Raw genomic sequence first — 56,061 nt, forward strand, 5'->3', positions numbered from 1 at the left:
CGCCGGCCCCCCCCCCCGGCGCCGCCCCCCCCCCCCCCCCCCGGCCGCGGGGGGGGCCCCCCCCCCGCCGCCGGGGGGGGGGGGGGGGCGCCCCCCCCGCCCCCCCCCCGGGCCCCCCCCCCGCGGCTACGAGGCCACCCCCACCGCGTGGCGGGCGGTGGTGGGGTCGGTCAGGGTGGTCAGGAGGGCGTCGGCGACGTCCGCGCGGGGGATCACCCGGCCGCCCAGGACGTTGGCGTCGATCGCGCGGCGGTAGGTGCCGGTGCGGGGCTTGTTCTGCAGCATCGGCGGGCGGATCACCGTCCACTGCGTGGCGCTCGCGCCCATCGCCGCCTCCATGTCCGCGAGGTCCGCGTAGAGGTCCCGCAGCAGCCTGCGCAGCAGCGGGTAGACCACGGCGCGGGTGAACACCCCCTCGCCGTCCGGCAGCCGGCCGACCGGCGCGGCGCTCACGGCCGACAGCCGACGCACCCCCGCACGCTCCATGACCGAGGTGATCGCGGCCAGGGCCGGACCCGCGATGGGGGTCGCCTTGGCCTGCTTGTTGTTGGCCGCACCCAGCGCGGAGACCACCGCGTCCTGCCCGCTCACCACGGACAGCAGCGCCTCCCGGTCGGTCACGTCGGCCACCGTGGCCACACGGAGCCGCTCGTGGGCGGGAACGGGAAGCCGTGCCGGGTCCCGTACGACCGCGGTCACCTCGTGTCCCGCGTCGAGTGCCTGCCGTACGACCTCGCGGCCCACGCCGCCCGTGGCACCGAACACCGTGATCTTCATGGAAACCCCCAGGGTTGAGGAGTGGAACGGAGGGGGGTGGGTGAGTATTCACTCACCCCTCGTTTCGGCTATGGTGAGTGAATGCTCACCTCGAAGTCAAGCCGTCCCACCCCGGAGCGGATCCTCGACGCCGCCGAGACCCTGATGCGCACCATCGGGCTGGCCGGTGCGACCACCAAGGCCATCGCCCGCGAGGCCGGCTGCTCGGAGGCCGCGCTCTACAAGTACTTCGCGAACAAGGAAGAGCTGTTCGTGCGGGTGCTGATGGAGCGCACCCCCAACGCGGGCCCGCTCATGGCCGTACTGGACGACCGGCCGGGAGAGTGCTTGGGGGAGGAGGGGCTCGTCGGGATCGCCCGGCACGCCGCGCTCTTCTACGCCGACGCGATGCCCATGGCCGCCTCGCTCTTCGCCGACCCCGTCCTGCTCACCCGTCACCGCGAGGGCGTGCGGAAGATCGGCTCCGGGCCGCACGTGGTGCTGGACGCGCTGGCCGGGCGGCTGCGCCGGGAGGCCGAGGCGGGCCGGCTGCGCCCGGGCGCCGATCCGCAGGCCGCCGCGGCCCTGCTGCTCGGCGCCTGCTTCCAGCGGGCCTTCTTCCTGCACTTCTCCGGTGCGGAAGTGGTCCAGCCGGTGGAGGAGTTCGCCCCCGCCGTCGGCCGGACCGTGTGGGCCGCTATCGGGTGAGCTCCGCCGCGTACGGGGGCTCCGCGCCCGCCCGCGTGCAGGTCAGGGCCGCCGCGTGCGCCGCGTAGGCCAGGACGTCGGGCCAATCCGCCGGCCGGTGGGGCGCCCCCGAGAGCCGGTGCAGCAGGGCGGCGTTGACGGTGTCGCCCGCCCCGATCGTGTCCGCCACGGCGACCCGGCGGGCCGGGACGGAGTGCTCCGCGCCCTCCCGCGTCCAGACGGTCAGCCCCGCCGCGCCCCGGGTCAGCACCACCGCCGACGGCCCCGCCGCCAGCCAGTCCGAGGCCCGGCCGCCGAGCCAGGCCGCGTCCTCCTCCGACAGCTTGAGGACGGAGGCGTACGGCAGCAGCCGCTCCAGGAACCGGGTGCGGTACGCCGCCGGGTCCGCGATCAGCGCCGGCCGGATGTTGGGGTCCAGCAGGGTCAGCAGCCCGCGCCGCGACTCCCGGCGCAGCAGGGCCTCGTACGCGCTCGCGCCCGGCTCCAGGACCAGCGAGCAGGTGCCGAGCGCGAGGGCGCGTACGGAATCGGGGAGGGCGGGCGGCAGGGCGAACAGGCGGTCAGCGGTGCCCTCGACGTAGAAGCCGTACGAGGCCGAGCCGTCCGGGGCCAGCGAGGGCACGGCGAGGGTGGTCGGCTCCGGCCCGCGCTGCACCAGGGACAGGTCCACCCCGGCCGCCCGCAGCCCCGCGAGGAGGCTCTCGCCGAAGCCGTCCGCCGACACCCGGGAGCAGAAGGCCACTTCGGCGCCGAGCCGCCCGAGGGCGAGCGCGGTGTTGTACGGTCCGCCGCCCGGCCGGGGCAGCAGCGCGCCCGGCGGCCGCTCCACGGGCACCAGGTCGATGAGGGCTTCTCCGCCGACGACGATCACGCGGGGGAAGCTACCCCATCGGCCGACGGTATCGTCGGGTGGGCCGAGTCCCGCCCGTCACACCCAGGAGAGTTCCATGTCCGCGTCGCCGTCCTCCGCCCGCCGTACCGTCCTCAAGGGCGCCGCAGCGCTCGCGGGTGCTGCGGGCGCCGGTTTGACGCTGGCGGCCTGTTCCACCGAGGGCAACAGCGGCGCCGGCTCCCCGGCGGTGCCCAAGGAGCCGGTGGAGCTGGGAGCCGCGACCGAGGTCCCGGTGGGCGGCGCGAAGCTGTACCGGGAGAAGAAGCTGATCGTCAGCTGCCCGGCGGAGGGCCAGTACAAGGCCTTCAGCGCCCAGTGCACGCACGCCGGCTGCGTCCTGGACAAGATCGTCGAGGGTGAGGGCAACTGCCCCTGCCACGGCAGCCGCTTCGACGTGGCGACCGGCAAGGTCCTGCGCGGCCCGGCGAGCGACCCGCTGCCCGCCGTCCCGGTCAAGGCGGAGAACGGCAAGCTCATCGCCGGCTGAGCCGCCCCCGCGGGGCCCGGCTACTCCCAGTCCCAGGCGATCCCGAGGATCCCGCGCCGCACCGTCTGCTCCACCAGGTGCACCGCCCGGTGCCGGCCGCTCGGGGTCAGGTCCGCGAGGCCGGTGCGCGGGGCCTCCGGTCCGGTGCGGGCGAAGCGGCGGCAGCGCACCGGCAGGGCCGCCTCGTCGAAGCGGACCTGGAGCATGTACTGGCCGCCCGCGTAGCTGAAGCCGCGGACGTACTCTCCGCTGCGCCCGCCGGTGCCGTCCGTTATGCAGTAGCCGAATACGTACGTGTCCCCGCGCCGCAGCCGGGCGTCGAAGAGCAGCTCCGCGACCACCACGCCGGCCTCCGGGTGGCGCCGGACCCGGCCGGTGCGGCAGTTCTCGTACGCCGTCACCTCCATCCGGGACGTGTCGCAGCCCGGATCGCCATGGTGGATGGCGAGGTAGCGGTCGACGCCGTCGCGGTGGGCCCGGACGATCTGCTGCGAGGCGCGGGTGCGCATCTCGCCCCCGGGCCCGATGCGGACCCGCTCGTGGTGGCCCAGCGAGTGCAGACCGCCGTCGGGCGGGAGCTCCATCCCCTCCAGTAACTGCTCGACCGCCGCGCCCATGCTGAAGAGGGCCCGGTACGGGCGGGCGGCCGGGCGGGCGGGGCCCGGGCCGGGGTCCGGGGTGCGCAGGAGGCGGACGAGGGCGCCGTCCGGCAGCTCCAGGATCTGCTCCAGCGCGGTGACGGCCCGGAGGGACTCCGCGTGGCGCGGCCGCCGGGCGCCCTGCTGCCAGTAACTGAGGCTGGTGACGCCGACCTTGATGCCGCGCGCCGCGAGCCGGTGCTGCACCCGGTGCAGGGGCAGTCCGCGCGCGGCCAGGGCGGCGCGCAGGGCCAGGTGGAAGGGGCCGCCGCGCAGCAGCCGGCCGAGTTCCGGCGTGCTTGCCGTGCCCGCCGCTCTCGCGGCGCCTGCCGTGTCCCCGGTCGGCCGCATGGCCACTCCCTTGTGAACGTTCACACGCGACGGCGCGGGGGAGCGCGCCGGTGGTACCGGGGGACCAGGTGACACGGCAGCAACCGTTCACACCGCAGCCCCACCGTTCACACTGCAATGTCACCGCGTATTGAAGCGCGTTGACCTGATCGCGACAACTCCCCGATGCTCCTCCACAGCGTCCGGACGCGCTCCTCCACCCCCACATCCCCACCATGGGAGGAACGCGATGCGCAACCGAAAGCGGCGGCCCCACCTGGCCGCCCTCCTCACCGCCCTGCTCCTCGCCCTGCCGCTCGGCGCCGGCACCGCCACGGCCGCCACCGACACCGACAGCGCCGCCCTCGCGTACAAGCGGCTCAACATCACCATGCAGGCACAGCAGAAGACCAACTGGTGCTGGGCCGCCGGCGGCAACACCATCGCCACCTGGTTCGGCCGGAACTACACCCAGAACCAGTTCTGCAACGCCGCCTTCAACCGCCAGCAGGGCTACGACTGCCCCAACAACCAGGCCACCCTCGGCAACGTCCAGACCGGCCTGCGCTGGGCGGGCATCAACTCCGGCTCGTACGTGAACGGCTGGCTCCAGTACTCCACCGTGCAGACCGAGATCAACGCCAACCGTCCGATCGAGACCCGCATCCAGTGGTCCAACGGCGGCGGGCACATGCACGTCATCTACGGCTACGACACCGCCAACAGCTGGGTCTACTGGGGCGACCCGTGGCCCTCCAGCGACCGCTACAACTGGGCCTCGCACGCCTGGTACGTGGACAACAGCACCTTCTCCTGGACCCACTCCCTCTACCGGATCGGGGCGTGACCGCCATGACCCTGCGTGCCACCGCCGCCGCCGCGGTCCTCGCGGCCACCGCCCTCCTCGGGCTCGCCCCGCAGGCCTCGGCGACCCCCGTACCGCAGCCGCAGGCCGCCACCGCCGAGAACAAGGCCGCCGCGGAGCGGGCGGCCGCCGCGCCGGACACCCTGGCCACGCTGTCCCGCTTCTTCGCCCGCGAGGGCAAGGTCTCGCAGGCCGCCGCGCAGCCCCGTATCGAGGGCGGGGCGATACCCGTGAACCACCTCTCCCCCGACTTCGTCGCGGGGAAGGCGGGCGCCTCCGTGGCCCGCCTGGAGTTCCTCGCCAGCAAGGCGGTCTCCTCCGACGGGCAGCAGGCCGCGCTGTGGACGGCGCGAACGGAGGCCGGGTGGCAGGTGGTGAACATCGCCACCGGCGACGACGAGTTCCGCTACGCGCAGTTGGGCGCGGCGAAACTGCCGGGCGGCACGGTGTTCCGTGAGCCGCAGATCGACGCGTGGTACGTGGCCGGGGGGAGCAGGGTGCTCCCGCTGGACGAGGACGCGGTGCGGGCCGTGGGCGCCGGGGGGACGAGCCTGTCCGGTTACCGGGCCCGGGTCGTGAAGGCCTACGGGGACAAGCTCCCCGGCTCCGCGTACGCCGAAGGCGGCATGGCGGGTGGCTTCGCCGAGTCGCCCGGTGCCGAGGGAACCGGGGCGCCGGTGATGCTGGTCGGCGGCGGGGTCGTTGCGCCGGCGCTCGGGGGCGCGGGCTTCCTGGCGCTGCGCCGCCGGCGCCGGCACGCCTCCGCGGGGGCGTAGCCCTCGCCCGCAGGGCTTGGCCTCCGCCAGGAACCAGGCCCTGCGGTCCGCTCCTGGGGCTCCGCCCCAGACCCCGCTCCTCAAACGCCGGAGGGGCTGGATTTCCGCTCGTGCCGTCCGCCAGGTGCGGCTGAATTGCCCGCAGGGCGATTCCAGCCCCGCCTGGGGGCACCTCCCAGCGGTAGCTGGGGGAGTTTGAGGCGCGGGCGTTCGGGGGCGGCGCCCCCGCAGCGGCGCCGCGCCCGCGGACCCGGCGGAGCCCCCGGCAAGGGAGCGGTACGGTCGGTTGTCAGTCCGCGCAAGTAGGGTGATGGCATGGCCGACCCTTCCAGTTACCGCCCCAAGCCGGGGCAGATCCCCGACTCGCCGGGGGTCTACAAATTCCGCGACGAGCACCGCCGGGTGATCTACGTCGGGAAGGCCAAGAGCCTGCGCCAGCGCCTGGCCAGCTACTTCCAGGACGTCGCCGGGCTGCATCCGCGGACCGCCACCATGGTGACCACCGCCGCCTCCGTCGAGTGGACCGTCGTGTCCACCGAGGTCGAGGCGCTGCAGCTGGAGTACTCCTGGATCAAGGAATTCGACCCCCGGTTCAACGTCAAGTACCGGGACGACAAGAGCTACCCCTCCCTCGCCGTCACCATGAACGAGGAGTACCCGCGCGTGCAGGTCATGCGCGGGCCCAAGAAGAAGGGCGTGCGCTACTTCGGGCCCTACGGGCACGCCTGGGCCATCCGCGAGACCGTCGACCTCATGCTCCGGGTGTTCCCGGTGCGGACCTGCTCCGCCGGCGTGTTCAAGCGCTCCGCGCAGATCGGCCGCCCCTGCCTGCTCGGCTACATCGGCAAGTGCTCCGCACCCTGCGTCGGCCGGGTCACCCCCGAGGAGCACCGCGAACTGGCCGAGGACTTCTGCGACTTCATGGCCGGCCGGACGGGGACGTACCTCTCCCGGCTCGAGAAGCAGATGCACGACGCCGCCGAGGAGATGGAGTACGAGAAGGCCGCCCGGCTGCGCGACGACATAGGGGCGCTGCGCCGCGCCATGGAGAAGAACGCCGTCGTGCTCGCCGACGCCACCGACGCCGACCTGATCGCCGTCGCCGAGGACGAGCTCGAAGCGGCCGTGCAGATCTTCCACGTCCGCGGCGGCCGGGTCCGCGGCCAGCGCGGCTGGGTCACCGACAAGGTCGAGGCCGTCGACACCGCCGGGCTCGTCGAGCACGCCCTCCAGCAGCTCTACGGGGAGGAGAGCGGGGAGAGCGTGCCCAAGGAGGTGCTGGTGCCGGCGCTGCCCGAGGACACGCCCGCGCTCGGCGAGTGGCTCGCGGCGCGGCGCGGATCCCAGGTCAGCCTGCGCATCCCGCAGCGCGGGGACAAGAAGGCGCTGATGGAGACCGTCCACCGCAACGCCCAGCAGTCCCTCGCCCTGCACAAGACCAAGCGCGCCAGCGACCTCACCACCCGCTCCCGGGCCCTGGAGGAGATCGCCGAGGCGCTGGAGCTGGACAGCGCCCCGCTGCGCATCGAGTGCTTCGACATCTCGCACCTCCAGGGCGACGACGTCGTCGCCTCCATGGTCGTTTTCGAGGACGGGCTGGCGCGCAAGAGCGAGTACCGCCGCTTCCAGATCAAGTCCTTCGAGGGGCAGGACGACGTCCGGTCCATGCACGAGGTGGTGTCGCGGCGCTTCCGCCGCTACCTCCAGGAGAAGGTGAAGACGGGGGAGTGGTCGCCCGAAGACGCCGAGGCCGCCGAGGCCGCCCAGGCCGCCGGGGCCGCCGACGACGGGGACACGCCCGAGGACGACGGGCGGGCCAAGCGCTTCGCCTACCCGCCGCAGCTCGTCGTCGTCGACGGCGGGCAGCCGCAGGTCGCGGCCGCCAAGCGGGCCCTGGAGGAGCTCGGGGTCGACGACGTGGCCGTGTGCGGGCTGGCCAAGCGGCTGGAGGAGGTCTGGCTGCCCGGCGAGGACGACCCCGTCGTGCTGCCCCGCACCAGCGAGGGGCTGTACCTCCTCCAGCGGGTACGTGACGAAGCCCACCGGTTCGCCATCCAGTACCAGCGCAACAAGCGCGGAAAGCGCCTGAAGTCCGGCCCGCTCGACGAGGTCCCCGGCCTCGGCGAGAGCCGCAAGCAGGCCCTGGTCAAGCACTTCGGTTCGGTGAAGAAGCTGAGACAGGCGACAATCGACCAGATCTGCGAGGTCCCGGGCATAGGCCGCAAGACGGCCGAGACCGTGGCCGCGGCCCTCGCCCGGGCGGTCCCCGCCGGCCCTGCCGTCAACACGGCCACAGGAGAGATCATTGAGGATGAGACCCCCGCCCCGCGGGTGGGGGCACCCGGCGGCAGCCGGGAGACATCGTCCGAACGGGGGACCGAGCAATGACCGAGCACGAGACCGCGCACGACCGAGACGGAGCACAGGTGAGTACGGGCACGACAGTGGAGCCCGGCGAGGCCGCCGAGGCGGCCATCCCCGAGCTGGTGATCATCTCCGGGATGTCCGGGGCCGGCCGCAGTACGGCGGCCAAGTGTCTGGAGGACCTCGGCTGGTTCGTCGTCGACAACCTCCCGCCGGCGCTGATCCCCACCATGGTGGAGCTCGGCGCCCGCTCCCAGGGCAACGTGGCCCGCATCGCCGTCGTCGTCGACGTCCGCGGCCGCCAGTTCTTCGACGCCCTGCGCGAGTCCCTCGCCGACCTCGACAGCCAGGGCGTCACCCGCCGCATCGTCTTCCTGGAATCCTCCGACGACGCGCTGGTCCGCCGCTTCGAGTCGGTCCGCCGCCCGCACCCCCTCCAGGGCGAAGGGCGCATCACCGACGGCATCGCCGCCGAGCGCGACCTGCTGCGCGAGCTGCGCGGCGACGCCGACCTGGTCATCGACACCTCCAGCCTGAACGTGCACGAACTGCGCGCCAAGATGGACGCCCAGTTCGCCGGCGACGAGGAGCCCGAGCTCCGCGCCACCGTCATGTCCTTCGGGTACAAGTACGGCCTCCCCGTCGACGCCGACCTCGTCGTCGACTGCCGCTTCATCCCCAACCCGCACTGGGTCCCGGAGCTGCGGCCCTTCACCGGGCTCAACCCGGAGGTCTCGGGCTACGTCTTCAGCCAGCCCGGCTCCAAGGAGTTCCTCGACCGCTACACCGAGCTGCTCCAGCTCATCGCCACTGGCTACCGCCGCGAGGGCAAGCGCTACGTGACCATCGCGGTCGGGTGCACGGGCGGCAAGCACCGCAGCGTGGCCATGTCCGAGAAGCTCGCCGCCCGCCTCGCCTCCGAGGGAGTCGAGACCGTCGTAGTCCACCGGGACATGGGGCGCGAGTGACGGCACGGACCCCGCGGCTGAGCCGCCTGCGCCGCCTCACCCCGGGACGGGGCGAGGACGGCGCGGGACGCTCCGGCCGCCGGCGCGGCGCCACCCCCAAGGTGGTCGCCCTCGGAGGCGGACAGGGCCTGTCCGCCTCCCTCGCGGCGCTGCGCCGCATCACCGGTGACCTCACCGCCGTGGTCACCGTCGCCGACGACGGCGGCTCCAGCGGCCGGCTCCGTGAGGAGCTCGGCGTGCTGCCGCCCGGCGACCTGCGCAAGGCGCTGGCCGCGCTGTGCGGGGACGACGACTGGGGCCAGACCTGGGCGCGGGTCATCCAGCACCGCTTCCAGTCCCGCGGAGACCTGCACGAGCACGCCGTCGGCAATCTGCTGATCGTCGCCCTGTGGGAACAGCTCGGCGACCCCGTCCAGGCCCTCGACCTCGTCGGCAGGCTGCTCGGTGCCCAGGGCCGGGTCCTGCCCATGTCGGCCGTGCCGCTGGAGCTCCAGGCGCTGGTCAAGGGGCACGACCCGGCCCGCCCCGAGGACGTGGACACCGTCCGCGGGCAGGCCACGGTGGCCCTGACCCCGGGCGAGGTGCTCTCCGTACAGGTCGTACCGGGCGACCCGCCGGCCGTGCCGGAGGCCGTCGCGGCGGTGCTCGACGCCGACTGGGTGGTGCTCGGCCCGGGGTCCTGGTTCTCCTCCGTGATTCCGCACCTGCTGGTTCCGGAACTGCTCGACGCGCTGGTCGAGACGAAGGCCCGCAAGGTCCTCTCGTTGAACCTCGCGCCGCAGCCCGGCGAAACAGAGGGCTTCTCTCCGCAGCGTCATTTGGAGGTTTTGGCCCGACACGCCCCTAAACTCGCCCTGGACGTGGTGTTGGCCGACCAGGCCGCCGTGCCCGACCGCGAGTCCCTCGCCGATGCCGCAAAACGGTTCGGTGCCGCGGTCGAGCTGGCGCCGGTCGCCAGGGAAGACGGCTCTCCGAAGCATGATCCGGAGCTGCTCGCCGCCGCGTACGACCGTATTTTTCGGATGCATGGAAGGATCGGCCCATGGCGATGACGCCAGCGGTGAAGGATGAGATCTCCCGCCTGCCCGTCACCCGGACCTGCTGCAGGAAAGCGGAGGTCTCGGCGATCCTTCGGTTCGCGGGCGGGCTGCACCTGGTCAGCGGACGGATCGTCATCGAGGCGGAGCTGGACACGGGGATCGCCGCCCGCCGGCTGCGCAAGGACATCCTGGAGATCTTCGGGCACTCCTCGGACTTGGTGGTCATGGCTCCCGGCGGTCTGCGCCGCGGCAGCCGCTACGTGGTCCGCGTGGTGGCCGGGGGTGACCAGCTGGCCCGCCAGACGGGCCTCGTGGACGGCCGCGGACGCCCGATCCGGGGACTCCCGCCGCAGGTGGTCTCCGGGGCCACCTGTGACGCCGAGGCGGCCTGGCGCGGCGCCTTCCTGGCCCACGGCTCGCTGACCGAGCCGGGACGGTCCTCCTCCCTGGAGGTCACCTGCCCCGGCCCGGAGGCCGCTCTGGCCCTGGTGGGCGCCGCCCGCAGGCTCTCCATCGCCGCCAAGGCGCGCGAGGTGCGCGGGGTGGACCGGGTCGTGGTCCGCGACGGCGACGCGATCGGCGCCCTGCTGACCCGGCTCGGCGCCCACGAGTCCGTGCTGGCCTGGGAGGAGCGGCGGATGCGGCGCGAGGTGCGCGCCACCGCCAACCGCCTCGCCAACTTCGACGACGCCAACCTGCGCCGCTCGGCGCGCGCCGCGGTGGCCGCCGGAGCCCGCGTGCAGCGCGCGCTGGAGATCCTCGGCGAGGAGGTCCCCGAGCACCTCGCCGCCGCCGGCCGGCTGCGCATGGAGCACAAGCAGGCCTCCCTGGAGGAGCTGGGCGCGCTCGCCGACCCGCCGCTCACCAAGGACGCGGTCGCCGGCCGGATCCGCCGGCTGCTGGCGATGGCCGACAAGCGGGCGCAGGACCTCGGCATCCCGGGCACCGAGTCGAACCTCGACCTCAGCGAGGAAATGGCCGACAACATGGCCGGCTGACCGGATCCCGTACGTACGCCGCGTACGCCACGAGGGGCTCGCACGATCACTCGTGCGGGCCCCTCGCGGTAGGCCCCATTGACATGGGCATGGGCGGATCGTGAGCCTGGCCCCCGAACGCTTTCGTGGCAGACGACGCCCAGGGGGGCACATGAGGCACCGCGCGAGACTGATCCTCGCCGCAAGCGCACTCGTCTTCGGAACCACACTCGCCGCACTACCCGCCGCGGCCCAGGCCCAGCCCGGCTCCGGACCCGCTTCCGGCGGCGCGTCCGCCGCCGACGAGGTGCGGGTCTACGACGCCGAGATCACCCGGGAGCAGGTCCCGCTCGTCCTCGCCGCCGGCCAGGACGCCCACGAGCTCACCGAACGCGCCCCGCAGACGGGCACCGCCACGGTCGAGCTCTTCCTCACCGGCGGTCAGGCTGGGGAACTCGCCGCCCAGGGCGTCAAGCTCGCCGAACGCAGGATCCCTGCGACGGCCCGCGCCAAGGCCGCCGGTGACGGGGTGTTCCGCCCGTACAGCGGCAAGGGCGGCCTCCAGGAGGAGATCCTCGCCACCGCCCAGGCCAACCCGGCCCTCACCAAGGTCGTCTCCATCGGCAAGACCGTCCAGGGCAAGGACATCCTCGCCCTGAAGGTCAGCAAGAACGCCAAGAAGACCAAGGACGGCGCCAAGCCCTCCGTGCTCTACATGTCCAACCAGCACGCCCGTGAGTGGATCACCCCCGAGATGACCCGGCGGCTGATGCACCACACCATCGACAACTACGGCAAGGACCCCAGGATCACCGGCCTGGTGGACTCCACGGAACTGTGGTTCCTGCTCTCCGCCAACCCGGACGGCTACGACTACACGCACGCCCCCGACGGCGAGCGGCTGTGGCGCAAGAACCTGCGCGACAACAACGGCGACGGCAAGATCACCCCCGGGGACGGGGTCGACCTCAACCGGAACTTCGCCTTCAAGTGGGGCTACGACAACGAGGGTTCCTCGCCGAACCAGGCCAGCGAGACCTACCGCGGCCCCAAGGCCTCCTCCGAGCCCGAGACCGTCGCCCTCGACGCCTTCGAGAAGCGCATCGGCTTCGAATACGCCGTCAACTACCACTCCGCCGCCGAGCTCATCCTCTACGGCGTGGGCTGGCAGGTGGCCACCCCCACCCCCGACGACGTCGCCTACAAGACGCTCGCCGGCACCCCGGAGAACCCCGCCGTCCCCGGCTACTACCCTCAGGTCTCCTCCGAGCTCTACACCACCAACGGTGAGGCCGACGGCCACGCCTCCAACGTCAACGGCATCATGATGTTCACGCCGGAGATGACCACCTGCCAGACGGCCTCCGCGATCGACCCGAACGACCGGTGGAAGCCCGAGGACTGCGCGTCCGGCTTCAACTTCCCGGACGACGAGAAGCTCATCCAGGCCGAGTTCGCCAAGAACATCCCCTTCGCCCTGACCGTCGGCGAGAGCGCCGCGCACCCGGACCGCCCGGCATCCGCCGTGGGTCTGAGCGCCGCTGACTTCACGCTCGACCCCTTCACCACCTCCTACGTCGCCCGGGGCGAGGACCAGACGGTCTCCGTCACGGCCCGCAAGTCCCTGAAGGACAAGGAACTCAACTTCCGGATCAACGGCGGCCGTACGCACGACGAGGAGCTCGAAGCCTGGAAGGGCGGCGAGATCTACGGCGGCGACGACAACAACTGGTTCGACGAGTACCGCGCCGAGGTGGACGGCGCGAAGCCCGGCGACAAGGTCGAGGTCTGGTTCACCGGCCGCGACCGCGCCTCCGGCAAGCAGGTCTCCAGCGAGCACTTCACCTACACCGTGGCCGAGCGGCCCCGCGCGGACGTCCTGGTGATCGCCGAGGAGGGCGCCAAGGCCCAGCACGCCCAGGCCTACGTCGACGCCCTGCGCGCCAACGGCAAGTCCGCCGCCGTCTGGGACGTCGCCACCCAGGGCGCCCCGCACCACCTCGGCGTGCTCTCCCACTTCCGTACGGCCGTCCACTACACCGGGGCCAAGACCCCGGGCGGCGACACCCAGCTGGCCGTCCGGGACTTCCTGAACGAGGGCGGCAAGCTGATCGAGGCCGGTGAACTGGCGGGCGGCAACGCCCAGGTGGGCCGCGCCGTGACCGACGACTTCAGCCAGTACTACCTCGGCGCCTACGGCCGTACGAGCGTCAGCGGGGCCACCGGCTTCAACGGCGCGGGAACCCTGAACGGGGCCAAGGGCGGACTCGGTGACGCCGCGGGCAACCCGCTCAACGCCCCCGGCTCCTACACGGTGACCTCCGAGACCCTGGCCCCCGCGCAGTTCCCGCAGTTCCGCAGCGCACAGGCGGGCCAGTTCGCCGGGGTCGTGAACCCGTACGCGCCCTACGCCGGCACGGGGATGGCCTCGGCCCTCCACACCGACAACGACTGGAAGCGGCTCACCCGCACCCTCGACCTCACCCAGGTCAAGGCCGAGGAGAAGCCGCAGCTCAAGCTCGCCCTCAACTGGCACGTCGAGCCGGGCTACGACCACGCCGCCCTGGAGGCCCGTACGGCCGGCGGGGACGACTGGACCACCCTGCCGGACGCGGGCGGCCTGAGCAGCGCGACCGTACCGGAGGAGTGCGGGGCCGGCTTCTTCGTCAACGGCCACCCCTTCCTGCGCCGCTACCTCACCGTGGAGGGCGGGGGCTGCACCCCGAAGGGCACCAGCGGGACGTGGAACAGCTTCACCGGCTCCTCCGGCGGCTGGAAGCAGGTCTCCTTCGACCTGAGCGCCTACGCGGGCAAGCAGGTCGAGGTCTCGCTCGCCTACATCACCGACCCGGGCTCCGGCGGCCGCGGGGTCTTCGCGGACGAGGCGCGCCTGTCCGTGGGCGGAGTGGACCAGACCACTGAGGGCTTCGAGAGCTCGCTGGGCGCCTGGACCGCGCAGGCCGCACCTGCCGGAAGCCCTGATGTTCCGGGCGATTGGTCCCGGTCGGGCGAGCTGTTCAAGTCCTACGCGGCCGTCACTACGCGTGACACCGTTCTCCTCGGCTTCGGCCTGGAGCACCTGCCGGCCGCGGCGGACCGCGCCCTACTCGTCGGTAAGGCGCTCCGCGCGCTGAACCGCTGATCAGCACCCCCGTGCCGTGCTCACCCTGAGTGACGGGGTCCTAAGTCCCCGGGGTCCCGTTCCGGAGCGTCCGGAACGGGTCACCGGGGCGTGTCAGGTCCTCGTCGATGTCACTCAAAAGCTCACGGAGAGGTAGGGTCGTAAGCGGTCGGGGACATCCCATACAGCTCGCCGGCGCTCTTACCGGCGCACCAACGAGGAGATCGGTTCGTGACGATCCGCGTAGGCATCAATGGTTTTGGCCGAATTGGCCGTAACTACTTCCGGGCGCTCCTTGAGCAGGGAGCGGACATCGAAGTCGTCGGTGTCAACGACCTGACTGACAACGCCACCCTGGTGCACCTGCTCAAGTACGACACCATTCTGGGTCGCCTCAAGGCCGAGGTCTCCCACACCGACGACACCATCACCGTCGGCGGCAACACCTTCAAGACCTTCGCCGAGCGCGACCCCGCGAACCTGCCCTGGGGCGAGCTGGGCGCCGACATCGTCATCGAGTCGACCGGCATCTTCACGAAGAAGGAAGACGCCGCCAAGCACCTCGCCGCCGGCGCGAAGAAGGTCCTCATCTCGGCCCCGGCCAAGAACGAGGACATCACCATCGTGATGGGCGTCAACCACGACAAGTACGACGCGGCCAACCACCACGTCATCTCCAACGCCTCCTGCACCACCAACTGCGTGGCGCCGATGGCCAAGGTCCTCCTGGAGAACTTCGGCATCGTCAAGGGCATGATGACCACGGTCCACGCCTACACGAACGACCAGCGCATCCTCGACTTCCCGCACTCGGACCTGCGCCGCGCCCGCGCCGCCGCCGAGAACATCATCCCGACGACCACCGGTGCCGCGAAGGCCACCGCCCTGGTCATCCCGGAGCTGGCGGGCAAGCTCGACGGCATCGCGATGCGCGTCCCGGTCCCCACCGGTTCCGTCACCGACCTGGTCATCGAGCTGGAGCAGGAGGTGACCAAGGACGAGGTCAACGCCGCCTTCCAGAAGGCCGCCGAGGGCCAGCTGAAGGGCATCCTCGACTACACCGAGGACGCGATCGTCTCCTCCGACATCGTGAACTGGCCGGCCTCCTGCACCTTCGACTCCTCCCTGACCATGGTCCAGGGCAAGAGCGTCAAGGTCGTCGGCTGGTACGACAACGAGTGGGGCTACTCCAACCGTCTCGTCGACCTCACCAAGTTCGTCGGCGACCGCCTCTAAGAACGTAGGGCAAGGCACCACGATGTGAGCACAGGGTCCGTGACAGCGCGATGGTGCGCCGCACGGGCCCTGTCGCTTGTCTCGTACCCTCATCTCGCCCGGTGGGCCCTACGTCCCGCAGGGGAACAAGGAGTAGAAACACATGAAGACGATCGACGAACTTCTCGCCGAGGGCGTGGCCGGCAAGCGGGTCTTCGTCCGCGCCGACCTCAACGTTCCGCTGGCGAACGGCGAGATCACCGACGACGGCCGCATCCGCGCGGTCCAGCCCACGATCGCGAAGCTCGCCGAAGCCGGCGCCCGCGTCATCGTGGCCTCCCACCTGGGTCGCCCCAAGGGCGCCCCGGACCCGGCCTTCTCGCTCGCCCCGGCCGCCAAGCGCCTCGGTGAACTGCTGGGCGCGGACGTCGCGTTCGCCACCGACACCATCGGCGACTCCGCCAAGGCGACCGTCGCCGCCCTCGCCGACGGACAGGTCGCCGTCATCGAGAACCTGCGCTTCAACGCCGGTGAGACCGCGAAGGACGACGCCGAGCGCGGCGCCTTCGCGGACCGGCTCGCCGAGCTCGCCGACGTCTACGTCGGAGACGGCTTCGGCGCCGTCCACCGCAAGCACGCCTCGGTCTTCGACCTCCCCGCGCGCCTCCCGCACGCGGCCGGCTACCTCATCGCCACCGAGGTCGGCGTCCTGAAGAAGCTGACCGACGAGGTCAAGCGCCCGTACGTCGTGGTCCTCGGCGGCGCCAAGGTCTCCGACAAGCTCGCCGTCATCGACGAGCTCCTCGGCAAGGCCGACCGCATCCTCATCGGCGGCGGCATGGCCTACACCTTCCTCAAGGCCCTCGGCCACGAGGTCGGCATCTCCCTCCTCCAGGAGGACCAGATCCCGAAGGTGAACGAGTACATGCGGCGCGCGAAGGACACCGGCGTCGAGCTGGTGCTCCCGGTCGACGTGCTGGTCTCCAAGGACTTCCCCGACCTCAAGGGCAAGACCCCGGCCGACTTCGAGATCGTCGGCGTCGACGGGATCCCGAAGGAGAAGGAAGGCCTGGACATCGGCCCCAAGACGCGCGAGCTGTACGCGTCGAAGATCGCCGATGCCGAGACCGTCTTCTGGAACGGTCCCGTGGGTGTCTTCGAGCACCCCGACTACGCCGGTGGCACCACGGCCATCGCGCAGGCCCTCGTCGACAGCAGCGCCTTCACCGTCGTCGGTGGCGGCGACTCGGCCGCCGCCGTGCGCACGCTCGGCTTCGACGAGAATGCTTTCGGCCACATTTCCACCGGTGGCGGCGCCTCCCTCGAATACCTCGAGGGCAAGACGCTCCCCGGTCTCGCCGCCCTGGAGGGCTGACCCGTAATGACCGCTGTCGAAAACGGCCGCACCCCGCTGATGGCGGGCAACTGGAAGATGAACCTCAACCACCTCGAGGCCATCGCCCACGTCCAGAAGCTCGCCTTCGCGCTCAACGAGAAGGACTACGACGCCGTCGAGGTCGCGGTCCTGCCGCCCTTCGTCGACCTGCGCTCGGTCCAGACCCTGGTCGACGGCGACAAGCTGAAGATCAAGTACGGCGCCCAGGACATCTCGGCGCACGACTCCGGTGCCTACACCGGTGAGATCTCCGGCCCGATGCTGTCGAAGCTGAAGTGCACGTTCGTGGCCGTCGGCCACAGCGAGCGCCGCCAGTACCACGGCGAGAACGACGAGCTCTGCAACGCCAAGGTCAAGGCCGCCTTCAAGCACGGGATCACCCCGATCCTGTGCGTCGGCGAGGGCCTGGACATCCGCAAGGCCGGCCAGCAGGTCCAGTTCACGCTGAACCAGCTCGATGGCGGCCTCAAGGACATCCCGGCCGAGCAGGTCGAGTCCATCGTGATCGCGTACGAGCCCGTCTGGGCCATCGGGACCGGCGAGGTCGCCACCCCCGAGGACGCCCAGGAGGTCTGCGGGGCGATCCGCGGCCGCCTCGCGGAGCTGTACTCGCAGGAGCTGGCCGACAAGGTCCGCATCCAGTACGGCGGCTCGGTGAAGTCCGGCAACATCGCCGCGATCATGGCCCAGCCCGACGTCGACGGCGCCCTGATCGGCGGCGCGGCCCTGGACGCGGACGAGTTCGTCAAGATCGTCCGCTTCCGCGACCAGTAGCCACCGCAGTGAGTATGCGGTAGCACGGATCCGTCGTACCCTTGCGGGGGCCGGAGGCTGGACACCAGCCGCCGGCCCCCGCGCACATCCCAGCGCAGCCGAAAAGCCTGGAAAGCCAGAAAGTAGGAATCAGCCGTGATTATGGGGTTCTCGATCGCCCTGATCGTCTTCAGCGCCCTGCTGATGCTGCTCGTGCTGATGCACAAGGGCAAGGGCGGCGGCCTTTCCGACATGTTCGGCGGCGGCATGCAGTCGTCGGTCGGCGGTTCCTCCGTCGCGGAGCGGAACCTCGACCGCATCACCGTCGTGGTCGGTCTGCTCTGGTTCGCGTGCATCATCGCGCTCGGCCTGCTGATGAAGTCGAGCAGCTGACCGTTCTCGCCATTTGGGCAGTCCGGTGGGCAACGCCCGGCCTATCATGAGGTCCGTCGTCCAAGACTGGAATTAGTAACTCCGGTCACTGGACGTGCGTTGGGCCTTACGTAGACTTGGGCGCCCGCGGCGGAAATCCACTCACGCTCCGCGGCACCATCACGCAGGGAGTTACGACCGTGGCAAGTGGCAACGCGATCCGTGGTAGCCGGGTCGGAGCGGGGCCGATGGGTGAGGCCGAGCGCGGCGAGTCCGCGCCCCGCCTGCGCATCTCCTTCTGGTGCTCGAACGGGCACGAGACGCAGCCGAGCTTCGCCAGTGACGCGCAGGTGCCGGACACCTGGGACTGCCCGCGCTGCGGGTTCCCGGCCGGCCAGGACCGGGACAACCCGCCCGCGCCGCCGCGTACGGAGCCTTATAAGACGCACCTGGCGTACGTACGGGAGCGGCGGACGGACGCCGACGGCGAGGCCATCCTCGCCGAGGCCCTCGCCAAACTCCGCGGCGAGATCTGAGTGGTGACCGGAGGCCCGGTCGTGCAGGAGTCTTCTCCTGTTCGACCGGGCCTCTTTGTGTGGGTTGTGCCGCTTCCGATCCCTTAAGTTGGAGATCGGCGGGGCACGACAGGACGGAAGAAACGGGTTGATGTCCGAGATGAACGCAGACAGCAGTACGAAGCTCAACCGGACCGCGGAGTGGCTGGCGCTCGGCAAGCACCGGGAGGAATTCGGGCAGACGCATCTGCGGGAGCTGTTCGAGGAGAATCCGGGCCGCGGGAGCGACTACACCCTGCGGGTCGGGGACCTGCACATCGACTACTCGAAGCACCTCGTCACCGACGAGACGCTGGCGCTGCTGCGCGAACTGGCGGCGGCGACGGGCGTGGCCGAGCTGCGCGAGGCGATGTTCCGCGGCGAGAAGATCAACACCACGGAGCACCGGGCGGTCCTGCACACCGCCCTGCGCGCACCGAAGGACGCCGTCGTCGAGGTGGACGGCGAGAACGTCGTCCCCGGCGTGCACGCCGTCCTCGACAAGATGGCGGCCTTCTCCGACCAGGTCAGGTCGGGGGTGTGGACCGGCTTCACCGGACAGCGCATCAGGAACGTCGTCAACATCGGCATCGGCGGCTCCGACCTCGGTCCGGCGATGGCGTACGAGGCCCTGCGGGCCTTCACCGACCGCATGCTGACCGTGCGCTTCGTGTCGAACGTGGACGGCGCCGACCTGCACGAGGCGGTACGGGACCTGGACCCGGCCGAGACGCTGTTCATCATCGCCTCCAAGACCTTCACCACCATCGAGACCATCACCAACGCCGAATCGGCGCGGGAGTGGCTGCTGGACGGGCTGGGCGGCGACCGGGCGGCGGTGGCACGGCACTTCGTGGCGCTGTCCACCAACGCCGAGAAGGTCACCGGATTCGGCATCGACGCGGCCAACATGTTCGAGTTCTGGGACTGGGTCGGCGGACGCTACTCCTTCGACTCGGCCATCGGGCTCTCCCTGATGATCGCGATCGGCCCGGAGGCCTTCCGGGAGCTGCTCGGGGGCTTCCACACCATGGACCGGCACTTCCGCACGGCGCCGCCGGAGGAGAACGCCCCGCTGCTGCTGGGCCTGTTGGGCATCTGGTACGGGGCCTTCTTCGACGCCCAGTCGCACGCCGTGCTCCCGTACAGCTACTACCTCTCCCGCTTCACGGCGTACTTGCAGCAGCTGGAGATGGAGTCCAACGGCAAGTCCGTGGACCGCGACGGCAATCCGGTGGAGTGGCAGACCGGCCCGGTGGTGTGGGGCACGCCCGGCACCAACGGGCAGCACGCCTACTACCAGCTGATCCACCAGGGGACGAAGGTGATCCCCGCCGACTTCATCGGCTTCGCGCACCCCGTGGCGGAGCTGGAGACGGCCCTGGCGGCCCAGCACGACCTGCTGATGGCGAACTTCTTCGCGCAGACGCAGGCGCTGGCTTTCGGCAAGACGGCCCAGGAGGTACGGGCGGAGGGTGCCCCGGAGTCCCTGGTCCCGCACAAGACCTTCCAGGGGAACCACCCGACGACCACCATCCTGGCCACCGAGCTCACCCCGGCGGTGCTGGGGCAGCTGATCGCGCTGTACGAGCACAAGGTGTTCGTCCAGGGCGCGGTGTGGAACATCGACTCCTTCGACCAGTGGGGCGTGGAGCTCGGCAAGGTCCTCGCCAAGCGGGTGGAGCCCGCGCTGACGGAGGGCGCGGACGTACCGGGCCTGGACGCCTCCACGAAGGCCCTGGTGGCCACGTACCGGCAGCTGCGCGGCCGCAGCTGAGGTCTGCCGACGGCAGAGCGCCCCGCACCTTCGAGGTGCGGGGCGCTCTGCTCGCTGCGTCAGGCCGAGGCGGGCGGGTACATCCCGGCGGGGAGCTTGGCCGCCGCCGCGCGGTCCAGGAGCCACAGGGTGCGGGAGCGGCCGTACGCCTCCGCGGCCGGGGCCTGGACCCCGCCGGCGCCGCCGAGGGCGATGGCCACCGCGCCGGCCTTGTCCTCGCCCGCCGCCAGCAGCCAGACCTCACGGGCCGCCCGGATGGCCGGGAGGGTCAGCGAGATCCGGGTGGGCGGGGGCTTCGGGGCGCCGTGCACGCCGACCACCGTGCGGTCGGTCTCGCGCGTCGCCGGGTGCTCCGGGAAGAGGGATGCCACGTGGGTGTCGGGGCCCACGCCCAGCATGAGCACGTCGAAGCGGGGGACCGGGCCGTGGTCCTCCGGGCCGGCCGCGCGCGCGAGCTCGGCCGCGTACGAGGCCGCCGCCGCGTCCACGTCGGGCCCGTGCGGGCCGTCCGAGGCGGGCATGACGTGGACCCGGGCCGGGTCCACGGGCACGGCGTCCAGGAGGGCCGCACGGGCCTGGGTGTGGTTGCGGTCGGGGTCGTCGGCGGGGACGTACCGCTCGTCGCCCCACCAGAGGTCCAGCCGGGCCCAGTCGACGGCGTCCCGGGCCGGGGCGGCGGCGAGCGCCGCGAGGAGGCCGTTGCCGTTGCGGCCGCCGGTGAGGACCACGGACGCGGTGCCGCGGGCCGTCTGTGCGTCCACGATCTTCGTGATGAGCCGGGCCGCCGCGGCCTGGGCCATCAGCTCCTTGTCCCGGTGGACGACGACTTGGGGAGTCGTCATACCCATGTGCTGCCGCCTTTGTCGTAGTGCCGAACGCCGGAGGGGCTGCTGTCAGCCCCTCCGGCGTTCGAGGGCACGGTCATTGCTGCTTGGCCGCGGCCTTCTTGGCCGGCTTGGGGGCCGGCTGGGCCGGCTTCGGGGCCGCGGGGGCGGGCTCCTCGGCCTTGGCCGGGGCCGGGGCCGGCGCGGCTGCCGCGGACTCCAGGCGGGTCACGCCGAACTTCAGCGAGGACTCGTACGTGTTGTCCGGGTCCAGGCGGCGGAGTTCCTCCGCCAGGAGCTCGGCCGTGTCGCGCCGCTTCAGCGCCACCGCACGGTCCGGCTGCCCCGGCATGGACAGCGTGGCCAGGGACCCGTCCGCCCGGTCCAGGACGATCGCGCCGTCCTTGGTCTCCAGGCGTACGGCCGTCAGGCCCGGGCCCGCCGACAGCGTGCGCTGGACCGGCACTCCGAGACGGTCCGCCAGCCACATGGCCAGCAGTTCGCAGCTCGGGTTGTCGTCCTCGCCCTCCACGGTCGCCGAGGTGACCTTCAGGGCCTGCTGGTCCAGCGCGGCGGCCAGCATCGAGCGCCACGGGGTGATCCGGGTCCAGGACAGGTCCGTGTCGCCGGGGGCGTAGGACGAGGCCCGGGCCGCGAGCGCCCCGATCGGCTCCTCGCAGGAGTACGTGTCGGTGATCCGGCGCTGCCCGAGCGCACCCAGCGGGTCGCCCGCCAGGTCCGACGGAGCACCCTCGGGCCACCAGACGACCACCGGAGCGTCCGGCAGCAGGAGCGGGAGAACCACCGACTGGGCGTGGTCGACCAGTTCGCCGTGAAGGCGGAGCACAACCGTTTCGCCGGTGCCGGAGTCCGCCCCGACGCGGACTTCCGCGTCGAGACGGGCGTCGCGGCGGCTGCGCGGCGAGCGGCTGACCCGCTTGATGACGACGACGATCCGCGAGGGGTGTTCGTGGGACGCGTCGTTCGCCGACTTGAGCGCGTCGTACGCGTTCTCCTCGTCGGTCACGATCACCAGCGTGAGGACCATGCCGATGGCCGGCGTGCCGATGTCCCGGCGTGCCTGCACCATCGCGGCATTGATCTTGCTGGAGTTGGTCTCCGTGAGGTCGATCTTCATGGCCGGCGCCAGCTCCGTCCGTCTCGTGCGAGCATCTCGTCCGCCTCGACCGGCCCCCAGGTGCCCGCCGGGTACTGCGCGGGCTTGCCGTGCTTGTCCCAGTACTCCTCGATCGGGTCGAGGATGTTCCAGGAGAGCTCGACTTCCTGGTGGCGCGGGAAGAGGTTCGCGTCGCCGAGGAGCACGTCGAGGATGAGCCGCTCGTAGGCCTCCGGGCTCGACTCCGTGAAGGACTCGCCGTAGGCGAAGTCCATCGTGACGTCCCGGACCTCCATGGAGGTGCCCGGAACCTTGGAGCCAAAGCGCACCGTCACGCCCTCGTCCGGCTGGACCCGGATGACCAGGGCGTTCTGCCCCAGCTCCTCGGTCGCGCCCGACTCGAACGGCAGGTACGGGGCACGCTTGAAGACCACGGCGATCTCCGTCACCCGGCGGCCCAGGCGCTTGCCCGTCCGCAGGTAGAAGGGGACGCCCGCCCAGCGGCGGTTGTTGATCTCCAGGCGGATGGCCGCGTACGTGTCGGTCTTCGACTTGGGGTCGATGCCGTCCTCTTCGAGGTACCCGACGACCTTCTCGCCGCCCTGCCACGCCGCCGCGTACTGGCCGCGCACGGTGTGCTTGCCCAGGTCCTCGGGCAGCTGCACGGCCGTCAGGACCTTGAGCTTCTCGGCCACCAGCGCCTTGGGGTGGAAGGAGCCGGGCTCCTCCATCGCCGTCAGCGCGAGCAGCTGGAGCAGGTGGTTCTGGATGACGTCGCGGGCCGCGCCGATGCCGTCGTAGTACCCGGCCCGGCCGCCGATGCCGATGTCCTCGGCCATGGTGATCTGCACGTGGTCGACGTACGACCGGTTCCAGATCGGCTCGAACATGGTGTTGGCGAAGCGGAGCGCCAGGATGTTCTGGACGGTCTCCTTGCCGAGGTAGTGGTCGATCCGGAAGACCTCGTCACGCGGGAAGACCTCGTGGACGACCTTGTTGAGCTCCTCGGCGCTCTTCAGGTCGTGGCCGAAGGGCTTCTCGATGACGGCACGCCGCCAGGAGCCCTCCTTCTGCGCCAGTCCGTGGTCCTTGAGCTGCTGGACCACCTTGGGGAAGAACTTCGGGGGGACGGACAGGTAGAAGGCGAAGTTGCCGCCGGTGCCCTGCGCCTTGTCCAGCTCCTCGATCGTCGACTTCAGCGTCTCGAACGCCTGGTCGTCGTCGAAGTCGCCCTGGACGAAGCGGCAGCCCTGCACCAGCTGCTGCCAGACCTCCTCGCGGAAGGGCGTGCGGGAGTGCTCCTTGACCGCGTCGTGGACCTCCTGCGCGAAGTCCTCGTCCTGCCACTCGCGGCGGGCGAACCCGATGAGGGAGAAGCCCGGCGGGAGCAGACCGCGGTTGGCCAGGTCGTAGACGGCAGGCATCAGCTTCTTGCGCGACAGGTCACCCGTAACGCCGAAAATGACCAGGCCGGACGGCCCCGCGATGCGCGGGAGCCGCCGGTCCTGTGCGTCACGAAGCGGGTTCGCTCCGTTTACAGACAAGGTGTTCAGGCCTCCGTGGGGGCGAGGCGCTGGAGCTCCGCCTCGGTCGACTTCAGCAGGTCGTTCCAGGACGCCTCGAACTTCTCGACGCCCTCGTCCTCGAGCAGCTGCACCACATCGTCGTACGAGATGCCCAGCTTCGCGACCGCGTCGAGCTCGGCGCGGGCCTGCTCGTAGGTGCCGCGCACGGTGTCACCCGTGATCTGCCCGTGGTCGGCGGTGGCCTCCAGGGTGGCCTCCGGCATGGTGTTCACCGTGTTCGGGGCGACCAGGTCGTCCACGTACAGGGTGTCCTTGTACGCCGGGTCCTTGACGCCCGTCGAGGCCCACAGCGCGCGCTGCTTGTTGGCGCCGACCCGCTCCAGGGCGGCCCAGCGGTCCGAGGAGAAGACCTCCTCGTACGCCTCGTAGGCCAGACGGGCGTTGGCGAGGGCCGCCTTGCCCTTGAGGGCCTTCGCCTCGTCGGTGCCGACGGCGTCGAGGCGCTTGTCGATCTCGGTGTCCACCCGGGACACGAAGAAGGAGGCGACCGAGTGGATCAGGGAGAGGTCCAGGCCCGCGGCCTTGGCCTTCTCCAGACCCGCCAGGTACGCGTCCATGACCTCGCGGTAGCGCTCCAGCGAGAAGATCAGCGTGACGTTGACGCTGATGCCCTTGCCGATGACCTCGGTGATCGCCGGCAGGCCGGCCTTGGTCGCCGGGATCTTGATGAGCGTGTTCGGACGGTCCACCAGCCAGGCGAGCTGCTTGGCCTCGGCGATGGTCGCCGCGGTGTCGTGGGCCAGGCGCGGGTCGACCTCGATCGACACGCGGCCGTCCTGGCCGTCGGTGCGGTCGTAGACCGGGCGCAGGATGTCGGCGGCGTCGCGGACGTCCGCCGTGGTGATCATGCGCAGGGCCTCGTCCACGGTGACCTTGCGGGTCGCGAGGTCGGTGAGCTGCTGCTCGTAGCCCTCGCCGCCGCTGATCGCCTTCTGGAAGATCGCCGGGTTGGTGGTGACACCGACCACGTGCGACTGGTCGATGAGCTCCGCCAGGTTGCCCGACGTGATGCGCTTGCGGGACAGGTCGTCCAGCCAGATCGCCACGCCCTCGTCGGAGAGGCGCTTGAGTGCGTCTGTCATGGGAATTGCATCTCCTACTGGTTCTTGTACCGGCGTCAGCGGGCGGCGGCGGACAGAGAGTCCTTGGCGGCGGCGGTCACGGCCTCGGCGGTGAAGCCGAACTCGCGGAACAGCACCTTCGCGTCGGCGGAGGCACCGAAGTGCTCCAGCGACACGATCCGGCCCGCGTCGCCGACGTAACGGTGCCAGGTCAGGCCGATGCCCGCCTCGACCGCGACTCGCGCCTTGACGGAGGGCGGCAGGACGCTGTCCTTGTACGCCTGGTCCTGCTCCTCGAACCACTCGACGGACGGCATGGAGACCACGCGGGTCGGGACGCCCTCGGCCTGCAGCGCCTCGCGGGCGGCGACGGCGAGCTGGACCTCGGAGCCGGTGCCGATGAGGACGACCTGGGCGTCGCCACCTTCGGCCTCGAAGAGCACGTAACCGCCCTTGGCGGCGTCCTCGTTGCGCTCGTAGGTCGGAACGCCCTGGCGGGTGAGCGCCAGACCGTGCGGGGCGCCCTTGCCGAACACCTTGGTGTGGCGCTTGAGGATCTCGCGCCAGGCGACGGCCGTCTCGTTCGCGTCGGCCGGACGGACGATGTTCAGGCCCGGGATGGCGCGCAGCGAGGCCAGGTGCTCGACCGGCTGGTGCGTCGGGCCGTCCTCGCCGAGGCCGATGGAGTCGTGCGTCCACACGTACGTGACCGGCAGGTGCATCAGCGCGGAGAGGCGGACGGCGTTGCGCATGTAGTCGGAGAACACCAGGAAGGTGCCGCCGTAGATGCGGGTGTGGCCGTGCAGCGCGATGCCGTTCATGGCGGCGGCCATGGCGTGCTCGCGGATGCCGAAGTGGACGGTGCGGCCGTACGGGTCGGCCTCCGGCAGCGGGTTGCCCTTCGGCAGGAACGAGGAGTTCTTGTCGATGGTGGTGTTGTTGGAGCCGGCCAGGTCGGCCGAGCCGCCCCACAGCTCCGGGATGACGGCGCCGAGCGCCTGGAGCACCTTGCCGGAGGCGGCGCGGGTGGCGACGCCCTTGCCGGCCTCGAAGACGGGGAGCTCGTCCTCCCAGCCCGCGGGCAGCTCGTTGGCGTTGACGCGGTCGAACTCGGCGGCGCGCTCCGGGTTGGCGGTGCGCCAGGCGGAGAACTCCTTCTCCCAGGCGGCGCGGGCCTCGCGGCCGCGGTCCCCGAGGGCGCGGGTGTGCGCGATGACCTCGTCGGAGACCTCGAAGGTCTGCTCCGGGTCGAAGCCGAGGACGCGCTTGGTGGCCGCGACCTCGTCGTCGCCGAGTGCCGAGCCGTGCGAGGCCTCGGTGCCCTGGGCGTGCGGGGCCGGCCAGGCGATGATCGAGCGGGCCGCGATGAAGGAGGGGCGCTCCGTCTCGGCCTTGGCGGCCTGGAGGGCGGCGAAGAGGGCCTTCGGGTCGAGGTCGCCGTTCTCCTGCTGCTCGACGCGCTGGACGTGCCAGCCGTACGCCTCGTAGCGCTTCATGGTGTCCTCGGAGACGGCGGTCTCCGTGTCACCCTCGATGGAGATGTGGTTGTCGTCCCAGAGGAGGACGAGGTTGCCCAGCTTCTGGTGGCCGGCCAGCGCGGACGCCTCGTGGGAGATGCCCTCCTGGAGGCAGCCGTCGCCCGCGACCGCGTAGACCATGTGGTCGAACGGGGAGGCGCCCGGGGCGGCCTCCGGGTCGAACAGGCCGCGCTCGTAGCGGGCGGCCATGGCCATGCCCACCGCGTTGGCGATGCCCTGGCCGAGCGGGCCGGTGGTGGTCTCGACGGCCGCCGTGTGGCCGTACTCCGGGTGGCCGGGCGTCTTGGAGCCCCAGGTGCGGAACGCCTTGAGGTCGTCCAGCTCCAGCCCGAAGCCGCCGAGGTAGAGCTGGGTGTAAAGGGTGAGGGACGAGTGGCCCGCGGAGAGGACGAAGCGGTCGCGGCCCACCCACTCGTGGTCCGCCGGGTCGTGCCGCATCACCTTCTGGAAGAGGGTGTACGCGGCGGGGGCCAGGCTCATCGCCGTACCGGGGTGGCCGTTTCCGACCTTCTGGACCGCGTCAGCGGCCAGGATGCGGGCGGTGTCGACGGCCCGCTGGTCCAGTTCGGTCCACTCGAGCTCTGTGGTGGTCGGCTTGGTGCTCACCGTGGGTCAGGGCTCCTCTCCACATGTCTGTTACCCGGTGACGAACGGTGCACCGGCGCGATTCCGAGCCTACCCCCGCCACGGCGTGCAGCTATTCGAGTGCCCACAGTCCGTCACCGCGTCGGCAGCCGGTGTTCACCTGCCCGTCCCGGTCCGATCGGCCCAACACGAAGCGACCCCCGCGCGGGGCGACGTAAGCGCAACGTCTAGAGTGGCGCGGTACGTGCAAGCCTTTACCGGGCCTTCATTCCTTGCGGGGCCTGAGTCGGAGCTTGCTGGATTCTCTGTCAGGGGTGTGCGTGACGGCCGTCGAATCCCGTCCAGCGGGGGTGCTCGGGACGAGCCCCGGTCACCGGCCGTTCGGGGCCCGGGCCATGGCTTTCGTGGCTTTGACCAAGCCTCGGATCATCGAACTTCTGCTGATCACCACAGTGCCGGTGATGTTCCTCGCCGAGCAGGGCGTGCCCTCGCTGTGGCTGGTGCTCGCCACGTGCTTCGGCGGTTACCTGTCAGCGGGCGGCGCCAACGCGCTGAACATGTACATCGACCGCGACATCGACGCGCTGATGGACCGGACCTCGCAGCGCCCGCTGGTGACCGGCATGGTCAGCCCGCGCGAGTGCCTGGTCTTCGGGATCACCCTCGGGGTGGTCTCCACCCTCTTCTTCGGCCTGCTGATCAACTGGCTGTCGGCCGCCCTCGCGCTCGGCGCGCTCCTCTTCTACGTCGTCGTCTACACGATGCTGCTGAAGCGGCGCACCGCCCAGAACATCGTCTGGGGCGGGATCGCGGGCTGCATGCCGGTGCTCATCGGCTGGTCCGCCGTCAGGAACGAGGTCTCCTGGGCCGCGGTCATCCTCTTCCTCGTCATCTTCTTCTGGACGCCGCCGCACTACTGGCCGCTGTCGATGAAGGTGAAGGAGGACTACGCGCGTGTCGGCGTTCCGATGCTGCCCGTCGTGGCCGGGAACAAGGTCGTGGCCCGTCAGATCGTCCTCTACAGCTGGGTGATGGTGGCGGTCTCGCTGCTGCTGACCCCGCTGGGGTACACCGGCTGGTTCTACACCTCGGTCGCGCTGCTCGCGGGCGGCTGGTGGCTGTGGGAGGCGCACGCGCTGCACGCGCGGGCCAAGGCGGGAGTGACGGGCGCGAAGCTCAAGGAGATGCGCCTGTTCCACTGGTCGATCACCTATGTGTCGCTGCTCTTCGTGGCGGTGGCTGTGGATCCCTTCCTCCGTTGATTACTCACCGGTAGCATGCCGTCCATGGCAGACACCGCAGACAAGAAGCAGGACCGGAAGGCCGGCAAGCTGGCCAAGCAGATCGGCGCGTTCGCCAGGCAGCACGGCGGCGCCGAGGGTCAGCTCGCCCACATCGGCCAGGCCGGCACCCGCATCGTGCTCGTCGGCACGGACGGCGGCTGGGGCGACCTGGTGGCCCCGACCTTCGCCACGGCACAGCTGGCCGCCGAGAAGGCGGGCCTGACCCTCCACGAGGAGTTCGACGGGGAGTTCGCCGCGCGCGTGCGGACCGGCCCGTACGAGTGGACGCGGATGGCGGGCATCCAGCTGGGCGGCCCCGAGAACCCGGCGGCCTGATCGACCCCCAGGTGGTTGCTCGGTCAACAGCGCGAGCAACACCTCACACACCGCTCACCCGTTAGGACGTGTGGAAGCCCCTTCCTCACGTCCGCAAACGGGATGCCCGGATGATCGAAACGCCGCCCCTGGTGGACCAGTACTGCCACGGATTCCTCCGTACGGAGCTGGGCCTGGGCACCTTCGAGGCCCAGCTGATCCGCTCGGCCGGCCCGCCCGCACCGGGCACCACCTTCTTCGACACCCAGACCGGCTTCGCGGTGCGCCGGTGGTGCCCGCCGCTCCTCGGGCTGGAGCCGCACGCCGCCCCCGCCCGCTATCTGGCCCGGCGGCGCGAGCTGGGCACGGCCGAATCCGCGCGGCGGCTGCTGCGCGGGTCCGGGGTCGGCGCCTACCTGGTGGACACGGGCGTGCCCGGGGACCTCGCCGGGCCCAAGGAGCTGGCGCTCGCCGGGGACGCCGAGGCCTTCGAGACGGTCCGGCTGGAATTACTGGCCGAGCAGGCCGCGGACACCTCCGGGACGGTGCCCGCCTTCCTCGCCAACCTCGCCGAGGCCGTGCACCACGCCGCCACCGGGGCCACCGCCTTCACCTGCGGTGCGGCCGCGGGATCCGCCGCCGCCCTCGCCCCCGAGCCGCCCGATCCGGGCGAGGTGGGCGGTGCGGCCGGGCGGTGGCTGGCCCGGCGGACCCGGGGCGGGGCCGTGGCGGACCCCGTACTCCTGCGGCACCTGGTGTGGAGCGCGGTGGCGTCCGGGCTGCCGCTCCAGCTGCACACCGGAGCGGAGGATCCGGCCCCGCTGGCGGAGTTCGTACGGGCCACCGCGGGCCTGGGCGCGCGGCTGGTCCTGCTCGGCGCGTACCCGTACCACCGGCACACGGCACGGCTGGCCGCGGCCTTCCCGCACGTCTACGCCGACGCAGGCGCGGCCCTCGCACCGACCGGGGCGCGGGCCGCGGCCGTCCTGGCGGAGTCGCTGGAGCTGGCGCCGTTCGGCAAGCTGCTGTTCTCCAGCGGCGGCCGGCGCCTGCCCGAGCTGCACGCGGTGGGCGCCCTGGTCTTCCGGGAGGCGCTGGGCCGGGTGCTGGGCGGCTGGGTCGCCGACGGGTCCTGGACCTGGCGGGACGCGGACCGGGTGGCCGCCATGGTCGCGGCGGGCAATGCCCGCCGCGTCTACCGGCTCGACGAGCGGGCGCGCCCCTAGACGGCGGAGAGCTGGGCGTCGCCCTGGGCGGGGATCTCCGCCTGCTCGGCCGGCCGCTCGCGCAGGCTCAGCGCGACGCGGAGCACCGCGATCCACACGAGGCAGGAGCCGAGCATGTGGGCGGCGACGAGGACCTCGGGCAGCTGCGTGAAGAACTGCACGTAGCCGATGGCGCCCTGCGCCAGCAGCACGATCAGCAGATCGCGGGCGCGGGCCCGGGTGTCGACGGGCGCGTCCACCACCCGCAGCACCAGCCACATCGCGAGGGCCAGTGCGCAGACCAGCCAGGCGGCGACGGCGTGCACGTGGGCGGTGGCCGCCCAGTCGAACGGCATCCGCTTGATCTCGCTCTTGTCGCCGGCGTGCGGCCCGGAGCCGGTCACGACCGTGCCCGCCGCGATCAGCACGAGGGCGGTGGCGATCAGCGCCCACGACAGCTTGCGCACCGGGCCGGGCACGCGCGGCCGGGGCTCGCTGTCGCCCTCGCGGGTGCGCTGCCAGGAGACGGTGGTGACCGCGATCAGGCCGGTGGCGAGCAGGAAGTGCCCGGCGACGCTGTACGGGTTGAGCCCGGTCAGGACGGTGATGCCGCCGAGGACCGCATTGCCCATCACGAGGGCGAACTGCACCCAGCCGAGCTTCGTCAGCGAGTGCCGCCACGGCTTGGCCGCGCGCGCCGCGAGGATGAACCAGCCGACCGCCGCGCAGAGCACGTACGTCAGCATCCGGTTGCCGAACTCGATGGCGCCGTGGAAGCCCTGGGCCTGCGTCACGACGAGGCTGTCGTCGGTGCACTTGGGCCAGGTGTCGCAGCCGAGACCGGATCCGGTCAGCCGCACCGCGCCACCGGTGACGATGATGGCCACGCTCATCAGGAGCGCGGCGGACGCGGCCCGCCGGACGGTCCGGGGTGACGGCGTCCAGCGATCGGCGATGTATGCGAATGGGTTCAACACGGCCCCTATCGTAGGCGCCGCCTTGTGCAAAGTTTCACGAGGGGGTGCCCGCCGGGGCGTCGGGTCCGGCGAGCAGCCGGAACCTGGCCCCCGCCGGGTCGCCCTCCGCATGCCACCACAGATGGATCCGCCACTGGCCGCCGTCGCCCGGATGCCGCGCCGAGCCCATGAACCCGCGTACCAATTCAGCCCCTACGTCCTGCGCCGTCCGGTTCCTCACTTCTGTGGCGCTGTGCCATGGATGGTCCTGTACGGTCCACAGTCCGTCAGGACCGCGCACGTCGAAGCGCCACACCGCGAGCCAGGGGGTCACCTCCAGCATCGTGCGCACCTGCTCGGCGCCCAGGTGCAGCCGGGCCGCGATCTCGGGCTCGGCCACCCCCTGGATGCGGGCGGCCACCACGGCCTGGGGCAGCAGCCGTTCGGGCAGCAGACCCTGGGCGCGCAGGCCCGCCAGGGAGTCGAAGGACAGGAAGCGCAGGCGCAGTTCCAGCTGGCGGCCGATGTGGTCGAGGGCCTCCTCGGCCTCCTGGGCCTCCTCGGCGGCCGGGTTCGCGAGCAGCAGCTGCCGGAAGTCCGACTCCGCGTCCACGGCCCAGGCCACCGCCTCCTCGGCGAAACCCAGCTCCGCGAGCCGGTCGCCGAGGAACACCTTGGCCTGGGCCAGGCCCCTGCGGTTGACCGGATCGTGCTGGTCGAGCCCCGTCCACACCCCGACCGCGGTGCGGGTCAGGTCACGGGCGCGCTCGCCCGCCGCCCGCTCCATGGCGCTGGGCCCGTCCGTGGCGGCCGGGCCCAGCGGATGCCTCGGCAGCCGGTCCGCGTCGCTCAGCGGCCAGGACAGCCACACCCCGTGGTTGATCAGCCCCCGGGCGTACCAGCGGGCGAACTCGGGGGAGTGGGCGGCCGCGCGCTCGGAGCTGCGCAGCCCCTCCTCGATGGTGGCGAGGGCGGACGCGCGGTCCCCCTCGGCGAAGCGCAGGGCGGCGCGGTCGGCGAGGCGCAGGCCCAGCAGGGCGGTGCACCGCGGGTCGTCCGGGTGGGTGCGCAGGGCGCCGATCAGCTCGTCGAGCAGCCGCTCGCGCTCCCGCGGCTCCGCGTGCGCGGCCCCCGCGCGCACCCGTGCCCATTGCTCGTCCAGCCGCAGAACGGCCTCTCGCTGCGCCATGCCCGCCCCCCGGCTTCGTGCGTGATGACAGAGACACTAGTGGAGTAAGGCTATCGTGGCAGCGAGTAACCGGGTGGGTCTCAACCCGGTTGGCGTTGATCGCGTGAGAGTCGGCCGCCTGCTGGGTGGTCGAGCGGTGTGAGCCAAGAATCACCCTCCGCTTTGCGAGGTCAATCCCAGCGGAAGAACTTCGCGGCGGTGCCCAGGCCGAGCACCGCCCAGACCGCCAGCACGGCCGCGTCGCCCCACGGCAGGGCGGCCCCGTGCTGGAGCACCTCGCGCAGTCCGCCGGACAGGGCCGAGATGGGCAGCAGTTCCAGCGCGGAGCGCACCGCGTCCGGGAACTTGTCCAGCGGCACGATCACCCCGCCGCCGACGAGCAGCAGCAGGAAGACCAGGTTGGCGGCGGCCAGGGTCATCTCGGCCTTGAGCGTGCCCGCCATCAGCAGCCCCAGCCCGGAGAACGCGGCGGTGCCGAGCAGGAGCAGCGCGGCGACGGAGAGCGGGTCGCCGTGCGGGGTCCAGCCCAGCGCGAGGGCGATCACCGTCAGCAGGGCGACCTGGAGCACCTCGGTGACCAGCACGGACAGGGTCTTCGCGGCCATCAGGGCCCAGCGGGGCAGCGGGGAGGCCCCGAGCCGCTTGAGGACCCCGTAGCGCCGGTCGAAGCCGGTGGCGATGGCCTGGCCGGTGAAGGCGGTGGACATGACGGCGAGCGCGAGGACGCCGGGGGCCAGGAAGTCCACCGACTTGCCGGCGCCCCCCTCTTCAGTGGGCACAGTGATGATGTCGACGGCCGAGAACAGGACCAGCAGCAGCGACGGGATGATCACGGTCAGCAGCAGCTGCTCCCCGTTGCGCAGCAGCATCCGGGTCTCCAGGGCCGTCTGCGCGAGGATCATGCGGGAGACGGGGGCCGCCCCCGGGCTGGGGGCGAACGTACCGGCGCTCATGCGCGCAGCTCCTTACCGGTCAGCTCCAGAAAGACGTCTTCGAGGGTGTGCCGCTCCACGGAGAGGCTGTCCGGCATCACCCCGTGCTGGGCGCACCAGGAGGCGACGGTGGCCAGCAGCTGCGGATGCACGTCGCCGGTGACCCGGTAGACGCCCGGGGTGAGCTCGGCGGCCTGGGTGCCGTCGGGGAGCGCCTTCAGCAGCGAGGCCAGGTCGAGGGAGGGGCGGCCGGTGAACCGCAGGGTGTTCTCGGCGCCGCCGCGGCACAGCTGCTCGGGGCTGCCGTGGGCGATGACCTTGCCGGCGTCCACGATGGCGACCTCGTCGGAGAGCTGCTCGGCCTCGTCCATGTGGTGGGTGGTGAGGACGACCGTGACCCCGTCGGATCGCAGCTCCCGTACGAGGTCCCAGGTCGCGCGGCGGGCCTGCGGGTCCAGGCCGGCGGTGGGCTCGTCCAGGAAGACCAGCTCGGGGCGGCCGACCACGGCCATGGCCAGGGCGAGGCGCTGCTGCTGGCCGCCGGAGAGCCTGCGGTAGACGGTGCGGCCGCAGCCGCCGAGGCCGAGGCGTTCCACCAGGGTGTCGACGTCGAGCGGGTCGGCGTACAGCTTGGCCATGTGGCGCAGCATTTCGACGGCGCGGGCCCCGGAGTAGACACCTCCGGACTGGAGCATCACGCCGACGCGCGGGCGCAGCGCCTCCGCCTGGGCGACGGGGTCGAGGCCGAGGACGCGGACGGTGCCGGCGTCGGGGCGGTGGTAGCCCTCGCAGGTTTCCACAGTGGTCGTCTTGCCCGCGCCGTTGGGACCGAGGACCGCGGTGACGGAGGCCCTTCGGACGGTGAGGTCCAGGCCGTCCACCGCGGTCTTGGCGCCGTACCGCTTCACCAGTCCGCGGATCTCCACGGCGGGGTCGTTGCTCATGGTGGCCCAGTCTACGGAGCCCCGAAGGGGGTCCTAGGTCCCGGGGTCGAGGGGTGACGTGCCCGCTCATTCATGACCTTTTCGTACGGGTCGGGGGAGGGCGCGCACCTAGCGTCGAATGGTGAACAGCATCGCTCAGAACGTCGAAGCCACCTCGGGGCAGGCCGAGCACAAGGCCCATGACCTGGGGCATCCGCCGCGCTACTTCGTCTCCGCGATGCTCGCGGGCGCGTACATAGGGATCGGCGAGGTGCTGCTGCTGGTGGCGATCTCGCCGTTCGTGGCCCAGGGCTCGGCGGCGGTGAAGCTGCTGGAGGGCGCGGTCTTTCCGATCGCCCTGACCATCGTGATGTTCGCCGGCGCGCAGCTCTTCACCAGCAACGTGATGGTGATGCTGGTCGGTGCGCTGTCCGGGCGGACCGGGCTGCGGGACCTCGTCACCTCGTGGGCCCTGTCGCTCGGCGGCAACCTGACCGGGGCCTTCGCCTTCGCCGCGATGGTGCACGCCTCGGGAGTGACCTCCTCGCCCTCGGCGCGGGCCATGCTCGCCGAGATGGTGCACGGGAAGACGGCGCTGGGCGGCGGTCAGCTCTTCTGGCGTGCGGTCCTGTGCAACATGCTCGTCTGCCTGGGGATCTGGATGTTCACGCGGGCCCGCGGGGATGCCGCCAAGATTTTCGTTCTGTGGCTTCCGGTGGCGGTGTTCGTGGCCGTGGGATTCGAACACTGCGTCGCGAACATGGCTCTTTTCAGCCTGGCGGTCCTGGACGGGTCAGCCGGTTTCAGTGATCTTTTCCGGAACCTGATGTTTACCGTGCCGGGAAACATCGTGGGCGGAGGTTTGCTGGTGGGAGCCGTTTACTGGTTCACCGGAGGCGCCCGGCGCGAACGCGGAGTGTTCCCTTCCGCATAACTCTGTGTCGATAAATAAGGTAACCCTTAGTGATGGAGGCCACCAGGGGTGGCGTCCATCACGGCTTGTCGGGGCGCGATTAATTACGCAACAATGGTGTTGTGAAATACGGCGAACGGCAGAACGAGGCCCCCCAGGGGGAGCTCGCCACCGGGGAGCGGTCAACCCGCAACCGAGTGGCGCGCTCGATCCTGGACCACGGTCCGTCCACCGTCGCCGACCTCGCCCAGCGCCTCGGCCTCACCCAGGCCGCCGTCCGCCGCCACCTCGACACGCTCGTCGCCGACGACGTGGTCGAACCCCGTGAGCAGCGTGTGTACGGTGCGCGCACCCGGGGTCGGCCCGCCAAGGTCTTCGCGCTGACCGACTGCGGACGCGACGCTTTCGACCAGTCCTACGACACGCTCGCCGCGGACGCCCTGCGCTGGATCGCGCAGTCCGTCGGCGGAGGCGACCGGGGAGAGGCGGCGGTCGCCGCCTTCGCCCGGTCGCGGATGGAAGCGCAGGCCCGCGGCTACCGGGAGGCCGTCGAGGCGGTCGCCCCGGCGGACCGTACGGAGGCCCTGGCCAAGGCGTTGACCGCCGACGGGTACGCTGCTACGGCGAAGAGCGCTCCCGGTCCGCACAGCGGTGAACAGCTCTGCCAGCACCACTGCCCGGTCGCGCATGTCGCCGAGCAGTTCCCGCAGCTCTGCGAGGCGGAGACCGAGGTCTTCTCCCGCCTGCTCGGGACACATGTGCAGCGACTCGCCACGATCGCCCACGGCGACGGGGTGTGCACGACGTTCATTCCGCGTAGCGCGAGCGCCACACAGACCGACACATCAGTATCTGCAAGTACGGCCGGGAGGAACCCCGCATGACCACGGAGACTGCTCACCCTGAGCTCGAGGGTCTGGGCAACTACGAGTACGGCTGGGCCGACTCCGACGCGGCCGGTGCCGCTGCCAAGCGGGGTCTGTCCGAGGAGGTCGTCCGCGACATCTCGGCGAAGAAGTCCGAGCCGGAGTGGATGCTGAACCTCCGTCTCAAGGGCCTCAAGCTCTTCGACAAGAAGCCCATGCCGATGTGGGGCTCCGACCTCTCGGGCATCGACTTCGACAACATCAAGTACTTCGTGCGTTCCACCGAGAAGCAGGCCGCTTCCTGGGAGGAACTGCCCGAGGACATCAAGAACACGTACGACAAGCTCGGCATCCCGGAGGCGGAGAAGCAGCGCCTCGTCGCCGGTGTCGCGGCCCAGTACGAGTCCGAGGTCGTCTACCACCAGATCCGCGAGGACCTGGAGGAGCAGGGCGTGATCTTCCTCGACACGGACACCGCGCTCAAGGAGCACCCGGAGCTCTTCCAGGAGTACTTCGGCACGGTCATCCCGGTCGGTGACAACAAGTTCGCCTCGCTGAACACCGCCGTGTGGTCGGGCGGATCGTTCATCTACGTCCCCAAGGGCGTCAAGGTGGACATCCCGCTCCAGGCCTACTTCCGTATCAACACGGAGAACATGGGCCAGTTCGAGCGGACGCTGATCATCGTCGACGAGGACGCGTACGTCCACTACGTCGAGGGCTGCACCGCCCCGATCTACTCCTCGGACTCGCTGCACAGCGCCGTGGTCGAGATCATCGTGAAGAAGGGCGGCCGCTGCCGCTACACGACCATCCAGAACTGGTCGAACAACGTCTACAACCTGGTCACCAAGCGCGCCGTGGCGTACGAGGGCGCGACCATGGAGTGGATCGACGGCAACATCGGTTCCAAGGTCACCATGAAGTACCCGGCCGTCTACCTGATGGGCGAGCACGCCAAGGGCGAGACCCTGTCCATCGCCTTCGCGGGCGAGGGCCAGCACCAGGACGCCGGATCCAAGATGGTCCACATGGCGCCGAACACCTCCTCGAACATCGTCTCGAAGTCGGTGGCCCGAGGCGGCGGCCGCACCTCGTACCGAGGCCTGGTCGAGATCGGCGAGGGCGCCCACGGCTCCAAGTCGAACGTGCTCTGTGACGCGCTCCTGGTCGACACGATCTCCCGCTCGGACACGTACCCCTACGTGGACGTCCGCGAGGACGACGTCTCCATGGGCCACGAGGCCACGGTCTCCAAGGTCTCCGACGACCAGCTCTTCTACCTGATGAGCCGCGGTCTGACGGAGTTCGAGGCCATGGCCATGATCGTGCGCGGCTTCGTCGAGCCCATCGCGCGCGAGCTGCCCATGGAGTACGCCCTGGAGCTGAACCGGCTGATCGAGCTGCAGATGGAGGGCTCCGTCGGCTAGTCCGACCGCCCGGCATCCCGCAGATCCCTTGTTGACGTAGACCGTGTTCATTGAAGAGAGCGAGCAAGACGACAGCCATGGCTGAGGCTCAGAACATTCCGGCGGGTTCGACCACCGCCGGCGCGATCGCGGTGGCCGCCGAGTCCACCGTCGCCACCCGGATGAGCGCCCCCCCGTCCTTCGACGTGGCGGACTTCCCCGTGCCCCACGGCCGCGAGGAGGAGTGGCGCTTCACCCCGTTGGCGCGCCTGCGTGGTCTCCACGACGGCACCGCGGTCGCCAACGGCACCATGAAGGCCCAGATCGACGCGCCCGAGGGCGTCACCGTCGAGTCGGTGGAGCGCGACGACGCGCGCATCGGCAAGGCGGGCACCCCGGTGGACCGGATCGCCGCCCAGGCGTTCTCGTCCTTCGCCAAGGCCACGGTCGTGACCGTGCCCAAGGAAGCGGTCCTGGCCGAGCCGGTGCGCGTCTCGCTGCACGGCGAGGGCGGCACCACCTTCGGCCACACGGTCTTCGACGTGCAGGCCTTCGCCGAGGCCGTCATCGTCATCGACCACACCGGTGACGGCGTGCGCGCCGCCAACGTCGAGTTCATCGTCGGTGACGGCGCCAAGCTCACCGTGGTCTCCGTGCAGGACTGGGACGACACCGCCGTCCACTGCTCCCAGCACAATGCCCTGGTCGGCCGCGACGCGACCTTCAAGTCGATCGTGGTCACCTTCGGCGGCGACGTCGTACGCCTCCACCCGCGGGTCAGCTACGCGGGCCCGGGCGGCGAGGCCGAGCTCTTCGGCCTGTACTTCACGGACGCCGGCCAGCACCAGGAGCACCGCCTCCTGGTCACGCACGACGCCCCGCACTGCAAGTCGAACGTGGTCTACAAGGGCGCGCTCCAGGGCCAGGACGCCCACGCCATCTGGATCGGTGACGTGCTCATCGAGAAGACCGCCGAGGGCACCGACACCTACGAGATGAACCGCAACCTCGTCCTCACGGACGGCGCGCGGGTCGACTCGGTGCCGAACCTGGAGATCGAGACCGGCGAGATCGTCGGCGCCGGCCACGCCTCCGCGACCGGCCGTTTCGACGACGAGCAGCTCTTCTACCTGCAGGCCCGCGGCATCCCGGCCGACGAGGCCCGCCGTCTGGTCGTGCGCGGCTTCTTCGCCGAGCTCGTCCAGCACATCGGTGTCCCGGACATCGAAGAGCGCCTGATCGCGAAGATCGAGGCCGAACTGGCGGCGGCTGTCTGATGACCTACGTCAAGGCCTGTGCGCTGAGCGAGCTGGAAGAGAACACCCCCAAGCGGGTGGAACTCGACGGCACGCCGGTGTCCATCGTCTCCACCGAGGGGGAGGTGTTCGCGATCAACGACATCTGCTCGCACGCGAACGTCTCGCTCTCGGAGGGCGAGGTCGAGGACTGCATGATCGAGTGCTGGCTGCACGGGTCGTCCTTCGACCTGCGCACCGGCAAGCCCTCCGGTCTGCCCGCGACGCGACCCGTCCCCGTATACCCCGTAAAGATCGAAGGAGACGACGTGCTCGTCTCCCTCACCCAGGAGTCCTGAGGTATCCATGGCAACGCTTGAAATCCACGACCTGCACGTCTCCGTCGAGGCCGAGAACGGCGCCCGCGAGATCCTCAAGGGCGTCGACCTCACCGTCAAGCAGGGTGAGACGCACGCCATCATGGGTCCGAACGGCTCCGGCAAGTCCACCCTGGCGTACTCGCTCGCCGGTCACCCGAAGTACACCATCACCGGTGGCACCGTGACCCTCGACGGCGAAGACGTCCTGGAGATGACCGTCGACGAGCGCGCCCGCGCCGGCGTCTTCCTCGCCATGCAGTACCCGGTCGAGGTCCCCGGCGTCTCGGTCTCCAACTTCCTGCGCACCTCGGCCACCGCCATCCGCGGCGAGGCCCCGAAGCTGCGTACCTGGGTGAAGGAGGTCAAGTCCGCGATGGAGCAGCTCCAGATGGACCCGGCCTTCGCCGAGCGCAACGTCAACGAGGGCTTCTCCGGCGGTGAGAAGAAGCGCCACGAGATCCTCCAGCTGGAGCTCCTGAAGCCGAAGATCGCGATCCTCGACGAGACCGACTCCGGCCTGGACGTCGATGCCCTGCGCATCGTCTCCGAGGGTGTCAACCGCGTCCGCGAGACCGGTGAGGTCGGCACGCTGCTGATCACCCACTACACGCGCATCCTGCGCTACATCAAGCCCGACTTCGTGCACGTGTTCGCGAACGGCCGCATCGCCGAGTCCGGCGGCGCCGAGCTCGCCGACCAGCTGGAGGCCGAGGGCTACGACAAGTACGTGAAGGGTGGCGCAACCGCGTGACACAGCTGCCTGGCCTCCTCGACACCGAGGCGATCCGCAAGGACTTCCCCCTTCTGGATCGTGTGGTCCACGACGGGAAGAAGATCGTTTACCTGGACAACGCGGCGACTTCGCAGAAGCCGCGCCAGGTGCTCGACGCGCTGAACGAGTACTACGAGCAGCACAACGCCAACGTCCACCGCGGCGTGCACGTGCTCGCCGAGGAGGCCACGGCGCTGTACGAGGGCGCCCGCGACAAGGTCGCCGCCTTCATCAACGCGCCGAGCCGCGACGAGGTGATCTTCACCAAGAACGCCTCGGAGTCGCTCAACCTGGTCGCGAACATGCTCGGCTGGGCCGACGAGCCCTACCGGGTCGACCGCGACACCGAGATCGCCATCACGGAGATGGAGCACCACTCCAACATCGTGCCGTGGCAGCTGCTCGCGCAGCGCACCGGCGCGAAGCTGAAGTGGTTCGGCCTCACCGACGACGGCCGGCTCGACCTGTCCAACATCGAAGAGGTCATCACGGAGAAGACGAAGATCGTCTCCTTCACGCTGGTCTCCAACATCATGGGCACGGTCAACCCGGTCGAGGCGATCGTCCGGCGCGCCCAGGACGTCGGCGCCCTGGTGCTGATCGACGCCTCCCAGGCCGCTCCGCACATGCCGCTGGACGTACAGGCGCTCGGCGCCGACTTCGTGGCCTTCACCGGTCACAAGATGTGCGGCCCGACCGGCATCGGCGTTCTGTGGGGCCGCCAGGAGCTCCTGGAGGACCTGCCTCCGTTCCTCGGCGGCGGCGAGATGATCGAGACCGTGTCGATGCACGCCTCGACCTACGCCCCGGCGCCCCACAAGTTCGAGGCGGGTACGCCCCCGATCGCCCAGGCCGTCGGCCTCGGCGCGGCCGTGGACTACCTGACCGCGATCGGCATGGACAAGATCGCCGCGCACGAGCACGCGATCACCGAGTACGCGATCAAGCGCCTCTCCGAGGTGCCCGACCTGCGGATCATCGGCCCCACCACGGCCGAGGACCGCGGCGCGGCGATCTCCTTCGTACTCGGCGACATCCACCCGCACGACGTCGGTCAGGTGCTGGACGAGCAGGGCATCGCGGTCCGCGTGGGACACCACTGCGCGCGCCCCGTCTGCCTGCGCTACGGAATTCCGGCGACGACGCGAGCGTCTTTCTACCTGTACTCCTCTCCGGCCGATGTCGACGCGCTGATCGACGGGCTGGAGCACGTACGGAACTTCTTCGGCTGACGGACGAGGCGACGAGGACGCAGTGAAGCTGGATTCGATGTACCAGGAACTGATCCTGGACCACTACAAGCACCCGCACGGGCGTGGCCTGCGCGACGGCGACGCCGAGGTGCACCACGTCAACCCGACGTGCGGCGACGAGATCACGCTGCGCGTGAAGTACGACGGCGAGACGCTCACCGACGTCTCCTACGAGGGCCAGGGCTGCTCCATCAGCCAGGCCAGCGCGTCCGTGCTGAACGAGCTGCTGGTCGGCAAGGAACTGGCCGAGGCGCAGAAGATCCAGGCTGTCTTCCTGGAGATGATGCAGTCCAAGGGCAAGATCGAACCCGACGAGGCCATGGAGGAGGTGCTGGAGGACGCGGTCGCGTTCGTCGGCGTCTCCAAGTATCCGGCGCGCGTGAAGTGTGCTCTCCTGAGCTGGATGGCGTGGAAGGACGCGACCGCCCAGGCACTGGGCGACGCGGAGAGGAAGACGGCATGACCGAGAACGCGACGCCCGAGGCGTCGACCAAGCCGGCCACCGAGGAAGAGGTCCGCGAGGCCCTCTACGACGTGGTCGACCCCGAGCTGGGCATCGACGTCGTCAACCTGGGCCTGATCTACGGCATCCACATCGACGACGCGAACATCGCCACCCTCGACATGACGCTGACCTCGGCGGCCTGCCCGCTGACGGACGTCATCGAGGACCAGGCGAAGTCGGCGACGGACGGCATCGTCAACGAACTTCGCATCAACTGGGTCTGGATGCCCCCGTGGGGTCCGGACAAGATCACGGACGATGGCCGTGAGCAGCTCCGCGCGCTCGGTTTCAACGTCTGATCGACGCCCGTACAGGGAGGGCCCCCGGCACTGTCGTGCCGGGGGCCCTCCCTGTTTTCCGAGTGGACTGATGCCGTGCACGCGGTGTTGGCCACCGTGGCCGAATCTTCTCGACGGCCGTCACGACGTGACGGCGCACCCGAGAGGATCCTTGTGACCGTTCGTCTTTCACCGGCGGCCCGCTGCGGTGCAGTGGGCGCCGCGGGGGCCGCGGCCCTGCTGGTCGCGGGGCTGACCGCGCCCGCGCACGCGGGGACGGGGGCCGCCCCCGTGACGATAGCCCTGTCCGCCACGCACCTCGGTGGTGCGGTGGGCGCCGTCGGCGACCCGGCCGTGACCGCGGACGTCGAGCAGGCCGGTGTTCCGGCCGGTTTCCTGCGGCTCCAGGTGGTGGCCTCCAGCAATCCGGCCGTGGCCGGTGTGGACGACGTACGGCAGGAGCGCACGCAGGACGGCGACCGGCGGCTGACGGTCCACCCCCGCGCGCGGGGCTACACCGAGCTGACCCTCCAGGTCACGGGGCGCGGCGGGCAGACCGCGACGGCCACCCTCTCCTACGCGGCCTCCGCCCGGGTCGGCGGCGCCCTGGGCACCCGCTACCTGACCGGCTCCTCCGACGCATCCGCCGCGGTGGACGCGGGCGGCGGATACGCGCTCGTCGCCGACGACGAGACCAACGTGCTGCGCCTGTACGACCGTTCCCGCTCGGGCGCCCCGGTGAAGACCTGGGACCTCGGGGCCGCGCTCGGCCTGAAGAAGGAGGTCGACATCGAGGGCGCCGCCCGGGTGGGCGACACCGTCTACTGGACCGGCTCGCTCGGCAACAACAAGGACGGCAAGTACAAGGCCGAGCGGAACACCGTCTTCACCACACGGATCACCGGCTCCGGCGCCGACACCGAGGTCACCTTCGGCAGTGCCTACAAGGGCCTGCGCGAGGACCTGGTGGCCTGGGACGTGGCGAACGGCAACCGCTACGGCTTCGCGGCCGGGACGGCGGCGGGTGAGGTGCCCAAGCAGATCGACGGGTTCAACGTGGAGGGGCTGGAGTTCGCGCCGGGCTCCACGACCACCGCCTACCTGGGCTTCCGGGCCCCGCTCGCGCCCGCCGTCCCCGGCGGGAAGGCGCTGATCGTGCCCGTCACCAACTTCGACCGGGTCCTGGCGAGCGGCGCCGAGCCCGTCTTCGGCGAAGCGATCGAAATGAACCTCGGCGGACTCGCCGTCCGTGACATCCGGAAGAACGCCGCCGACCAGTACCTGATCCTGGCCGGCTCCTTCGCCGCCGACGACAACAGCGACCCGTACGCGCTCTACCAGTGGGACGGCGTCCCCGGCCACGCCCCGCGCAAGCGGGCCGACCTGCCCACCAACGACCCCGGCGGCTGGGAGGCCGTGGTCGACGTACCCGATCTGCGGGTGCCCGGCGCCCGGGTCCAGCTGATCACCGACAACGGCGCCGCCGACCTGTACGGCGACGGCAGGGAAGCCAAGGACCTCGACCACCCCGAGTGGAAGAAGTCCCGGTCCGCCTGGTTCACGCTCAACTTCACCCGTGGGGGTCACCGATGAAGAAGTTCGCCGTTGCCGGTACCGCGGCCCTGCTGGTCGCCGCCGTCGCCGCGCCCGCCCAGGCCGTCACGTACGGGACGCCGACCATCGGACTGTCCGCCTCCTACCTGTCCGGAGCCGTCGGCGCGGTCGGGGACCCGGTGGTCGACGTGACCGTGGGACAGAGCGGAGCCGACGCCTCCGCGCTGACCGTCAGCGCCACGGCGTCGAGCAAGGCCTCGGTCGCCGGCACCGGGGACGTCACCGTCACGGGCACCGGGGCGGTGCGGCAGCTGGCCGTCACCGCACGCGGCCGCGGCTACACCAACCTCACCGTCAAGGTGACCGGGCTGGGCGGCAAGAGCGCCACCAAGACGCTGTACTACGCGGCTTCGGCCGCCGTGCAGAACCCGGCCGACGCGCGGTACCTCTCCGGCTCCTCGGACGCCTCGGCCGCGGTGGACGTGGGCGGCGGGTACGTGGTCGTCGCCGACGACGAGTCCAACGTGCTGCGCCTGTACGACCGTTCCCGCTCGGGCGCCCCGCTGCGGACCTGGGACTTCAGCTCGCAGCTCGGGGTCACCAAGGAGGTCGACATCGAGGGGGCGACCCGGATCGGCGACACCATCTACTGGACGGGCTCGCTCGGCAACAACAAGGACGGCGAGTACAAGGCGCCGCGGAACACGGTGTTCACCACCACCGTGAGCGGATCCGGGACGGGCACGCAGCTCGCGTACGGGCGCTCGTACAAGAAGCTCCGCGAGGACCTGGTGGCCTGGGACGTGGCGAACGGGAACCGCTACGGCTTCGCGGCCGGGACGGCGGCGGGTGAGGCGCCCAAGCAGATCGACGGGTTCAACGTGGAGGGGCTGGAGTTCGCGCCGGGCTCCACGACCACCGCCTACCTGGGCTTCCGGGCCCCGCTCGCGCCCGCCGTCCCCGGCGGCAAGGCCCTGCTCGTGCCGGTGACGAACTTCGACAAGGTCCTGGCGTCCGGGGCCAAGGCGGTCTTCGGGGCGGGCGTCGAGCTCGACCTCGGCGGGCTGTCCGTCCGGGACATCCGCAAGAACGCGGCCGGGCAGTACCTGATCCTGGCCGGGTCCTGGGCCGCCGACGACAATTCCGACCCGTACGCGCTCTACCAGTGGGACGGGGTCCCCGGCCACGCCCCGGTCAAGCGGGCCGACCTGCCGACCACCGACCCGGGCGGCTGGGAGGCCATCGTGGACGTGCCGGACCTGACGGCGGCGGGCGCGCGGGTGCAGCTGATCACCGACAGCGGGTCCGCGGACCTGTACGGGGACGGCACCGAGGCCAAGGACCTGACGCACCCGGAGTGGAAGAAGGCGCGGGCGGCCTGGTTCACCCTGGGGTGACGCCCGGTTCGCGGCGCAGCAGCCGGTCCATGTAGAGCAGGCCCGCGCCGAGTTGGGGGAGGGTCAGCAGCAGGGCCGGGGCCAGCAGGGAGCCGAGTACGCCGAACCAGGACTGGACGGCGTACGCGGCGCCCAGCGCGAGCGCCCCGGCCGGCACCGTGATGCCGAGGGTCCGCCACCAGGCCCCCCGCACCAGGCGGGCCGAGCGGCGCAGGGCCGCCACCGGGCCGAGCACCTCGTACCCGGCGGCCGTGGGCGCCAGGGCGAAGAGGACCCCGAGCCACAGGGCGACCGGGGCGAGGGGCAGCACGGCGAGCGGAGGGAGGCCCACGGCGAGGGCGGCCGCGGCGGGGCCCGCGGCGGCCATCAGGGCCAGCAGCCGGGCCCCGAACACCGCGGGGATCCGGGGCGCGGCGGCCCGCAGCAGCCCGAGCGCGGTGACCGGGCGGCCGAGCACGGCCGGTCGGAGCAGCGCGGTGGCCAGGGCCGTGGCCAGCGCCCATGCGAAGAGCAGGAACAGGGCGGTGGCGGGGACGAGGGTGTAGACGAACGCCCGGCTGCCGGCGGTGCGCGTGAGGGAGGCGAGGGTGGCAGCCCCGGCGACGGCGGCGAGCACGAGCAGCCCGGCCAGCTGGCCCAGGAGCAGCGCGCCGATCAGCCGGCCCCCGTACCGGCCCAGGGTGGTGAGGGCGCCGCCGAGGATCTCCCGCGGCCCCAGCGGCCGCAGGGGTATCACGCCGGGCCGCGGCGACTGCGGGGGCAGCCAGCCGCCGCCCCGGTGGGTCCAGTGCTGCGCCATGCGCGGGCCCCTCTCCGCTGGAGGCGGACAGGGTAGCGCCGCGGGGCGCAGGAGTCCCGGGGCGTGCGTGTGTACAGGTGTACGCAACGATGTGTACGCTAGTACACATGCCGTACGTGTTGCTTGCCGCGGCCATCGCCGCCGAGGTCGCCGGGACCACCGCCATGAAGTACAGCGAGGGCTTCACGAAGCTGTGGCCCTCGCTGGGCACGCTGCTGGGCTACGTCATCGCCTTCACGCTGCTCGCGCAGACGCTGAAGTCGATGTCGGTCGGCACGGCGTACGCGATATGGGCCGGGGTCGGGACCGCCGCCATCGCCGCCATAGGCATGGTGTTCATGGGGGAGGCGGCCACCGCCGCGAAGATCGCCGGGATCCTCCTGGTGATCGGCGGGGTGGTCCTGCTCAACCTCGGCGGGGCGCACTGATGGCCCCCGCCGTACGGCGCTACGACCCCGACCGGCGCCGGCGGATCATCGACGCGGCGATCCGGGTGGTGGGCGCCAAGGGCATCGCGGGGCTGAGCCACCGCAGCGCGGCGGCGGAGGCCGACGTACCGCTCGGGTCGACGACGTACCACTTCAAGACGCTCGACGACCTGCTGGTCGCGGCGCTGCGCGAGGCGAACGAGGGCTTCGCGCGGGCGGTCGCGGACTCGGCCGCGCTGGCCGATCCGGAGGCGGACCTGGCGGGGGCGCTGGCCCGTCTGCTGGGCGAGTTCCTGGCGGCGGACCGGGGCCGGGTGGAGCTGGAGTACGAGCTCTACCTGGCGGCCCTGCGGCGGCCGGCGCTGCGGCCGGTGGCGGCGGAGTGGTGCGAGTCCGTGGCCACGGCGCTGGCCTCCCGCACGGATCCGGTGACGGCCCGGGCCCTGGTCGCGGTCATGGACGGCATCAGCCTCCAGGTCCTCCTGGCGGGCACGGAGTACGACGAGCGGTACGCGCGCGACATCCTGACCCGGGTGCTCCGCCCCGCCTAGCGGCCCCGAGCGCGGAGCCCCGGGGGTCAGGTGGCGGCGCGGACCGATGCCAGGGCCGCGGACACGCTCGCTTCGATGTCCTGGATCGGGTAGAAGACCTCGCGTACGGTGCGGTCCCGGTCCACGACCAGGGTCAGCCGCTTCAGCCGCGTCACGCCCCCCGCCCGGAACGTCGGCAGCCGCAGCGCCGCCGCCAAGGCGAGCTCCGCGTCCGAGAACAGCGGGAACCGCAACCGCTCCTGCTCCGCGAACTCCCGCTGCTCGTCCACCCGCTGGGTCGACACCCCGTGCACGGTGGCGCCGGCCGCGGTGAACTCCGCGAGCTGGTCCCGGTACGTGCACGACTCGAACGTACAGCCCTTGGCGCCCGGGATCCCCGCCCACCCCGGCGGGTAGGACTCGGCCCGGGCGTACGCGCCCGGGAAGCAGTACAGGACCGTGAACGGCGTATCGGCCACCGGGTCGGCGACCTCGCCGAACCGGTTCGGCAGCAGCAGCTCCGGTAGCCGGGTGCCCCGCAGCGCGTGCACCCGCTTCGCCTCCCGCGAGGCCTCTTCGGTGGTAGCCGTCATCTCTCCCTCTCCCAGGATCCAACTGTCCCCCCAGTCCTGGAGGGCGATCAGCACCGGCAGCAGCCCCCGCCCCCGCGGGGTCAGCCGGTACTCGTGCCGTACCGGGCGCTCCCGGTACGGCACGCGCGTCAGCACCCCCGCCTCGACCAGCAGCTTCAGCCGCTCGGTCAGGACCTTCCGTGACACCCCCAGCTCGCGCTGGAGCTCGTCGAAGCGGTGCACGCCGCGCGCCGTGTCGCGCACGATCAGCAGCGTCCACCAGTCGCCCACCACGTCGAGGGCCTGGGCGATGGAGCAGTCGGCGTCGCCGAGCGCGGTCCGCTGGGCCATGGGAACTCCTTTGTCCGTGGACCCGGGGCTGTGCTGCCATGGTGGCATAGTCCGTTCCCAAAAGGAACTCACAGCCCGCCCCCGTACGCCGACACGCCGCGCGCCCGGCACATGAGACCGGTTCGCAACCGCGGGCCGTCGCCGGTTAGGTTTCTGGCATGACTGCTACGCGTACCACCGGCGCCGTCGCCGCCGGCCTTGCCACCCTCGCCGCCGACGGCACCGTCCTCGACACCTGGTTCCCCGCCCCCGAGCTGGTCGCCGAGCCCGGCCCGGCCGGCACCGAGCGCCTCACCGCCGACCAGGCCGTGGAGCTGCTGGGCGCCGCCGCGGCCAAGGCGATCCGCCAGGACGCGGTCCGCGGCGTCGAGGTCGTGGCCGTCCGTACGGTGATCGCCTCCCTGGAGGACAAGCCGCTGGACGCGCACGACGCGTACCTGCGCCTGCACCTGCTCAGCCACCGCCTGGTCAAGCCCCACGGCCAGAACCTGGACGGCGTCTTCGGCCTGCTGGCCAACGTCGCCTGGACCTCGCTCGGCCCGGTCGCGGTCGACCTGGTCGAGACCGTCCGCCTCAACGCGCGCGCCGAGGGCCTGCACCTCCAGGTCACCTCGATCGACAAGTTCCCGCGGATGACGGACTACGTCGCCCCCAAGGGCGTGCGCATCGCCGACGCGGACCGCGTCCGCCTCGGCGCGCACCTCGCCGAGGGCACCACCGTCATGCACGAGGGCTTCGTCAACTTCAACGCCGGCACCCTGGGCACCTCCATGGTCGAGGGCCGCATCTCGGCGGGCGTCGTCGTCGGCGACGGCTCCGACATCGGCGGCGGCGCGTCCACCATGGGCACCCTCTCCGGCGGCGGCAAGCAGATCATCTCGATCGGCGAGCGCACCCTGATCGGCGCCGAGGCGGGCGTCGGCATCGCGCTGGGCGACGAGTGCGTCGTCGAGGCCGGCCTCTACGTGACCGCGGGCACCCGCGTCACCCTGCCGGACGGCCAGATCGTCAAGGCCCTGGAGCTCTCGGGCGCCAACAACATCCTCTTCCGCCGCAACTCGGTCACCGGCGCAGTCGAGGCCCGCCCGTACAAGGCGGCCTGGGGCGGCCTGAACGAGGTCCTGCACAGCCACAACTGACGGCCCGCCACAGCGCTGGTCGCCGGCACCGAGCGCCCTCCCGCGGCCGACAGGCCGGGGAGGGCGCTTCTGCGTCCCGGAAAGGTGCTCGCTCCGTCATTCGGCGTCAGCTGACGACGAGGGTCCCCTTCATCTGCGGGTGGAGGGAGCACACGAAGTCGTAGCTGCCGGGCTTGGACGGTGCCGTGAAGGTGGCCGACTTGCCGGCTTCGATCGTGCCGGTGTCGAAGGCATAGCCGTCGGTGGCGGTCAGGGTGTGCGGAGCCGAGTCCTTGTTCACCACGGTGACCGTTGCACCGGCGCTCACCTTGACGTCCGCAGGGATGAACTTGAAGCCTTCGATGCGGACTTCCGTACCCTCGACCGTCACGGCCGACGCGGCGGCGGGCTGGGACAGGGGCGCGGCGCTGGTGGCAGTGACGCCGCCGACGGCGAGCAAGGCGCAGGCGGCACCGACCGCTGCTCCCCGGGTAAGGTTGCGCATGCGGCGGGAACGCGTAGGAGACATGGTCGTTCCTCTCACAGATCTGTGATGGTCCTGGCCGGCCCTGACGGTCTCCTTCGTGACCTCGCCAGGCCGGTACGCGTCCGCCTGCCGCGGGCGGGGTGCAGTGCGCCACCGCTGGTGATCGGCCGCATGGATGCCTGCTGTGGACAGCAGGCCGGGCGCACCGGTGCCCGGTGGCTTCCCGGAGCCCGGCCCCGGCCCCGCGGACGCGCGGAAGACTCCCGTTCGGATCCGAGTCTCTCCCCTCATTGTCCCAGGACCCCGCTACCGGGGCACTTCGGCGCCGCCGGCGCAGCGGCCCGGTCCACGCGAACGCCCTCCCACCCCGGCCGGGGTGGGAGGGCGTTCGCGTCACAGGTGCGTGCGTACGCGGGTCAGCGCAGCGGGATCGTCCGGACCAGGCCCGCGAAGGCCTGCTGTTCCGCCTCCGTCAGCTCCACCGACTCCATCGGGTGCGCGGCGGCGGTGCGCTGGGCCGGGATCACCGGCAGGCCCTCGAAGGCGCCTGGCTCCGGGTGGTGGAAGCGGCTGTCCCACAGCATGTGGCCGAGGCCGACGACCCAGACGAGGGCGGCGACGAGCAGGAAGGCGAGGCCGATTTCCTGGGCGAGGGAGATGGAGGGGAACACGCGGTCCTCCGGAGGGTGCGGGGTACCGGGGTACAAGGCGGTGCAAGATCGGGCGTGGGGCCACTCAACACCACATGCCGCCGATTCGGTAGGGATGTGGCGAGCGTCACGCCAGGGCCGAAAGTCCCCACCTTGTCCGAGAACGGCCCCCGGCGCGACCCCGCCACGCCGACCGCTACGGCTCCAGGTCCAACTTGAAGCCCTCGTGGCTGCGGGCGAAGCCGAGCCGCTCGTAGAAGCGGTGGGCGGCACCGCGCCGCTTGTTGCTGGTCAGCTGGACCAGGCCGCAGCCGCGCTCGCGGGCCCGGTCCACCGCCAGCGCCATCAGCTCCGCGCCCAGGCCCCCGCCGCGCCGGTCCGGGCGGATCCGTACCGCCTCGACCAGGGCCCGCTCCCGGCCGTCCTGGCCGAGGCCCGGGATGTAGGTCAGCTGGAGGCAGCCGATCACGTTCCCCTCCGGCTCCGTGAGGACGAGCATCTCGTTGCGGGGGTCGGCCCCGATCGCCGCGAAGGCCCGCTCGTGCGCCTCGCCGACCACGATCGAGGCCGGGTCCACCACTCGCTCCTCGTCGGCCAGCAGGGCGAGTACGGCGGGCAGGTCCTCGCGGGTTGCGGTACGGAAGATCATGGCCAGGAGTGTGGCAGAGGGCCCGGCTGTGGACGGCAGCCGGGCCCTGCGCCGTCCCGGGCTACGGCTTGAAGCGCAGCACCTGGGGGTCGTGGTCGCTGTTCTGGGCCGAGAACTCCGCGTTGATGTGCACGCTGTCGTACGTGAAGGACTTGATCGCCGGGCTCGTCAGGATCTGGTCCAGCACCTGGGCGTTGCCCTGGTAGACGTAGGAGTAACGTTCCGCCTTCGGCAGCGACTTGATCGCCGGGTAGAGCGCGCCGCCGTCCGTCAGCGCGTTCGTCGTCGCCGAGAACTCGAAGTCGTTGATGTCGCCGAGGATGAGGACGTTCGCGTTCTTCTCCGCCGCCAGGATCTCCTTGACGAAGCCGTTCACGGCCTGCGCCTGGAGCAGCCGCTTCTCCTCCGACTTGCGCACCGGCGGCTGGTGGTGCGAGGTCAGGCCCTCGTCGCCGCCCTTGGAGCCGAAGTGGTTGGCGATCACGAAGACGGTCCGGCCGCGGAAGACGAACTCGCCGGCCAGCGGCTTGCGGCTGTCGGCCCACGCCGGGTTCGCCGGGTCGATGCGGCCGGGGGAGTGGGTGAGGGCCGCGTGGCCGTTCTCCCGCACGACGCCGTTCGCGGTCGTCGCGTCGCCCGCGGCGCGGTCGGTGAAGGAGACCCGGGCGGGGTTGAAGAGGAACACCTGGCGGATGTTGCCGCCGGGCTCCCCGCCGTCCTTCTTGTCCTCCGGGTTGATGGTCCGCCACTGGTAGGCGGGGCCGCCCGCGGCGGCGATCGCCGCCGTGAACTTCGTCAGCGTCTGCTCGGCCGAGACGGTGCCGTCGTTCTTGGCGCCGTTGTCGTCCTGGATCTCCTCCAGGGCGAGGATGTCGGGGGAGGCGAGGTTCTCGACGACCGCCTTGGCGAGGTTGTCGAACTTCTCCTGCGGGTCGGTCGGGTCGAGGTTCTCGACGTTGTACGTCGCCACCGCGAGCTCACCCGGGCCCTGCGCCTTGGTCTTCTCGGGGGCGAGGGTGCCCGCCTTGACCGTGCCGAGGGTGCGGGCCACCAGGGTGTAGCCGCCGAACTGGTTGAAGTCCAGCGGGCCTTCGGTGGTGCCGGTCAGCCTGTCGCCGACGTTGGCCACCGGGAAGGGCTGCTGCGCGATCGGCGCGAGCTGCTGGATCTGGAGGCGGCCGGTGTTCTGTGACTCGTAGGAGCCGTAGACCGTGCCGCCGCGCTTGGCGGCGTTCTCCCAGCCCTTCACCGTGACCCACAGCTCGGAGTACGGGTCGGTGGCGCCGACCACGCGCGAGGTGCCGATCTTGACGTTCATGCCCTCGAGGGACTCGTAGTAGTCCAGGGCGTAGCGCGTGGGCTCCAGGGTCAGGCCGTTGATGCTGCCGGCGGCGGCCGGGTCGCCGGCCGGAGCGTACTCGGCGGGCACCGAGTACTCGTTGATGGCGGTGGCCTCGGGCAGCGCGTTGCCCGAGGAGACCACGGTGACCGTCGGCTTGGAGATCTGGGTCGCCGACTGGTTCCCGGAGTTGACGCCGCCGGGGACGTACTCGCCGACCGTGCCGGAGACCTTCACCGCGTCGCCCACGGCGACGGTCGGGGCGGAGCTCGTGAAGACGAACACGCCCTCGCTGGTGGCGTCGTTGTCGTCGGCCTCCGGGTCCTGGATCCAGAACCCGCGCGAGCCGTACGTACGCACGCCCGTCACGATGCCCGCGACATCGGCGACCTGCTTGCCGTTGAGCGGGGATATCCGGGTCGTGCCCTGGATGTCGTGGATGCGTATCGGATCGGCGGACACGGCGCCTTCGGCCGCGTCGGCGGAGCCCGCGAGCAGGCCGGTGGCCAGCGCGGTGGCGACGAGGGCCGCGACGGCGGCGGAACGGGGATGCGAGGAGCGCATGGGCGGGAACTCCGGTGTGGGATGGGGAAGAAGGAGACAGGTGGGGCAGTGGGATCCGCGAGATCTGCGGGAGGTCTGCGGCCCGCGAAACATCTACGCGCGTCAATTTCCTGTGTGGCCAGCAAAGTTGTCAAGGCCTCCAGGGGATACGAAAGCTGACTGTGGGATGAACCAAAGGCGATGACCCGCCGCCGACGCCCGAAATGCGTCTACGCTGGGGCGCCCGGCCGGCCGCCCGACGGATCGTCACGGCCCGCCCCCACCGCGTCCCACCGCGTCCGCGAGGAGAACCGCCCCATGTCCGCAGAGCCGCACCCCACGCTGCCGCCGGTTCGGCTGCACTCCGATGCGGAACTGGCCCGCGACGCCCTTGTCGCCCCGCTGTTCGCCCGCGCCGTGCGGCTGGCCCGCTGGGCCGGACCCGACACCCGCGTCGAAATCGGCGGTGAACTCGCCGCCGCCCAGCTCCCCGAGGCCGCCGAGGTGCTCGGCCTCGACCCCGCCGACCCGGACTCCGCGGTGTACGCGAGCCAGGCCTGGCGGGTGGCCGTGGACACCGGCCTGGTCGACGTGACCGAACCGGAGGAGGAAGGAGGCTCCGCGGACTCCGGAGCGGAAGAGGCCGGCACCGCCGCCCCCGGTGAGGACCTGGAGCTGGTGACGGGCGGCGCGCCCGGCGACGTGCTCGACCTGTGGCTGGCCGCCCTGGACACGGTGCTCGCCGACGCGGCGGTACCCGATCTGGACGACCTCGTCGACGCGCTGGACGAGGGCGGCGAGATCGACTTCGACCAGCTGGACTGGAACCCGCGGCGCGAGGCGGACTTCCTCGACGGGGTCCTCGCCAACCTCTACCTGCTCACCGTCGCCGAGGGCGGGGCGGCGGAGGGGCCTGTTCCGCTGCCCGTGCTCGCCGCGTCCATGGTCGTGCCCGACGACATGGGGGAGCCGACCGACGCCGTCCTGGAGCAGGTCTCGGACGCGATGATGCGCCTCGACGACCAGTTCCGGCAGCTGGAGCCGATCGGGCTGGTCGAGTACCAGCCGGTCGACGAGGCGCTGATGGCGGAAGCCGACGATGAGGAGCTCGCGGCGGGCGCGGCCGGCGGCCGGGCCGACGGTGGCGTGGACGACGACGAGGACGTCTCCCGGTACGGGATGGTCCGGCTGACCCCCCTCGGCCTGTACGGGGTCCGCGCCCGGATGCTGGAGGCCGGGGTCGAGGCCCCCGCGGTCGGCGAACTGGCCGACAAGGGCGCGGACGCGCTGCTCGACGCGGTCTCCGCCTATCCCGAGCACGCCGCCCAGGCCGAGATGGAGCTGTGGCTGGCCGGCCGAGAGGCTCCCGCCGCCGTGACCGAGCTGCTGGACGCCGCGCGCGGTGACGATCCGGGCGCCCCGCTGCGGCGGCTGCGCTGCCAGCAGGCCCTGGCCCCGGCCGGGCCGGAGGCCGAGCCCGCGGTCCGCTCGGTGCTGGACGACCCGGAGCTCGGGGGACTCGCCCGGGTCTGGCTGGCCGAGCGCGGGGTGGCCGACGTACCGGCGCCGGACGGGGCGATGGTCTTCTGGCTGACGGTCGACACGATCGCGGCGCAGCTCGCCGCCGACGGGGAGACCGAGGAGCTGCCGCTCCTCATGGAGACCCTCACCGCGCACCACGCCGGGTTCTTCGACCAGGTGTGGCGGGTGGAGCACCCGGCGACGGCGTACGTCCTGGAGGCGATGGGCCGCCTCCACCCTGACAAGAAGGCGGCGAAGGAGGCCCGCAAGGCGGCGTTCAAGGCGCGGTCCCGGCAGCCCTGACCAGAGGAGACGGGCCGGGCCGGCCCCGGGCCCTGAGCGGCCCCGCCGGGCCCGGAGGGGCGATCGGACCTGGACCCTTTGCATGAACATACGCGTTAATGCATACTCTTCCTATGTCCAAGGTCCTCACCTCCCTCCCCGCCGGCGAACGCGTCGGCATCGCCTTCTCCGGCGGCCTCGACACCTCCGTCGCAGTCGCCTGGATGCGCGACAAGGGTGCCGTCCCGTGCACCTACACCGCCGACATCGGCCAGTACGACGAGCCCGACATCGCCTCGGTGCCCGGCCGTGCGAAGACCTACGGCGCCGAGATCGCGCGCCTGGTCGACTGCCGCGCGTCGCTGGTCGAGGAGGGACTGGCCGCGCTCACCTGCGGCGCGTTCCACATCCGCTCGGGCGGGCGTGCCTACTTCAACACGACGCCGCTCGGCCGCGCCGTCACCGGCACCCTGCTGGTCCGGGCGATGCTCGAGGACGACGTACAGATCTGGGGCGACGGCTCGACCTTCAAGGGCAACGACATCGAGCGGTTCTACCGCTACGGTCTGCTCGCCAACCCGCACCTGCGGATCTACAAGCCCTGGCTCGACGCGGACTTCGTGACCGAGCTCGGCGGCCGCAAGGAGATGTCGGAGTGGCTGCTCGCCCACGACCTCCCCTACCGTGACAGCACCGAGAAGGCGTACTCCACCGACGCCAACATCTGGGGCGCCACCCACGAGGCCAAGACCCTGGAGCACCTCGACACGGGCGTCGAGACCGTCGAGCCGATCATGGGCGTGCGGTTCTGGGACCCCTCGGTCGAGATCGCCACCGAGGACGTGACGATCGGCTTCGACCAGGGCCGCCCCGTGACGATCAACGGCAAGAAGTTCGCCTCCGCCGTCGACCTGGTGATGGAGGCCAACGCCATCGGCGGCCGCCACGGCATGGGCATGTCGGACCAGATCGAGAACCGGATCATCGAGGCCAAGAGCCGCGGCATCTACGAGGCCCCGGGCATGGCCCTGCTGCACGCCGCGTACGAGCGCCTCGTCAACGCGATCCACAACGAGGACACCCTCGCGCAGTACCACAACGAGGGCCGGCGCCTCGGCCGCCTCATGTACGAGGGCCGCTGGCTCGACCCGCAGGCGCTGATGGTGCGCGAGTCGCTCCAGCGCTGGGTCGGCTCGGCCGTCACCGGCGAGGTCACCCTGCGGCTGCGGCGCGGCGAGGACTACTCGATCCTCGACACCAAGGGCCCGGCGTTCAGCTACCACCCGGACAAGCTGTCCATGGAGCGCACCGAGGACTCCGCGTTCGGCCCGGTGGACCGGATCGGCCAGCTCACCATGCGCAACCTCGACATCGCCGACTCGCGCGCCAAGCTGGAGCAGTACGCCGGCCTCGGCCTGATCGGCACCGGCAGCCCCGCCATCGGCGCCGCCCAGGCGGCCGCCACCGGGCTGATCGGCACCCTGCCGGAGGGCGGCGCCGAGGCCATCGCCTCCCGCGGCGAGGTCTCCGGTGAAGAGGAGATGCTCGACCGAGCCGCGATGGAGTTCGGCACGGACTGAGGCACGGACTGAGGCATGACCTGAGGCACGGACGTGTCCCCGGCCGGCCCGGCGCCCACGGCGCCGGGCCGGCCGTTGCCGTTCCGGGGGCCCGGGGCCGGGCGTCGACAACGCGTCGTTCCTGGGGCGGAGTTGGCCATTCCGGGCGCGGGCAAGGGGTCGGCTCCGCTTGGCGGGTAGTTCAGCCGCCGTTCACGTGCGGGCGGGAGCGTGTGCGCCGACGACCGCACGACAGGCGCACCACCTCCCCACCCCTGGAGACCCGATGCCGCTCAGCCGTAGAGACTTCACCGCCCGCACCGTCATCGCAGGCGCGGGAGTCGCGCTCACCGGGACCGTCGGCGCCCTCGCCACCGCCCCCGGGGCGCTGGCCGCCGACGACAGCGCGAGCCGCGACGAGCACGGGCGGCCCTGCGAGCCCGGCTACGGCCCCCTCGTCCCCGACCCGGCCGGTCTCCTCGCCCTCCCCGCCGGCTTCACCTACCGCGTCATCACGCACAGCGGGGTCACCAAGCTGGAGTCCGGCGAGATCACCCCGTCCAACCACGACGGGACCGCCGCCTTCGAGGGCCACCGCGGGGTCACCCTCCTCGTCAACAACCACGAGCTCAAGGGCAAGCGGGCGAACTGGGCCCACCCCGTCCCGCTCACCGAGGGCCTCGTCTACGACCCGGCCGCGGCCGGCGGCTGCACGGTCGTCGAGGTCCGGCGCGGCGGCGAGGTCGCCGAATGGGTGGGCGTCGCCGGTACGTCGACCAACTGCGCGGGCGGCGCCACCCCCTGGGACACCTGGCTGACCTGCGAGGAGACCGAGGACCTGGCCGGCAAGAACGGCATGACGAAGGACCACGGCTACGTCTTCGAGGTCGACCCGCACGACCGCCGCGCCAACCGCGACCCGCAGCCGGTCAAGGCCTTCGGGCGGTACGCGCACGAGGCCGTCGTCATCGACCCGCACCGGGGCCACGCCTACCTCACCGAGGACGCCTCCGGCCCCAACGGGCTCCTCTACCGCTGGAACCCGCCGGCCGGCTTCCGCCACGGGCGCGGCAAGCTCCGTACCCTCTCCGCCGACGCCGGCGTGCTCCAGGCCGCCAAGTGCATCGACAGCTCCGGCCGCTTCGTAGACGACCTCTCGCGCGCCACG

The 56,061-nt window shown here is 71.4% G+C and carries 53 protein-coding genes (1 of these 53 cut by a window edge); 35 read left to right on the top strand and 18 right to left on the bottom strand.

Annotation, left to right across the window (positions count from 1 at the left end; all coding sequences use genetic code 11):
- Nucleotides 1-126: 126 nt before the first annotated feature.
- Complete coding sequence (locus tag ACGFYU_RS23450) at nt 127-777, bottom strand: NAD(P)-dependent oxidoreductase (RefSeq protein WP_393829265.1); 651 nt, start codon at nt 775-777, stop codon at nt 127-129.
- 81 nt (nt 778-858) lie between these two features.
- Here ACGFYU_RS23450 and ACGFYU_RS23455 point away from each other — a divergent pair, with 81 nt between their 5' ends.
- Nucleotides 859-1,464 carry a TetR/AcrR family transcriptional regulator gene (locus ACGFYU_RS23455; protein ID WP_393829266.1) on the top strand — a complete coding sequence of 202 codons (606 nt, stop codon included), beginning with the start codon at nt 859-861 and terminating at the stop codon, nt 1,462-1,464.
- Here the strand turns inward: ACGFYU_RS23455 and ACGFYU_RS23460 are convergent.
- A complete protein-coding gene (locus tag ACGFYU_RS23460; RefSeq protein WP_393829267.1) occupies nt 1,454-2,335 on the bottom strand; it encodes a carbohydrate kinase in 882 nt (293 codons plus the stop codon). The genes ACGFYU_RS23455 and ACGFYU_RS23460 overlap by 11 nt on opposite strands.
- 76 nt (nt 2,336-2,411) lie before the next feature.
- On the opposite strand from ACGFYU_RS23460, the gene ACGFYU_RS23465 reads away from it, so the two are divergent.
- The gene (locus tag ACGFYU_RS23465) at nt 2,412-2,843 is read left to right on the top strand and encodes a Rieske (2Fe-2S) protein (protein WP_393829268.1); all 432 of its coding nucleotides are present in this window, start codon (nt 2,412-2,414) and stop codon (nt 2,841-2,843) included.
- A gap of 20 nt (nt 2,844-2,863) precedes the next feature.
- On the opposite strand, the gene ACGFYU_RS23470 is transcribed toward ACGFYU_RS23465, so the two are convergent.
- The gene (locus ACGFYU_RS23470) at nt 2,864-3,832 is read right to left on the bottom strand and encodes a hypothetical protein (protein ID WP_393829269.1); all 969 of its coding nucleotides are present in this window, start codon (nt 3,830-3,832) and stop codon (nt 2,864-2,866) included.
- Nucleotides 3,833-4,061: 229 nt separating this feature from the next.
- On the opposite strand from ACGFYU_RS23470, the gene ACGFYU_RS23475 reads away from it, so the two are divergent.
- The 13 genes from ACGFYU_RS23475 (at nt 4,062) to pgi (ending at nt 19,989) form a co-directional block, all read left to right on the top strand.
- A complete protein-coding gene (locus tag ACGFYU_RS23475; RefSeq protein WP_393829270.1) occupies nt 4,062-4,658 on the top strand; it encodes a papain-like cysteine protease family protein in 597 nt (198 codons plus the stop codon).
- A 5-nt stretch (nt 4,659-4,663) separates the two neighbouring features.
- The gene (locus ACGFYU_RS23480; RefSeq protein WP_393829371.1) at nt 4,664-5,452 is read left to right on the top strand and encodes a hypothetical protein; all 789 of its coding nucleotides are present in this window, start codon (nt 4,664-4,666) and stop codon (nt 5,450-5,452) included.
- 315 nt (nt 5,453-5,767) lie between these two features.
- Nucleotides 5,768-7,840 (top strand): excinuclease ABC subunit UvrC, encoded by a 2,073-nt coding sequence (uvrC, locus tag ACGFYU_RS23485; protein ID WP_393829271.1) that lies wholly within the window; start codon nt 5,768-5,770, stop codon nt 7,838-7,840.
- On the top strand, nt 7,837-8,784 hold the full coding sequence (rapZ, locus tag ACGFYU_RS23490) for an RNase adapter RapZ (RefSeq protein ID WP_393829272.1): 948 nt from the start codon (nt 7,837-7,839) through the stop codon (nt 8,782-8,784). The genes uvrC and rapZ overlap by 4 nt, the downstream gene beginning before the upstream one ends.
- Complete coding sequence (yvcK, locus tag ACGFYU_RS23495) at nt 8,781-9,836, top strand: uridine diphosphate-N-acetylglucosamine-binding protein YvcK (RefSeq protein WP_393829273.1); 1,056 nt, start codon at nt 8,781-8,783, stop codon at nt 9,834-9,836. The genes rapZ and yvcK overlap by 4 nt, the downstream gene beginning before the upstream one ends.
- On the top strand, nt 9,827-10,822 hold the full coding sequence (gene whiA, locus ACGFYU_RS23500; protein ID WP_030009075.1) for a DNA-binding protein WhiA: 996 nt from the start codon (nt 9,827-9,829) through the stop codon (nt 10,820-10,822). The genes yvcK and whiA overlap by 10 nt, the downstream gene beginning before the upstream one ends.
- 151 nt (nt 10,823-10,973) lie before the next feature.
- Nucleotides 10,974-13,943: a M14 family zinc carboxypeptidase gene (locus ACGFYU_RS23505; protein ID WP_393829274.1), complete on the top strand. Its 2,970-nt coding sequence runs from the start codon at nt 10,974-10,976 to the stop codon at nt 13,941-13,943.
- A gap of 210 nt (nt 13,944-14,153) precedes the next feature.
- Entirely contained in the window at nt 14,154-15,158 is a 1,005-nt protein-coding gene (gap, locus tag ACGFYU_RS23510; protein WP_393829275.1) for a type I glyceraldehyde-3-phosphate dehydrogenase, read from the top strand.
- Between the two features lie 142 nt (nt 15,159-15,300).
- Complete coding sequence (locus ACGFYU_RS23515; RefSeq protein ID WP_393829276.1) at nt 15,301-16,512, top strand: phosphoglycerate kinase; 1,212 nt, start codon at nt 15,301-15,303, stop codon at nt 16,510-16,512.
- A gap of 6 nt (nt 16,513-16,518) precedes the next feature.
- Nucleotides 16,519-17,307 carry a triose-phosphate isomerase gene (tpiA, locus tag ACGFYU_RS23520; RefSeq protein ID WP_393829277.1) on the top strand — a complete coding sequence of 263 codons (789 nt, stop codon included), beginning with the start codon at nt 16,519-16,521 and terminating at the stop codon, nt 17,305-17,307.
- 141 nt (nt 17,308-17,448) lie between these two features.
- The gene (gene secG, locus ACGFYU_RS23525; protein WP_393829372.1) at nt 17,449-17,679 is read left to right on the top strand and encodes a preprotein translocase subunit SecG; all 231 of its coding nucleotides are present in this window, start codon (nt 17,449-17,451) and stop codon (nt 17,677-17,679) included.
- A 179-nt stretch (nt 17,680-17,858) separates the two neighbouring features.
- Complete coding sequence (locus ACGFYU_RS23530; protein ID WP_007263454.1) at nt 17,859-18,194, top strand: RNA polymerase-binding protein RbpA; 336 nt, start codon at nt 17,859-17,861, stop codon at nt 18,192-18,194.
- A 139-nt stretch (nt 18,195-18,333) separates the two neighbouring features.
- The gene (gene pgi, locus ACGFYU_RS23535) at nt 18,334-19,989 is read left to right on the top strand and encodes a glucose-6-phosphate isomerase (RefSeq protein ID WP_393829373.1); all 1,656 of its coding nucleotides are present in this window, start codon (nt 18,334-18,336) and stop codon (nt 19,987-19,989) included.
- Between the two features lie 59 nt (nt 19,990-20,048).
- Here pgi and pgl read toward each other — a convergent pair whose 3' ends face one another.
- From pgl to tkt, 5 genes are all read right to left on the bottom strand, one after another.
- Nucleotides 20,049-20,831, bottom strand: coding sequence for a 6-phosphogluconolactonase (gene pgl, locus ACGFYU_RS23540; RefSeq protein WP_393829278.1), 783 nt, complete (start codon nt 20,829-20,831; stop codon nt 20,049-20,051).
- 79 nt (nt 20,832-20,910) lie between these two features.
- The gene (gene opcA / locus ACGFYU_RS23545) at nt 20,911-21,951 is read right to left on the bottom strand and encodes a glucose-6-phosphate dehydrogenase assembly protein OpcA (RefSeq protein ID WP_393829279.1); all 1,041 of its coding nucleotides are present in this window, start codon (nt 21,949-21,951) and stop codon (nt 20,911-20,913) included.
- Nucleotides 21,948-23,474, bottom strand: a complete 1,527-nt coding sequence (gene zwf / locus ACGFYU_RS23550; RefSeq protein WP_393829280.1) for a glucose-6-phosphate dehydrogenase — start codon at nt 23,472-23,474, stop codon at nt 21,948-21,950. The genes opcA and zwf overlap by 4 nt, the downstream gene beginning before the upstream one ends.
- 5 nt (nt 23,475-23,479) lie before the next feature.
- A complete protein-coding gene (gene tal / locus ACGFYU_RS23555) occupies nt 23,480-24,598 on the bottom strand; it encodes a transaldolase (RefSeq protein WP_393829281.1) in 1,119 nt (372 codons plus the stop codon).
- Between the two features lie 35 nt (nt 24,599-24,633).
- Complete coding sequence (gene tkt, locus ACGFYU_RS23560; protein WP_393829282.1) at nt 24,634-26,721, bottom strand: transketolase; 2,088 nt, start codon at nt 26,719-26,721, stop codon at nt 24,634-24,636.
- Between the two features lie 293 nt (nt 26,722-27,014).
- Between tkt and ACGFYU_RS23565 the strand changes: the two genes are divergently transcribed.
- The 3 genes from ACGFYU_RS23565 to ACGFYU_RS23575 all read left to right on the top strand — a co-directional run bounded on the left by ACGFYU_RS23565 (nt 27,015) and on the right by ACGFYU_RS23575 (nt 29,524).
- On the top strand, nt 27,015-27,962 hold the full coding sequence (locus tag ACGFYU_RS23565) for a heme o synthase (RefSeq protein ID WP_393829374.1): 948 nt from the start codon (nt 27,015-27,017) through the stop codon (nt 27,960-27,962).
- A gap of 24 nt (nt 27,963-27,986) precedes the next feature.
- On the top strand, nt 27,987-28,319 hold the full coding sequence (locus ACGFYU_RS23570) for a hypothetical protein (protein WP_393829283.1): 333 nt from the start codon (nt 27,987-27,989) through the stop codon (nt 28,317-28,319).
- 110 nt (nt 28,320-28,429) lie between these two features.
- Nucleotides 28,430-29,524 (top strand): amidohydrolase, encoded by a 1,095-nt coding sequence (locus ACGFYU_RS23575; protein WP_393829284.1) that lies wholly within the window; start codon nt 28,430-28,432, stop codon nt 29,522-29,524.
- On the opposite strand, the gene ACGFYU_RS23580 is transcribed toward ACGFYU_RS23575, so the two are convergent.
- From ACGFYU_RS23580 to ACGFYU_RS23595, 4 genes are all read right to left on the bottom strand, one after another.
- Entirely contained in the window at nt 29,521-30,510 is a 990-nt protein-coding gene (locus tag ACGFYU_RS23580) for a heme A synthase (RefSeq protein ID WP_393829285.1), read from the bottom strand. The genes ACGFYU_RS23575 and ACGFYU_RS23580 overlap by 4 nt on opposite strands.
- Nucleotides 30,511-30,514: 4 nt before the next feature.
- The gene (locus ACGFYU_RS23585; RefSeq protein WP_393829286.1) at nt 30,515-31,648 is read right to left on the bottom strand and encodes a hypothetical protein; all 1,134 of its coding nucleotides are present in this window, start codon (nt 31,646-31,648) and stop codon (nt 30,515-30,517) included.
- Nucleotides 31,649-31,818: 170 nt separating this feature from the next.
- A complete protein-coding gene (locus tag ACGFYU_RS23590) occupies nt 31,819-32,601 on the bottom strand; it encodes an ABC transporter permease (protein WP_393829287.1) in 783 nt (260 codons plus the stop codon).
- A complete protein-coding gene (locus ACGFYU_RS23595; RefSeq protein WP_393829288.1) occupies nt 32,598-33,524 on the bottom strand; it encodes an ABC transporter ATP-binding protein in 927 nt (308 codons plus the stop codon). Before ACGFYU_RS23595 ends, ACGFYU_RS23590 begins: the two co-directional genes overlap by 4 nt.
- 118 nt (nt 33,525-33,642) lie before the next feature.
- Here ACGFYU_RS23595 and ACGFYU_RS23600 point away from each other — a divergent pair, with 118 nt between their 5' ends.
- The 11 genes from ACGFYU_RS23600 (at nt 33,643) to ACGFYU_RS23650 (ending at nt 44,065) form a co-directional block, all read left to right on the top strand.
- Entirely contained in the window at nt 33,643-34,437 is a 795-nt protein-coding gene (locus tag ACGFYU_RS23600; protein WP_393829289.1) for a formate/nitrite transporter family protein, read from the top strand.
- A gap of 101 nt (nt 34,438-34,538) precedes the next feature.
- A complete protein-coding gene (locus ACGFYU_RS23605) occupies nt 34,539-35,300 on the top strand; it encodes a helix-turn-helix transcriptional regulator (protein ID WP_393829290.1) in 762 nt (253 codons plus the stop codon).
- On the top strand, nt 35,297-36,712 hold the full coding sequence (sufB, locus tag ACGFYU_RS23610; RefSeq protein ID WP_393829291.1) for a Fe-S cluster assembly protein SufB: 1,416 nt from the start codon (nt 35,297-35,299) through the stop codon (nt 36,710-36,712). The genes ACGFYU_RS23605 and sufB overlap by 4 nt, the downstream gene beginning before the upstream one ends.
- Nucleotides 36,713-36,789: 77 nt before the next feature.
- Nucleotides 36,790-37,968 (top strand): Fe-S cluster assembly protein SufD, encoded by a 1,179-nt coding sequence (sufD, locus tag ACGFYU_RS23615; protein ID WP_393829292.1) that lies wholly within the window; start codon nt 36,790-36,792, stop codon nt 37,966-37,968.
- On the top strand, nt 37,968-38,285 hold the full coding sequence (locus tag ACGFYU_RS23620; protein ID WP_053785806.1) for a bifunctional 3-phenylpropionate/cinnamic acid dioxygenase ferredoxin subunit: 318 nt from the start codon (nt 37,968-37,970) through the stop codon (nt 38,283-38,285). Before sufD ends, ACGFYU_RS23620 begins: the two co-directional genes overlap by 1 nt.
- A gap of 7 nt (nt 38,286-38,292) precedes the next feature.
- Nucleotides 38,293-39,057 carry a Fe-S cluster assembly ATPase SufC gene (gene sufC / locus ACGFYU_RS23625; RefSeq protein ID WP_393829293.1) on the top strand — a complete coding sequence of 255 codons (765 nt, stop codon included), beginning with the start codon at nt 38,293-38,295 and terminating at the stop codon, nt 39,055-39,057.
- Nucleotides 39,054-40,310 (top strand): cysteine desulfurase, encoded by a 1,257-nt coding sequence (locus ACGFYU_RS23630; RefSeq protein ID WP_393829294.1) that lies wholly within the window; start codon nt 39,054-39,056, stop codon nt 40,308-40,310. Before sufC ends, ACGFYU_RS23630 begins: the two co-directional genes overlap by 4 nt.
- Before the next feature lie 22 nt (nt 40,311-40,332).
- Nucleotides 40,333-40,794: a Fe-S cluster assembly sulfur transfer protein SufU gene (gene sufU / locus ACGFYU_RS23635; RefSeq protein ID WP_030027090.1), complete on the top strand. Its 462-nt coding sequence runs from the start codon at nt 40,333-40,335 to the stop codon at nt 40,792-40,794.
- Nucleotides 40,791-41,135: a metal-sulfur cluster assembly factor gene (locus ACGFYU_RS23640; protein WP_030027092.1), complete on the top strand. Its 345-nt coding sequence runs from the start codon at nt 40,791-40,793 to the stop codon at nt 41,133-41,135. Before sufU ends, ACGFYU_RS23640 begins: the two co-directional genes overlap by 4 nt.
- Nucleotides 41,136-41,282: 147 nt before the next feature.
- The gene (locus tag ACGFYU_RS23645; protein ID WP_393829375.1) at nt 41,283-42,707 is read left to right on the top strand and encodes a DUF3616 domain-containing protein; all 1,425 of its coding nucleotides are present in this window, start codon (nt 41,283-41,285) and stop codon (nt 42,705-42,707) included.
- Nucleotides 42,704-44,065: a hypothetical protein gene (locus ACGFYU_RS23650; protein ID WP_393829295.1), complete on the top strand. Its 1,362-nt coding sequence runs from the start codon at nt 42,704-42,706 to the stop codon at nt 44,063-44,065. The genes ACGFYU_RS23645 and ACGFYU_RS23650 overlap by 4 nt, the downstream gene beginning before the upstream one ends.
- On the opposite strand, the gene ACGFYU_RS23655 is transcribed toward ACGFYU_RS23650, so the two are convergent.
- A complete protein-coding gene (locus ACGFYU_RS23655; protein ID WP_393829296.1) occupies nt 44,052-44,864 on the bottom strand; it encodes a hypothetical protein in 813 nt (270 codons plus the stop codon). The two genes, ACGFYU_RS23650 and ACGFYU_RS23655, sit on opposite strands and share 14 nt — an antisense overlap.
- A gap of 107 nt (nt 44,865-44,971) precedes the next feature.
- Between ACGFYU_RS23655 and ACGFYU_RS23660 the strand changes: the two genes are divergently transcribed.
- Both ACGFYU_RS23660 and ACGFYU_RS23665 read left to right on the top strand, forming a co-directional pair.
- Nucleotides 44,972-45,292, top strand: coding sequence for a DMT family transporter (locus ACGFYU_RS23660; RefSeq protein ID WP_393829297.1), 321 nt, complete (start codon nt 44,972-44,974; stop codon nt 45,290-45,292).
- Nucleotides 45,292-45,843, top strand: a complete 552-nt coding sequence (locus ACGFYU_RS23665) for a TetR/AcrR family transcriptional regulator (protein WP_393829298.1) — start codon at nt 45,292-45,294, stop codon at nt 45,841-45,843. Before ACGFYU_RS23660 ends, ACGFYU_RS23665 begins: the two co-directional genes overlap by 1 nt.
- A gap of 26 nt (nt 45,844-45,869) precedes the next feature.
- Here the strand turns inward: ACGFYU_RS23665 and ACGFYU_RS23670 are convergent, their stop codons facing one another.
- Complete coding sequence (locus ACGFYU_RS23670; protein WP_393829299.1) at nt 45,870-46,745, bottom strand: winged helix-turn-helix transcriptional regulator; 876 nt, start codon at nt 46,743-46,745, stop codon at nt 45,870-45,872.
- 158 nt (nt 46,746-46,903) lie between these two features.
- Between ACGFYU_RS23670 and dapD the strand changes: the two genes are divergently transcribed.
- Nucleotides 46,904-47,884 carry a 2,3,4,5-tetrahydropyridine-2,6-dicarboxylate N-succinyltransferase gene (gene dapD, locus ACGFYU_RS23675; RefSeq protein WP_393829300.1) on the top strand — a complete coding sequence of 327 codons (981 nt, stop codon included), beginning with the start codon at nt 46,904-46,906 and terminating at the stop codon, nt 47,882-47,884.
- 106 nt (nt 47,885-47,990) lie between these two features.
- On the opposite strand, the gene ACGFYU_RS23680 is transcribed toward dapD, so the two are convergent.
- The 4 genes from ACGFYU_RS23680 to ACGFYU_RS23695 form a co-directional block, all read right to left on the bottom strand.
- Nucleotides 47,991-48,392 carry a cupredoxin family copper-binding protein gene (locus tag ACGFYU_RS23680; RefSeq protein WP_393829301.1) on the bottom strand — a complete coding sequence of 134 codons (402 nt, stop codon included), beginning with the start codon at nt 48,390-48,392 and terminating at the stop codon, nt 47,991-47,993.
- A gap of 374 nt (nt 48,393-48,766) precedes the next feature.
- Nucleotides 48,767-49,021: a hypothetical protein gene (locus ACGFYU_RS23685; RefSeq protein WP_393829302.1), complete on the bottom strand. Its 255-nt coding sequence runs from the start codon at nt 49,019-49,021 to the stop codon at nt 48,767-48,769.
- Between the two features lie 175 nt (nt 49,022-49,196).
- Nucleotides 49,197-49,649, bottom strand: coding sequence for a GNAT family N-acetyltransferase (locus ACGFYU_RS23690; protein ID WP_393829303.1), 453 nt, complete (start codon nt 49,647-49,649; stop codon nt 49,197-49,199).
- A 61-nt stretch (nt 49,650-49,710) separates the two neighbouring features.
- Nucleotides 49,711-51,552, bottom strand: a complete 1,842-nt coding sequence (locus ACGFYU_RS23695) for an endonuclease/exonuclease/phosphatase family protein (protein WP_393829304.1) — start codon at nt 51,550-51,552, stop codon at nt 49,711-49,713.
- 297 nt (nt 51,553-51,849) lie between these two features.
- Here ACGFYU_RS23695 and ACGFYU_RS23700 point away from each other — a divergent pair, with 297 nt between their 5' ends.
- The 3 genes from ACGFYU_RS23700 to ACGFYU_RS23710 all read left to right on the top strand — a co-directional run.
- Entirely contained in the window at nt 51,850-53,355 is a 1,506-nt protein-coding gene (locus ACGFYU_RS23700; RefSeq protein ID WP_393829305.1) for a hypothetical protein, read from the top strand.
- Between the two features lie 113 nt (nt 53,356-53,468).
- On the top strand, nt 53,469-54,914 hold the full coding sequence (gene argG, locus ACGFYU_RS23705) for an argininosuccinate synthase (RefSeq protein ID WP_393829306.1): 1,446 nt from the start codon (nt 53,469-53,471) through the stop codon (nt 54,912-54,914).
- 265 nt (nt 54,915-55,179) lie between these two features.
- Nucleotides 55,180-56,061, top strand: partial view of an alkaline phosphatase PhoX gene (locus ACGFYU_RS23710; protein ID WP_393829307.1) — the 5' portion only. 558 nt of this gene lie beyond the right edge of the window; 882 of the gene's 1,440 nt are visible here — the first part of the coding sequence; it begins with the start codon at nt 55,180-55,182; its stop codon lies beyond the right edge, outside the window.

Source organism: Streptomyces sp. NPDC048337, from assembly GCF_043201175.1.
In the GTDB taxonomy this organism is placed as follows: Bacteria; Actinomycetota; Actinomycetes; order Streptomycetales; family Streptomycetaceae; genus Streptomyces.

Coding starts and splice junctions, on each gene's coding strand:
- ACGFYU_RS23450 (WP_393829265.1), bottom strand. CDS start 777: ATGAAGATCACGGTGTTCGGTGCCACGGGCGGCGTGGGCCGCGAGGTC.
- ACGFYU_RS23455 (WP_393829266.1), top strand. CDS start 859: ATGCTCACCTCGAAGTCAAGCCGTCCCACCCCGGAGCGGATCCTCGAC.
- ACGFYU_RS23465 (WP_393829268.1), top strand. CDS start 2,412: ATGTCCGCGTCGCCGTCCTCCGCCCGCCGTACCGTCCTCAAGGGCGCC.
- ACGFYU_RS23470 (WP_393829269.1), bottom strand. CDS start 3,832: ATGCGGCCGACCGGGGACACGGCAGGCGCCGCGAGAGCGGCGGGCACG.
- ACGFYU_RS23475 (WP_393829270.1), top strand. CDS start 4,062: ATGCGCAACCGAAAGCGGCGGCCCCACCTGGCCGCCCTCCTCACCGCC.
- ACGFYU_RS23480 (WP_393829371.1), top strand. CDS start 4,664: ATGACCCTGCGTGCCACCGCCGCCGCCGCGGTCCTCGCGGCCACCGCC.
- uvrC (WP_393829271.1), top strand. CDS start 5,768: ATGGCCGACCCTTCCAGTTACCGCCCCAAGCCGGGGCAGATCCCCGAC.
- rapZ (WP_393829272.1), top strand. CDS start 7,837: ATGACCGAGCACGAGACCGCGCACGACCGAGACGGAGCACAGGTGAGT.
- whiA (WP_030009075.1), top strand. CDS start 9,827: ATGGCGATGACGCCAGCGGTGAAGGATGAGATCTCCCGCCTGCCCGTC.
- ACGFYU_RS23505 (WP_393829274.1), top strand. CDS start 10,974: ATGAGGCACCGCGCGAGACTGATCCTCGCCGCAAGCGCACTCGTCTTC.
- ACGFYU_RS23515 (WP_393829276.1), top strand. CDS start 15,301: ATGAAGACGATCGACGAACTTCTCGCCGAGGGCGTGGCCGGCAAGCGG.
- tpiA (WP_393829277.1), top strand. CDS start 16,519: ATGACCGCTGTCGAAAACGGCCGCACCCCGCTGATGGCGGGCAACTGG.
- secG (WP_393829372.1), top strand. CDS start 17,449: ATGGGGTTCTCGATCGCCCTGATCGTCTTCAGCGCCCTGCTGATGCTG.
- pgi (WP_393829373.1), top strand. CDS start 18,334: ATGAACGCAGACAGCAGTACGAAGCTCAACCGGACCGCGGAGTGGCTG.
- pgl (WP_393829278.1), bottom strand. CDS start 20,831: ATGACGACTCCCCAAGTCGTCGTCCACCGGGACAAGGAGCTGATGGCC.
- opcA (WP_393829279.1), bottom strand. CDS start 21,951: ATGAAGATCGACCTCACGGAGACCAACTCCAGCAAGATCAATGCCGCG.
- tal (WP_393829281.1), bottom strand. CDS start 24,598: ATGACAGACGCACTCAAGCGCCTCTCCGACGAGGGCGTGGCGATCTGG.
- ACGFYU_RS23570 (WP_393829283.1), top strand. CDS start 27,987: ATGGCAGACACCGCAGACAAGAAGCAGGACCGGAAGGCCGGCAAGCTG.
- ACGFYU_RS23575 (WP_393829284.1), top strand. CDS start 28,430: ATGATCGAAACGCCGCCCCTGGTGGACCAGTACTGCCACGGATTCCTC.
- ACGFYU_RS23585 (WP_393829286.1), bottom strand. CDS start 31,648: ATGGCGCAGCGAGAGGCCGTTCTGCGGCTGGACGAGCAATGGGCACGG.
- ACGFYU_RS23590 (WP_393829287.1), bottom strand. CDS start 32,601: ATGAGCGCCGGTACGTTCGCCCCCAGCCCGGGGGCGGCCCCCGTCTCC.
- ACGFYU_RS23595 (WP_393829288.1), bottom strand. CDS start 33,524: ATGAGCAACGACCCCGCCGTGGAGATCCGCGGACTGGTGAAGCGGTAC.
- ACGFYU_RS23600 (WP_393829289.1), top strand. CDS start 33,643: ATGGTGAACAGCATCGCTCAGAACGTCGAAGCCACCTCGGGGCAGGCC.
- sufB (WP_393829291.1), top strand. CDS start 35,297: ATGACCACGGAGACTGCTCACCCTGAGCTCGAGGGTCTGGGCAACTAC.
- sufD (WP_393829292.1), top strand. CDS start 36,790: ATGGCTGAGGCTCAGAACATTCCGGCGGGTTCGACCACCGCCGGCGCG.
- ACGFYU_RS23620 (WP_053785806.1), top strand. CDS start 37,968: ATGACCTACGTCAAGGCCTGTGCGCTGAGCGAGCTGGAAGAGAACACC.
- sufC (WP_393829293.1), top strand. CDS start 38,293: ATGGCAACGCTTGAAATCCACGACCTGCACGTCTCCGTCGAGGCCGAG.
- ACGFYU_RS23640 (WP_030027092.1), top strand. CDS start 40,791: ATGACCGAGAACGCGACGCCCGAGGCGTCGACCAAGCCGGCCACCGAG.
- ACGFYU_RS23650 (WP_393829295.1), top strand. CDS start 42,704: ATGAAGAAGTTCGCCGTTGCCGGTACCGCGGCCCTGCTGGTCGCCGCC.
- ACGFYU_RS23655 (WP_393829296.1), bottom strand. CDS start 44,864: ATGGCGCAGCACTGGACCCACCGGGGCGGCGGCTGGCTGCCCCCGCAG.
- ACGFYU_RS23660 (WP_393829297.1), top strand. CDS start 44,972: ATGCCGTACGTGTTGCTTGCCGCGGCCATCGCCGCCGAGGTCGCCGGG.
- ACGFYU_RS23665 (WP_393829298.1), top strand. CDS start 45,292: ATGGCCCCCGCCGTACGGCGCTACGACCCCGACCGGCGCCGGCGGATC.
- ACGFYU_RS23670 (WP_393829299.1), bottom strand. CDS start 46,745: ATGGCCCAGCGGACCGCGCTCGGCGACGCCGACTGCTCCATCGCCCAG.
- dapD (WP_393829300.1), top strand. CDS start 46,904: ATGACTGCTACGCGTACCACCGGCGCCGTCGCCGCCGGCCTTGCCACC.
- ACGFYU_RS23680 (WP_393829301.1), bottom strand. CDS start 48,392: ATGTCTCCTACGCGTTCCCGCCGCATGCGCAACCTTACCCGGGGAGCA.
- ACGFYU_RS23690 (WP_393829303.1), bottom strand. CDS start 49,649: ATGATCTTCCGTACCGCAACCCGCGAGGACCTGCCCGCCGTACTCGCC.
- ACGFYU_RS23695 (WP_393829304.1), bottom strand. CDS start 51,552: ATGCGCTCCTCGCATCCCCGTTCCGCCGCCGTCGCGGCCCTCGTCGCC.
- ACGFYU_RS23700 (WP_393829305.1), top strand. CDS start 51,850: ATGTCCGCAGAGCCGCACCCCACGCTGCCGCCGGTTCGGCTGCACTCC.
- argG (WP_393829306.1), top strand. CDS start 53,469: ATGTCCAAGGTCCTCACCTCCCTCCCCGCCGGCGAACGCGTCGGCATC.